This window comes from Janthinobacterium sp. GW823-FHT06H09 (assembly GCF_058794735.1).
In genome coordinates, this window is the sequence record NZ_JBXAHC010000011.1 from 169951 (window position 1) to 227621 (window position 57671).

43 protein-coding genes (2 of these 43 only partly in view) are annotated in these 57671 nt (G+C 64.2%); 29 read left to right on the top strand and 14 right to left on the bottom strand.

The window, feature by feature from the left end:
• The 5 genes from flhF to AC1Q6X_RS20155 all read right to left on the bottom strand — a co-directional run.
• Positions 1-439: the beginning of a flagellar biosynthesis GTPase FlhF gene (gene flhF / locus AC1Q6X_RS20135; protein ID WP_070220172.1), read on the bottom strand. The gene continues 890 nt to the left of window position 1, outside the view; 439 of the gene's 1329 nt are visible here — the first part of the coding sequence; its start codon is at positions 437-439; the stop codon falls past the left edge of the window.
• 312 nt (positions 440-751) lie between these two features.
• Complete coding sequence (gene flhA / locus AC1Q6X_RS20140) at positions 752-2848, bottom strand: flagellar biosynthesis protein FlhA (protein WP_070289125.1); 2097 nt, start codon at positions 2846-2848, stop codon at positions 752-754.
• Entirely contained in the window at positions 2845-4038 is a 1194-nt protein-coding gene (gene flhB / locus AC1Q6X_RS20145) for a flagellar biosynthesis protein FlhB (protein ID WP_070220176.1), read from the bottom strand. The genes flhA and flhB overlap by 4 nt, the downstream gene beginning before the upstream one ends.
• Before the next feature lie 139 nt (positions 4039-4177).
• Positions 4178-5176, bottom strand: coding sequence for a fumarylacetoacetate hydrolase family protein (locus tag AC1Q6X_RS20150; protein ID WP_409028029.1), 999 nt, complete (start codon positions 5174-5176; stop codon positions 4178-4180).
• Between the two features lie 88 nt (positions 5177-5264).
• Positions 5265-5975, bottom strand: coding sequence for a pseudouridine synthase (locus AC1Q6X_RS20155; protein ID WP_492498227.1), 711 nt, complete (start codon positions 5973-5975; stop codon positions 5265-5267).
• A gap of 245 nt (positions 5976-6220) precedes the next feature.
• On the opposite strand from AC1Q6X_RS20155, the gene AC1Q6X_RS20160 reads away from it, so the two are divergent.
• A complete protein-coding gene (locus AC1Q6X_RS20160; RefSeq protein ID WP_492498228.1) occupies positions 6221-6601 on the top strand; it encodes a hypothetical protein in 381 nt (126 codons plus the stop codon).
• 377 nt (positions 6602-6978) lie between these two features.
• Here AC1Q6X_RS20160 and AC1Q6X_RS20165 read toward each other — a convergent pair whose 3' ends face one another.
• The 4 genes from AC1Q6X_RS20165 to AC1Q6X_RS20180 form a co-directional block, all read right to left on the bottom strand.
• Positions 6979-7980, bottom strand: coding sequence for a S49 family peptidase (locus tag AC1Q6X_RS20165; RefSeq protein WP_070220183.1), 1002 nt, complete (start codon positions 7978-7980; stop codon positions 6979-6981).
• Between the two features lie 41 nt (positions 7981-8021).
• Positions 8022-8399: a Rieske (2Fe-2S) protein gene (locus AC1Q6X_RS20170; RefSeq protein WP_492498229.1), complete on the bottom strand. Its 378-nt coding sequence runs from the start codon at positions 8397-8399 to the stop codon at positions 8022-8024.
• Positions 8396-9055 (bottom strand): HAD-IA family hydrolase, encoded by a 660-nt coding sequence (locus AC1Q6X_RS20175; protein ID WP_070220184.1) that lies wholly within the window; start codon positions 9053-9055, stop codon positions 8396-8398. The genes AC1Q6X_RS20170 and AC1Q6X_RS20175 overlap by 4 nt, the downstream gene beginning before the upstream one ends.
• 105 nt (positions 9056-9160) lie before the next feature.
• Complete coding sequence (locus AC1Q6X_RS20180) at positions 9161-10156, bottom strand: RluA family pseudouridine synthase (protein ID WP_070220186.1); 996 nt, start codon at positions 10154-10156, stop codon at positions 9161-9163.
• A gap of 691 nt (positions 10157-10847) precedes the next feature.
• Here AC1Q6X_RS20180 and AC1Q6X_RS20185 point away from each other — a divergent pair.
• From AC1Q6X_RS20185 to AC1Q6X_RS20245, 13 genes are all read left to right on the top strand, one after another.
• The gene (locus AC1Q6X_RS20185) at positions 10848-14018 is read left to right on the top strand and encodes an Rne/Rng family ribonuclease (RefSeq protein WP_492498230.1); all 3171 of its coding nucleotides are present in this window, start codon (positions 10848-10850) and stop codon (positions 14016-14018) included.
• A gap of 88 nt (positions 14019-14106) precedes the next feature.
• Positions 14107-15447 carry a chromate efflux transporter gene (chrA, locus tag AC1Q6X_RS20190; RefSeq protein ID WP_492498231.1) on the top strand — a complete coding sequence of 447 codons (1341 nt, stop codon included), beginning with the start codon at positions 14107-14109 and terminating at the stop codon, positions 15445-15447.
• Between the two features lie 499 nt (positions 15448-15946).
• Complete coding sequence (locus AC1Q6X_RS20195) at positions 15947-17446, top strand: TolC family protein (protein WP_070289119.1); 1500 nt, start codon at positions 15947-15949, stop codon at positions 17444-17446.
• On the top strand, positions 17443-18225 hold the full coding sequence (locus AC1Q6X_RS20200) for an efflux RND transporter periplasmic adaptor subunit (RefSeq protein WP_227742020.1): 783 nt from the start codon (positions 17443-17445) through the stop codon (positions 18223-18225). Before AC1Q6X_RS20195 ends, AC1Q6X_RS20200 begins: the two co-directional genes overlap by 4 nt.
• Before the next feature lie 34 nt (positions 18226-18259).
• Positions 18260-19108, top strand: coding sequence for a phage tail protein (locus tag AC1Q6X_RS20205; protein WP_230502595.1), 849 nt, complete (start codon positions 18260-18262; stop codon positions 19106-19108).
• A gap of 65 nt (positions 19109-19173) precedes the next feature.
• Positions 19174-20187, top strand: a complete 1014-nt coding sequence (locus AC1Q6X_RS20210; protein WP_230502593.1) for a tetratricopeptide repeat protein — start codon at positions 19174-19176, stop codon at positions 20185-20187.
• Position 20188: 1 nt separating this feature from the next.
• Positions 20189-26173 carry an Ig-like domain-containing protein gene (locus AC1Q6X_RS20215; protein WP_492498232.1) on the top strand — a complete coding sequence of 1995 codons (5985 nt, stop codon included), beginning with the start codon at positions 20189-20191 and terminating at the stop codon, positions 26171-26173.
• Positions 26170-27537, top strand: coding sequence for an efflux RND transporter periplasmic adaptor subunit (locus AC1Q6X_RS20220; RefSeq protein ID WP_492498233.1), 1368 nt, complete (start codon positions 26170-26172; stop codon positions 27535-27537). Before AC1Q6X_RS20215 ends, AC1Q6X_RS20220 begins: the two co-directional genes overlap by 4 nt.
• An 11-nt stretch (positions 27538-27548) precedes the next feature.
• Positions 27549-29648, top strand: coding sequence for a site-2 protease family protein (locus AC1Q6X_RS20225; RefSeq protein WP_492498234.1), 2100 nt, complete (start codon positions 27549-27551; stop codon positions 29646-29648).
• A gap of 99 nt (positions 29649-29747) precedes the next feature.
• Complete coding sequence (gene moaA, locus AC1Q6X_RS20230) at positions 29748-30869, top strand: GTP 3',8-cyclase MoaA (RefSeq protein ID WP_070289114.1); 1122 nt, start codon at positions 29748-29750, stop codon at positions 30867-30869.
• A gap of 62 nt (positions 30870-30931) precedes the next feature.
• Complete coding sequence (gene moeA / locus AC1Q6X_RS20235; RefSeq protein ID WP_492498235.1) at positions 30932-32779, top strand: molybdopterin molybdotransferase MoeA; 1848 nt, start codon at positions 30932-30934, stop codon at positions 32777-32779.
• A 322-nt stretch (positions 32780-33101) separates the two neighbouring features.
• Positions 33102-33968, top strand: a complete 867-nt coding sequence (locus tag AC1Q6X_RS20240; protein ID WP_492498236.1) for an MHFG family PEP-CTERM protein — start codon at positions 33102-33104, stop codon at positions 33966-33968.
• A 57-nt stretch (positions 33969-34025) separates the two neighbouring features.
• A complete protein-coding gene (locus AC1Q6X_RS20245) occupies positions 34026-34811 on the top strand; it encodes a hypothetical protein (protein ID WP_492498237.1) in 786 nt (261 codons plus the stop codon).
• A 27-nt stretch (positions 34812-34838) separates the two neighbouring features.
• Here AC1Q6X_RS20245 and AC1Q6X_RS20250 read toward each other — a convergent pair whose 3' ends face one another.
• The gene (locus tag AC1Q6X_RS20250; RefSeq protein WP_070224552.1) at positions 34839-36200 is read right to left on the bottom strand and encodes a DNA recombination protein RmuC; all 1362 of its coding nucleotides are present in this window, start codon (positions 36198-36200) and stop codon (positions 34839-34841) included.
• Between the two features lie 4 nt (positions 36201-36204).
• Positions 36205-36600 carry a group II truncated hemoglobin gene (locus AC1Q6X_RS20255; protein WP_230502580.1) on the bottom strand — a complete coding sequence of 132 codons (396 nt, stop codon included), beginning with the start codon at positions 36598-36600 and terminating at the stop codon, positions 36205-36207.
• Between the two features lie 126 nt (positions 36601-36726).
• On the opposite strand from AC1Q6X_RS20255, the gene AC1Q6X_RS20260 reads away from it, so the two are divergent.
• The 3 genes from AC1Q6X_RS20260 to AC1Q6X_RS20270 are packed head-to-tail and all read left to right on the top strand — an operon-like array spanning position 36727 to position 38886.
• Complete coding sequence (locus tag AC1Q6X_RS20260) at positions 36727-38001, top strand: MFS transporter (protein WP_492498238.1); 1275 nt, start codon at positions 36727-36729, stop codon at positions 37999-38001.
• Positions 38002-38013: 12 nt separating this feature from the next.
• Positions 38014-38361, top strand: a complete 348-nt coding sequence (locus AC1Q6X_RS20265) for a GIY-YIG nuclease family protein (protein WP_492498239.1) — start codon at positions 38014-38016, stop codon at positions 38359-38361.
• Positions 38362-38418: 57 nt separating this feature from the next.
• Positions 38419-38886, top strand: coding sequence for a MarR family winged helix-turn-helix transcriptional regulator (locus AC1Q6X_RS20270; protein ID WP_492498240.1), 468 nt, complete (start codon positions 38419-38421; stop codon positions 38884-38886).
• A 6-nt stretch (positions 38887-38892) separates the two neighbouring features.
• Here AC1Q6X_RS20270 and cqsA read toward each other — a convergent pair whose 3' ends face one another.
• Positions 38893-40137 carry an alpha-hydroxyketone-type quorum-sensing autoinducer synthase gene (gene cqsA / locus AC1Q6X_RS20275; protein ID WP_492498241.1) on the bottom strand — a complete coding sequence of 415 codons (1245 nt, stop codon included), beginning with the start codon at positions 40135-40137 and terminating at the stop codon, positions 38893-38895.
• A gap of 132 nt (positions 40138-40269) precedes the next feature.
• On the opposite strand from cqsA, the gene AC1Q6X_RS20280 reads away from it, so the two are divergent.
• Entirely contained in the window at positions 40270-41622 is a 1353-nt protein-coding gene (locus AC1Q6X_RS20280) for a sensor histidine kinase (protein ID WP_492498242.1), read from the top strand.
• A gap of 3 nt (positions 41623-41625) precedes the next feature.
• Positions 41626-42633, top strand: a complete 1008-nt coding sequence (locus tag AC1Q6X_RS20285; protein ID WP_070312156.1) for a response regulator — start codon at positions 41626-41628, stop codon at positions 42631-42633.
• On the opposite strand, the gene AC1Q6X_RS20290 is transcribed toward AC1Q6X_RS20285, so the two are convergent.
• Together AC1Q6X_RS20290 and AC1Q6X_RS20295 are read right to left on the bottom strand one after the other, a co-directional pair.
• Positions 42630-45161: an ABC transporter permease gene (locus tag AC1Q6X_RS20290; RefSeq protein WP_492498243.1), complete on the bottom strand. Its 2532-nt coding sequence runs from the start codon at positions 45159-45161 to the stop codon at positions 42630-42632. The two genes, AC1Q6X_RS20285 and AC1Q6X_RS20290, sit on opposite strands and share 4 nt — an antisense overlap.
• 36 nt (positions 45162-45197) lie before the next feature.
• Positions 45198-46229, bottom strand: coding sequence for an adenosine deaminase (locus AC1Q6X_RS20295; RefSeq protein WP_070224544.1), 1032 nt, complete (start codon positions 46227-46229; stop codon positions 45198-45200).
• A 570-nt stretch (positions 46230-46799) separates the two neighbouring features.
• Here AC1Q6X_RS20295 and AC1Q6X_RS20300 point away from each other — a divergent pair.
• The 10 genes from AC1Q6X_RS20300 to ileS all read left to right on the top strand — a co-directional run.
• Positions 46800-48722 carry a PrkA family serine protein kinase gene (locus tag AC1Q6X_RS20300; RefSeq protein WP_034754154.1) on the top strand — a complete coding sequence of 641 codons (1923 nt, stop codon included), beginning with the start codon at positions 46800-46802 and terminating at the stop codon, positions 48720-48722.
• A 72-nt stretch (positions 48723-48794) separates the two neighbouring features.
• Complete coding sequence (locus tag AC1Q6X_RS20305) at positions 48795-50063, top strand: YeaH/YhbH family protein (protein ID WP_070289103.1); 1269 nt, start codon at positions 48795-48797, stop codon at positions 50061-50063.
• Complete coding sequence (locus AC1Q6X_RS20310) at positions 50063-51664, top strand: SpoVR family protein (protein WP_121671175.1); 1602 nt, start codon at positions 50063-50065, stop codon at positions 51662-51664. The genes AC1Q6X_RS20305 and AC1Q6X_RS20310 overlap by 1 nt, the downstream gene beginning before the upstream one ends.
• Positions 51665-52203: 539 nt before the next feature.
• Positions 52204-52860: an energy transducer TonB gene (locus AC1Q6X_RS20315; RefSeq protein WP_034754161.1), complete on the top strand. Its 657-nt coding sequence runs from the start codon at positions 52204-52206 to the stop codon at positions 52858-52860.
• An 86-nt stretch (positions 52861-52946) separates the two neighbouring features.
• Entirely contained in the window at positions 52947-53879 is a 933-nt protein-coding gene (locus AC1Q6X_RS20320) for a MotA/TolQ/ExbB proton channel family protein (protein WP_166448878.1), read from the top strand.
• 5 nt (positions 53880-53884) lie between these two features.
• Complete coding sequence (locus AC1Q6X_RS20325; RefSeq protein WP_034754165.1) at positions 53885-54313, top strand: ExbD/TolR family protein; 429 nt, start codon at positions 53885-53887, stop codon at positions 54311-54313.
• A gap of 105 nt (positions 54314-54418) precedes the next feature.
• Positions 54419-54850, top strand: coding sequence for an ExbD/TolR family protein (locus AC1Q6X_RS20330; protein WP_176741207.1), 432 nt, complete (start codon positions 54419-54421; stop codon positions 54848-54850).
• Positions 54851-54928: 78 nt separating this feature from the next.
• On the top strand, positions 54929-56140 hold the full coding sequence (locus tag AC1Q6X_RS20335) for a tetratricopeptide repeat protein (protein WP_070224541.1): 1212 nt from the start codon (positions 54929-54931) through the stop codon (positions 56138-56140).
• A 190-nt stretch (positions 56141-56330) separates the two neighbouring features.
• Positions 56331-57302, top strand: coding sequence for a bifunctional riboflavin kinase/FAD synthetase (locus tag AC1Q6X_RS20340; RefSeq protein ID WP_492498244.1), 972 nt, complete (start codon positions 56331-56333; stop codon positions 57300-57302).
• A gap of 67 nt (positions 57303-57369) precedes the next feature.
• Positions 57370-57671 carry the beginning of an isoleucine--tRNA ligase gene (gene ileS, locus AC1Q6X_RS20345; protein WP_492498245.1) on the top strand. It continues 2599 nt past the right edge of the window, so only the first 302 of its 2901 coding nucleotides appear in the window; its start codon is at positions 57370-57372; the stop codon falls past the right edge of the window.

A 57671-nucleotide genomic window follows, 5' to 3' on the forward strand; every position in this document is an offset into this window, starting at 1 on the left:
ACGAAATTTCCGCCAGCTGGGTTTCCATCATGCCGCGCATGGCGCGGATTTCATTCATCATGCCGCTCATCTCGGCGGCGGCGTTTTCCTTGACGTGCGCCAGCGCGCTGGCCATCATCTGCTGCATGCGGGCCATGTCCACTGGCTCGCCGGCTGCCTGGCGCGGCGCGGCAGGACGTGGCGCGGCCGGGCGCTGGGCCGGGGCGGCCGGACGTTGCGGCGTGGCGAACTGGGTCTGCAACTGGGGACGGGGCTGGGCCATTTCGGACGCGGCCGGCGGCGACGCCAGCGAAGCGGCATCGTCATTGGCCAGCGCGAGGATTTCCACCACGCCATCGGTCTGGCGGTTCGACAGGATCACGGCGTCGGGACCCAATGCTTCGCGCACCTTGCGCAGCGCATCGCGCGACGAGGCGCCCGTAAATTTCTTCACATTCATGACCGGCCTCCCAAGGCGGGGGTGGCGCAATATTGGCTGAACTGTGTGACCATCATCGACTCCTGTTGCTTGGGTGCTGTCTTCCACATGGACACAGATCACCCGGACAGTTTCTATTATTAGCGATGCTTGCAGGAAATGATCGAAGGAACAGGACGGGAAAGTACCCGTTATTCAGTTTGCCGGCAGGAAATTGATGTTTATTTGACCAAAAGCAAGGGTCGAGAAGCTGGGGTCAGACCCCCACTAACGCTAACGCAAAGCTCCGCGCTAACGCTGGAGGGGGTCTGACCCCGGTACTAATGCTGTCGACTATTGCGCCCCCACCAGCGCCGTGACGCGGATCGTCTTGGTTTCCGGCACTTCCGCATGCGACAGCACTTTGAGCTGCGGCAAGGCGCGGCGCAGGAAGCGCGACAGCAGAGCACGCAGCGGCGCCGGCACCAGCAGCACGGGCGTCAGGCCCAGCGCTTCCTGCTGCTGCGCGGCCAGGCCCGCCTGGTGCGCGATGGTGTCGGCCAGGCCCGGCTCGATGCCGGCGCCGTCGCCGCCATTGCCCATCGCTTGCATCAGCAGGCGTTCCAGGCGGCTGTCGAGGGTCATCACGGACAACTCGGCCGCGCCAGGGAACAGCTGCTGCACGATGGCGCGGCCCAGCGAGACGCGCACCAGCGCCGTCAGGTCGTTCGGGTCTTGCGTATGGACCGTATGCTCGGCCAGGGTTTCGATGATGGTGCGCATGTCGCGGATGTGCACGCCCTCGGCCAGCAGATTCTGCAGCACTTTCTGCAGGGTAGACAGCGACAGCATCTTCGGCACCAGGTCTTCGACCAGGCGCGGCGCATCCTTGCCCAGGTGGTCGAGCAGCGACTGTACTTCCGCGCGGCCCAGCAGCTCGGACGCATGCGAGGTGATCAGGTGATTCAAGTGCGTGGCCACCACGGTGCCCGCATCGACGACCGTGTAGCCCATCGATTGGGCCTGGTCGCGCAGGCTGGCGTCGATCCAGGTGGCAGGCAAGCCGAACGCGGGGTCGCTCGTGGCCAGGCCCGGCAAGGTGCCGCTGGCCATGCCGGGATTGATCGCCAGGAACTGGCCGTTGAACGCTTCGCCCACGCCCACTTCCACGCCCTTGAGGGTGATGCGGTAGGCGGACGGCTTCAATTCCAGATTGTCGCGGATATGCACGGGCGGCGCCAGAAAGCCCACTTCCTGGGCAAATTTCTTGCGGATGCCTTTGATGCGCTTGAGCAATTCGCCGCCCTGCGTCTTGTCGACCAGGGGGATCAAACGGTAGCCCACTTCCAGGCCCAGGGTGTCGACGGGCATGATGTCTTGCCAGCTGGCTTCCTCCTGCTCGGGCGCCACCGTGGCTGGCGGCGCTTCGGCCGGCTTTTCGGCCGCCGCTTTTTCCTGCGTGCGTTTCTTGCTGATCAAATAGGCGGAGCCGGCCAGCAATGACGCCAGCAGGATGAAGACCATGTTCGGCATGCCGGGAATCAGGCCCATGCCGCCGATGATGCCGGCGGTAATGTACAGCACTTGCGGTTTCGCAAACAATTGCCCCACCAGCTGGGTGCCGATGTCCTGTTCGCTGGCCACGCGCGAGACGACGATACCGGCCGCCGTGGAAATGATCAGCGAAGGAATCTGCGCCACCAGACCGTCACCGATGGCCAGCAGCGTGTAGTTCTTCAGCGCATCGGCAAAGCCCATGTCATGCTGCAGCAAGCCCACCAGCAGGCCGCCGACGATATTGATGACGGTCACCATGATGCCGGCGATGGCGTCGCCGCGCACGTATTTGCTGGCGCCGTCCATGGCGCCGTAGAATTCCGCTTCCTGCGCCACTTCCGTGCGGCGGCGGCGCGCTTCGTCTTCGCCGATCAGGCCGGCGTTCAGGTCGGCATCGATGGCCATCTGCTTACCAGGCATGGCGTCCAGCGCGAAGCGGGCGCCCACCTCGGCGATACGGCCCGCACCCTTGGTCACGACGGTAAAGTTGATGATCGTCAAAATGATAAACACCACGATACCGACCGTGTAGTTGCCGCCAATCAAGAAGTGACCGAACGCTTCGATCACTTTACCGGCCGCGTCGGCGCCCGTATGGCCTTCCGTCAGCACGACGCGCGTGGACGCCACGTTCAGCGACAGGCGCAGCATGGTCGACACGAGCAGGATGGTCGGGAAGGCCATGAAGTCGAGCGGCTTGACCGTGTACAGCGCCGTCAGCAGCACGATGATGGACAGCGCGATATTAAAGCTGAAGAAAATGTCGAGGATGAAGGCCGGCAGCGGCAACACCATCATCGCCAGCAGCATGATGATGATGATCGGCGCGGCGACACCCTTGCTGGCATTGTTGCCCATTCCGCTGAGCCAGGCTGGCAATCTCAGGCCGTTCATGGTGTACTTCCTTTATTCTTGTCTGCCGCGTCTGCCGCGGGTTTGGTCTGCGATGCGGGGTCGAGCGGATCGAGCTCGGGCGGCACGTCGAGTTTTTTCGGCTTGTCGGGGCGCTCGCCATGGCCGTTGCCGTAGCTGCGCAGCTGGAACACGTAGGCCAGTACTTCGGCCACGGCGCCATACAGCGCCTCGGGAATCTCGTCGCCGATGTCCGTGTGCTTGTACAGCGCGCGCGCCAGGGCTGGCGCTTCCAGGATGGCGACCTTGTGTTCGCCCGCCAGTTCGCGGATCTTCGCCGCCACTTCGTCGATACCCTTGGCCACCACCTGCGGCGCGCCGCGCGAATTCTCGCCATACTTCAAGGCCACCGCGTAGTGGGTAGGATTGGTCACCACCACGTCGGCCGTCGGCACGTCGGCCATCATGCGGCGGCGCGACATTTCATGCTGCATCTGGCGTATCTTCGCCTTGATCTGCGGATTGCCGTCCGACTCCTTCGCCTCTTGCTTGACTTCCTGCAAGGACATTTTCATCTTGTTGGCGTAATGCCACATCTGGTACGGACCATCGATGGCGGCGATCAGGCCCAGCGCGCCCACGATCAGCAGGAAGGCCGTGATCAGCAGGCTGATCAGATGGGCCGAACCGGCGCGCAGGGATTCCACCGACAGGCCCAGCACGGCATCCTTTTGATGCTGCATCACCATCCAGGCGACGACGCCGACGACGAGGGTCTTGGCGATGGCCTTGAGCAGCTCCACCAGCGCATTCTTCGAAAACATATTGCCCAGGCCGCGAATCGGGTTGAGCTTGCCAAAATTGGGGGTGAACGCCTTGGAACTGAACAGCCAGCCGCCCACCAGCACGGGCGACGCCAGGGCGACGAGCATGATGGCCGCGGCGTACGGCAGGCAGGTCAGCAGAACGGAACCCACGTCGTAGCCGATGCGCAACATCATCGCGTCGGGATTGAGGATCTGTTCCCGGTCCAGGGTCAGCCCGGAAACCATGACAGCCGTCAGCCGCCGCACGATGGCGTCGCCGGCAAACCACAGACAGCAGCCGGACGCCATCAACACCGTAAACGTGGCCACTTCACGCGATCGCGGAACGTCGCCTTCCTCACGCGCCTGCTCGAGGCGCTTCGGTGACGCGGCTTCGGTCTTTTCTGCGTCGCTGTCTTCCGACATCAATCAACTCCGGTGAAGTCCTGCAGCCTGGCTAGGCGCAATACGGACTGGGCATGACGCATTATCGGTTCAAGCGGGCGCGCGCCATCGGCGGAACAGGGGGGCAAATCCCCTGTATTTCCTTTACTCTCCGGTAACCTTAGCGGGACTTGCGCGCCTCGGCCTGTTTCACGGTCTGCTCGATGGCGCCAAACAGAGACTTGCCGTCATCGCCCAGCATTTCCAAACGAACAACATCACCAAACAGCAAGTACGGCGTGCTGGCGACGCCATCGGCGATCATCTCCTGGTTACGTCGCTCAACGATGCTGGAAAATCCCTTCTTGATCTCCTTGTTGGCGACGCCGCCCGCGCTGACCACACTGCCGGCGCGCGCGTTGCGCGTCTGGCACAGATGGGCGAGCATTTGCGGGTAATTGAACGCCATGTCGGCGCCCGCGTGGGGCTGGCCCGTCAACTTGCCGTTCAGGCTGCAACGCAAGGCGTAGTGCACTTTGCCGCCGCGCCAGGCGTCGCCCAGTTCGTCTGGCGTGACGGCGACGGGCGAACACGCCATGGCCGGCTTCGCCTGCAGGAAGCCGTAGCCGCTCGCCTGTTCGTCGGGCGCCAGGTTGCGCAAGGTGATGTCGTTGACCAGCATCAACAGCTTGATGTTCAGGTGCGCCTGGTCCGGCGTCGAGCCCATGGCCACGTCGTCCGTGATGGCGGCGATGCCCGCTTCATAATCGATGCCCCACTGCTCGTGCGCCAGGATGATGTCGTCGTGGGCGCCGAGAAAATCGTCGCTGGCGCCCTGGTACAGTCGCGGCGATTCGCGCAGATTCCCGGGCACTTCAGTTCCCGCCGCCTTGCAGGCCCGTTCGATCTGCTGCAGATAAGAAGCGCCGGCCACGCGCAAACTGCTGCGCGGCAAAGGCGCCATGCAGTTGGCGGGATCGAACTCGAAGGCGCGATGGCCGCGGCCGCTATTGATGGTCTGGTACAACAAGTCCAGCTGGGGCGCGATGAAGCTCCAGTCGTCGAGCGCCTTTTGCAGGGTCGAGGCGATGCCGTCGGCCAGATGGGCCGTTTTCAGGTCGCGCGAGACGACAGCCAGCTGGCCATCGCGCGTGCCATCGTTCAGGGTTGCTAATTTCATGTAGGGAAAACTTCGTCAAATGCAGGCAATTGAAGGCTAAAGACGCCAAAAAGCCGGGATATTCCCGGCTTTGACGGTCAGAAGAGTTTTACGCGAGGAGAGCGATCTGCTCAGGCGTCAGGTAGCACCACTCGCCTTCCGCAATGCCCAGCGATTCCAGGGTCAGGCTGCCGATGGCGGAACGGTGCAGCGCGCTGCAATGGTTGCCGGCGGCGGCCAGCATGCGCTTGACCTGGTGGTATTTGCCTTGCTCGAGCACGATTTCCAGCTGGTGCTCGCCGCGCTTGAGACAGACGAGGGCCGCCAGCGGGGCCGGTTCGTCGTGCAATTGCACGCCAGCCAGCAGCAGAGCCACCAGCTCATCGGTCACGGGCTCTTGCGTCGTGGCCTGGTAAATTTTCGGAACGTGACGCTTCGGCGACGATTGTGCATGGATAAAGGGTCCATCGTCGGACATCAGCAGCATGCCCGTCGTATCGTGGTCGAGCCGGCCGACGGGCTGGACTTCGCGCCAGGTGAACTGTTCCGGCAGCAGGGTCAGCACGCCGGGATGATGGCTGGGTTTGCGCGAGCATTCGAAGTTGGCGGGCTTGTTCAGCGCCAGATACAGGTGGGCGCGGTACACCCACTCTTCTTCGAACACGTGCAGCACCAGGCCGTCGGTCTCGACGGTGGTGCGGTAATTGGTCTGGGTGACGCCATCGATGACGACATCGCCATCTTCGATAAGGGAACGGCAATATTTACGGGTGCCAAAACCCTGCGATTGCAGGATGCGGTCTAGGGATAATTTACTCATGGGCGTGACTTTACCAGAAGCGGCTGGCAGCGTGAAGCGGCCCTGTACCAGGCCGCCGAGGTCGCACCAGCCTTGCGCAGGCACAGATGAGCTGAAGTGCAAGGTGAGATTTCGATATAAATGGTCAATTCCTTTGAGAAATATCAAGCGCTTGGAATATCGCATTGATAGACTGAAACTTCGTTAGGAATCCGCCTAACGAGCTTTAGGAATAATAACCAGGCAACGACTCACAAGGACATAGTATGAAGCATACCGATACCATCGCCTTAGAAGGCAGCATCGCCGACATGCGCCAGCGCATCGCTACGGAACAGGCGGCCATGCACAAGGTCAGACTCGGCGTGGCGCGCTGGAGCAACACCCCTGCGCAGCAGGACGGGAACGCAACGCCGTCACCAGCAAGCCAGACGCACTGGCATGCCGAGGCCCAATGCCATTTCATGTGCTGGCTGGAGCTGGGCGGTTTTGCACAAACGGATGCGGAAACCGAGAACGTGCCGACGCCCGCCATGGCGGCGGACACGCCGCCTGACATCAGTTCCAGCGCCAACGCCAGCACCGTCGCAACGCCGGCCCGGCAGGCAAGTAGCGTGCCCGCGCACTGCAACGGCTGCGCCGTCTGAAACCGGCCCATTCAACCAGCCATGCCCTGCCCTCGCATGCCTGCCTTGCCAGCACGCCCAGACACCACATCCGGCAACACCGGTCCATCCGGCACGAAAGAGGAACAAAAGGAAACGGCGGCATTGCGCCGCCGTTCCCAAGCCCCATCGGGACTTTAGTGAGGAATGTAAATTCACTCAAAACCACATCTGCGATGCGGCGAGTAGTTCCAAGACTTGCCAATCAAGTTAGTACTGACAACATAGTTGATATATCGCCCCTCCTTGAAAAGAACTACGCTTTCACTATAGCCCAAGCAGCCCCATTTTCAAGCCAATTTACCACCTTATTGAAAATCATTCTCGACTGGCTTGCCTGCCAGCCAAGAGTGATGTCCTCAGCGCAACGCCGGTTGTGACTGCTGCACGGCCGCCTTCATGGCGCCCGCGCCCATGGCGGCGCCAAACTTTTTGAGCACGCGCTCCGGCAAGCCTTCATGTTGCGTGTAGTCGACGATGTCTTCCGCCTTGACGACGTCGCGCGCCACGCTGTCGACCGTGCCGAAATCGTCGGCCAGGCCCATTTCCACGGCTTTCGCCCCCGTCCAGTACAGGCCCGAGAAGGTATCGGCCGTTTCCTTCAGGCGCTTGCCCCGTCCCGCCCGCACCACCTCGATGAATTGCTGGTGGATTTCATTGAGCATACCTTGCGCATACGCCTTGTGCTTTTCCGTCAGGGGGCTGAACGGGTCCATGAAGCCCTTGTTCTCGCCCGCCGTCAGCAGACGCCGCTCGACGCCCACCTTTTCCATCACGCCCGTAAAGCCGAAGCCATCCATCAGCACGCCGATCGAGCCGACCACGCTGGCCTTGTTGACGTAGATGCGGTCGGCGGCGGCCGCGATGTAATAGCCGCCCGAGGCGCACATTTCATCGACCACCACATACAAGGGCTTGTCCGGATAGCCCTTGCGCAAGCGCTGCATCTCGTCGACGATCATGCCCGCCTGCACAGGACTGCCGCCCGGACTATTAATATGCAGCACCACGGCCACCGAGCCGCTATCGGAAAACGCCTTGTCCAGCGCGGGGATGACGACGGCGGCCGAGCCGCTGCCTTCGGACTCGATGGCGCCGCTGATGTCGATCAGGGCCGTATGGCGGCCCAGGGTCTCGCTGTCGTCGGCCGTGTTGTAGTCATAAAACACCCACAGCGCAAACAGCACGATCAGCAGGCCGAAGACCTTGAAGAAGATGCTCCAGCGGCGGTGCGCGCGCTGCTCTTGCAAAGTGGCAAATACCAGCTTTTCCAGCACGTCGCGCTCCCAGTTGCCCGCAGGGGCGCCGTGGCCGGCGGCTGGCGCGCTGCTGTCCAGCTTGTCATTCGTGTTTTCGCTCATGGTTCACTTTGTTTAAATTGCAATAATGCCTGCACCGGGCTTCAGGCCGGCAGCGGCTGGACATACTCGTCGGGCTGCCAATACAGCTGGCCGTCGCGCTCGGTCACGGGTATCGGACGCAAGCGGCCGCCCTTGCAGGGGCCGCCAGCACACAAGCCGCTCTCCGGCACATAGATGGCGCCATGCGTCGAACACATCAGGTACAAGCCGCTGGACTCGAAAAACTCGCCCTCGGCCCAGTCCAGCTCGATGGGCACATGGGCGCAGCGGTTCAGGTAGCCATACGCCTTGCCGCCGTGGCGCACGACAAAGCCCGTGGTCGCCTCGCCGCCGGCCGAGACGGGAAAGCGCACGCCCGTGCCGCCATCGGCCACGGCGTCGGCCGCACAAATGAACACATCGACAACGTCGCTCATCATGCGTGCTCGCTCAGCCATTGGTGCAGATCGGCCACCGTGGCGGCCGAATACAGCGGATTGCAAGCCTGCAACTGCGCCACCGGATGCGCTCCATACTCTACGGCAATACCCGCCGCACCTGCATTGCTTGCCATCAACAAATCATGGCTGGTGTCGCCGATCATCACGGTGCGGCGCATGTCCTGGCCCAGTTCGCGCGTCAGCTCCTGCAGCATGGCCGGATGGGGCTTGGAAAACGTTTCATCGGCGCAGCGCGTCGCATCGAACAGCGACAGCAGCTTGACGGCATTCAAGGAGCGGTTCAGGCCGACACGGCTCTTGCCCGTGGCGACGGCGAGAAAGTACGCTTGCTGCGAGAGTTCCAGCAGCATCTCGTGTACGCCGGGAAACAGGGTCAGCTCATGGTCGCGAGACAGATAGTGATAGCGGTAGCGCTCGGCCATGCGCGCATGGTATTTCGGCTCCACGTCGGGCATCACCAGCTGCATCGCTTCCTGCAAACCCAGGCCGATCACATGCGAGGCCAGCAACTCGGTGGGAATGGGCAAGCCCAGGTCTTTGGCCGATGCCTGGATGCACTTGACGATGGTCGAGGTACTGTCTATCAGGGTACCGTCCCAATCGAAGACGATCAGATCAAATTGCTTTCTTGCCATGTTTCCCGACGGCATAGCCGCCGGCTCCTTGAGAATGAATGATGGCGACTGACTACCTTGTGAGTAGTGTCGCGCGCACGCGGTGGATCGTTAAGTAACTCCCAATTATCGTGCGGCAACGGCCAATGGTTTGCCCAAGCTTACCAAGAAACGCTCGCATTCGGCAGCCAGCGGCGCGTTCAGGGTCATCGTCTTGCCCGTCTCCGGATGCGTAAACGTGATCTGGTGCGCGTGCAGGAACATGCGTTTCAGGGCGCCGCGCGTGCTGTCGGCCTTCAACAGGGCACGGTTGAGGGCAAAGTCGCCATATTTATCGTCGCCGGCGATGGGGAAACCGGACGACGACAGGTGCACGCGGATCTGGTGCGTGCGTCCCGTCTTCAATTCCGCTTCCAGCAAGGCGAAGTTGTGATATTTATGCAACAGTGAAAACACCGTGTGCGACGCCAGGCCATCGGCCTGCACGGCCACCCGGCGCTCGCCTTCGGCCGTCGTATATTTATGCAGCGGCAACTTGATATGCTGGCGCGCATTCTTCCAGTCGCCGGCCACCAGCACCAGGTAGCGCTTGTCGGTAAGGCCGTCGCGCATCTGCTCGTGCAGGTTGGTCAGCGCCGTGCGTTTCTTTGCCAGCAACAGCAAGCCGGACGTGTCGCGGTCCAGGCGGTGCACCAGTTCCAGGAACTTGGCGTCGGGGCGCGAGGCGCGCAATTGCTCGATCACGCCGAACGATACGCCCGAGCCGCCATGCACGGCCACGCCGGCCGGCTTGTCGATGACGAGCAGCTGCGCATCTTCGAAGATGATCTTGAATTCGGCGGCCGGCGCGCCCGTGGGCGCCTTTTCGGCCACGCGCACGGGTGGAATGCGCACCACGTCGCCGGCGGCGAGGCGGTACAGCTGATCGATACGGCCTTTATTCACGCGCACCTCTCCCGATCGCAAGATCCGGTAGATGTGGCTTTTAGGCACTCCCTTGCACACTCTTAATAAGTAGTTGTCGATGCGCTGGCCTGCTTCTTCCTCGGCGATCGTTACGAATTGGGCTTGCGGCTGAACCGGGGGTGTTGAAGGGGGAACAACATCATTTTGACTCTTCATTTACTATGTCTTCCCAGAAATCTCTCTAAGTCCTTCATTTTGAATATATAATTGTTTTTGCTGCGGCCCTGGCTGCTGCGAGTGTAAGAATAAAAGCACATTTTACACAGGGGCGTCTCCACCGGCCTCGCCAAATTGCAAATTCGGTGGAAAAAAATGTATATGCACCATCCCTGCGCGAATCAAGGTTGCACCGTAGTTGTAATCGGATAACGCGTGGAGATGCTGAAGTGAGTGTGGGATTATAAGGATAAGTACCCGTTAGCGCGACTTATCGAGTCGGGCTCGCGGGTTGATGAAGTTGATAACGCTTGCCGTTTTCGCCAAACCCGTATGCGGTCACCTGAGGTTGTCGATGAATAGGCTGAGGCCAAGCCTCGCCATCGCGATCCCTGTAATGAGCCGGCTTACGATTTGGCTCTGAATTTGCTGACCACTTGCATTCTCTGCCCCCGATGCAGTTCATTCTCATCCGGGCTGTTACAGATGAGTTGCAAGTGTCCCGTGCACTCGGCATGACGATTGACCTCACCGCGCCTGTTGCGGCCGTAACGTATACCTCGTACGCGTTGTTGCTCCGCACGCCTGGGCATTTCCCCCGCCAGCACTCCCGTTCTCGCATATATCCCTGTACTTCGCCGCTTCCCCGGAAGCGGCTTTGAGATGGCCTACGGGTCGCGGAGTTATAAAAATGAAACGCATGTTGTTTAATGCCACGCAGCAAGAAGAACTGCGCGTAGCGATTGTCGACGGACAAAAACTGATCGACATCGATATCGAGACAGCCGGGCGCGAACAGCGCAAATCCAACATCTACAAGGGCGTGATCACGCGCATCGAGCCATCGCTCGAAGCGTGCTTCGTCAGCTATGGCGAAGACCGCCACGGCTTCCTGCCTTTCAAGGAAGTTGCCCGCACGTATTTCCGCGAAGGCGTCGACGTCCGTAACGCCTCCGTCAAGGAAGCGCTGCGCGAAGGCCAGGAAATCATGGTGCAAGTGGAAAAGGAAGAGCGCGGCAACAAGGGCGCCGCCCTGACCTCGTTCGTCTCGCTGGCCGGCCGTTACCTGGTATTGATGCCGAACAACCCGCGTGGCGGTGGCGTATCGCGCCGCGTGGAAGGGGAAGAGCGCCAGGAATTGCGCGAAACCATGGATAAACTGGACTTGCCTGCTGGCATGTCCGTGATCGCCCGCACCGCCGGCATCGGCCGCAACGTCGATGAACTGCAGTGGGACTTGAATTACCTGATGCAACTGTGGCGCGCCATCGAAGGCGCCGGCAAGTCGGCCAACGGCGCATTCCTGATCTACCAGGAATCGTCGCTCGTCATCCGCGCCATCCGCGACTACTTCCAGCCCGACATCGGCGAGATCCTGATCGACACCGACGAGATCTACGACCAGGCGCACCAGTTCATGAGCCACGTGATGCCCGACATGGTGCACCGCGTAAAACGCTACAGCGACGACGTGCCGCTGTTCTCGCGCTTCCAGATCGAACATCAGATCGAAACGGCCTACAGCCGCACCGTGCCGCTGCCATCGGGCGGCGCCATCGTCATCGACCACACCGAAGCACTGGTCTCCGTCGACGTCAACTCGGCCCGCGCCACGCGCGGCTCGGACATCGAGACGACCGCCTTCAACACCAACTGCGAAGCGGCCGAAGAAGTGGCCCGCCAGCTGCGTTTGCGCGACTTGGGCGGCTTGATCGTCATCGACTTCATCGACATGGAAGTGGCGAAAAATCAACGCGAAGTGGAACAGCGCCTCAAGGATGCGCTGCACCATGACCGTGCCCGTGTACAAATGGGCAAGATTTCCCGCTTCGGCCTGATGGAACTGTCGCGCCAGCGCCTGCGCCCTTCGCTGTCCGAAGGCTCGCACGTGACGTGCCCGCGCTGCTCCGGCACCGGCCACATCCGCGACACGGAATCGTCCGCCCTGCAGGTGCTGCGCATCATCCAGGAAGAGGCGATGAAGGAAAACTCGGCCACCATCCACGTGCAGGTGCCTGTGGACGTGGGCGCCTTCCTGCTGAACGAAAAGCGCGGCGAAGTACTCAAAATCGAGAACCGTCACCGCATCGCCGTGATCCTGATCCCGAACAAGCATCTGGAAACGCCGCACTACAAGCTGGAACGCATCAAGCACGACGATCCGCGTCTGGAAGACAGCCAGGCCAGCTACAACCTGGCCGAAAGCGCTGAAACCGACATGGCGTACAGCAAGCGCCAGAAGGAAGAAGCAAAGCCGCGCCAGGAAGCCGTCGTCAAGACGATCACCCCTGACCAGCCGGCACCGCTGGTCGAGCGCAAGCCCGTCGAAGCAAAACCAGCTCCGGTGGCCGCGCCTGCCGCGCCGCAAGGCCTGATCGCCAAGATCATCAGCTTCTTCACCGGCGCCCCGGCACCGGTGGCGCCAGCGCCTGCCCCTGTCGCACCGGCCAAGCCGGCCGGCACGGACCGCGGCGACCGCAACAGCCGTGGCCCGCGTGGCCGTGGCCGTAACGGCAAGCCTGGCCGCGAAGAGCGCGAACCTGGCCAGGGCCGCCCAGCCCAGGACGATGCGGCGAAAGAAGCGGAAGCACTGGAAAAGGCGGCCCGTCCGCCACGCCCACCGCGTCCGCCACGCGAACCGCGTGAAGCGCGCGAGAACGGCGATACGGCAGCGGCACCACGCGAACGGGGCGAGCGTCCTGAACGCGCGGAACGTCCCGAGCGCGCCGAGCGCCCGGAACGCGCCGAGCGTCCGCCACGCCAGCCACGCGAAGGCCGCGAACCACGCGCCGACAAGGCTGTTGTTGCTGAAGTGAAAGCTGAAGAACTGGCCCTGGTTGGCGCCAGCGCCAGCGCGGTGAATGTCGTCGTGGCGTCAAACGGCCCCGAATCCGACGCCGCGCCAACGAGCTTGCTGAAAGCACCGGCAAATGCCGGCCCTGAAGGCGAAGAGACGGAAACCGACGTGGAAGGCGAAGAACCGCGCCGCCGCCGTCGTCGTGGTGGCCGCAACCGCAACCGCCGCGACCGCGAAACGGGCGAGCTGATCGAATCGGCAAACGGCGAAAACGAAGGCCAGGACACGCCCGTGATCAGCTTTACGGTCGCTCCGGCGCCGGAAGCCGCAACGGATGCTGCGCCGGTCGCCGTCGTGGCTGCCGCCGCAGTCGTCGCCGTCGCTGCGCCGGTGGAAGCTGCCGTCGTGGAAGTGGTGGAAGTGGTGGAAGTGGCCAAGGTGGTCGACATCGCCAAGGTCGAGGAAGCCGCTCCTGCCGCTGAAGCCGCGCCAGTTGCTGCACCGTTCGTAGCGCAAGCCCCTGTCGAAGTGGCTGCAGCGCAAGCTGAACCAGCCGCTGCCGAACCGGTACCGGCTGCCGAGTACAGCTTTGCCGTGAAAGCGGAAGCCGCACCGGCGCCAGCGCCTGCTCCAGCGGAAGTCATCGTCGAAGCGGCACCCGTCGTGGAAACGGCTGTCGCGGAAACCGTCATCGTGACTGAGGAAGTTCCAGCAGCAGCGCCAGTCGCCGAAGCGGCGCCGGCCGTGGCGCAAGCCGCACCGGTAGTTGCCGAAGCTGCTCCTGCTCCTGCTCCTGCTCCTGCTCCTGCTCCTGCACCTGCACCTGAACCTGTCGCTGCTCCAGCTTCCGCACCGGCTCCATCGCCGGTGCCTGCGCCGCTGGACCTGGACGCAGTGCTCGGTTCGGCCGGCCTGACCCTGGCTGCCACCGATCCGGAAAAACTGCGCCTGGCGCAGGAAGCGGCCGCCAAGGCAGTCGCTCCCGTGCGCAAGCCGCGCGAACGCAAGCCATTGCCGCCGCAATCGGATGAGCCGTTGATCCAGGTCAACACGCAACGTCCATAAGCGCGCCGGGTTCGCCCAGCCGCCAATGATGAAAGGGGGAGCTCAGGCTTCCCCTTTTTTACGTCCCCACCTTTGCCAGCCAGCCTCCATGCACGAGAACGCCAACCTTTCCCCTCCCGCCCCCGTCAGCCTGCGCAGCGCCTTCTGGTACTGGCTCAAGCTGGGCTGCGTCAGCTTTGGCGGCCCGGCCGGCCAGATCGCCATGATGCATGCGGAACTGGTGGAAAAGCGGCGCTGGATTTCGGAGCAGCGTTTCCTGCACGCCCTCAATTACTGCATGCTGCTGCCGGGGCCGGAAGCGACCCAGCTGGCCATCTACATCGGCTGGCTAATGCACCGCACGCGCGGCGCCCTGGTGGCGGGCCTGCTGTTTTTGCTGCCCTCGCTGCTGGTGCTGATCGCCCTGTCATGGCTCTACATGGCGTACGGCAACGTGGGCGCCATCGCCGGCATCCTGTACGGCATCAAGCCGGCCGTCGTCGCCATCGTGCTGGCGGCCGCCTGGCGCCTGGGCCGGCGCACCTTGCGCAGTCCCACCCTGATCGCCATCGCGGCGGCGGCATTTGTCGCCATCGCCGCACTACGTCTGCCATTTCCGCTGATCGTGCTCGCCGCCGCCCTGCTGGGCATGGCGGGCGGCCGCTGGCTGCCGGGCCATTTTCATGCCAGCGGTACCTCGCATGGCGGTGCGGCCCGCTACGGCGCCGCCCTGATCGATGACGACACGCCCACGCCGGACCACGCGCGCTTCCGCTGGCCGCGCCTGCTTGGCACGGCCGCCGTGGGCCTGGCGCTGGCCTTCTTCGCCTGGCTGGGCCTGGCGCTGGCGGGCGGGGCGGACCAGCCGCTGGCGCAGATGGGCGTGTTTTTCAGCAAGGCCGCCCTGCTCACGTTCGGCGGCGCGTACGCCGTGCTGCCCTATCTGGTGCAGGGCGCCGCCGACCACTACCACTGGATCACGAGCGCGCAGATGATGGATGGCCTGGCGCTGGGCGAGACGACGCCCGGCCCCCTGATCATGATCGTCGCCTTCATCGGCTTTGTCGGCGGCTGGAGCCATGCCGTGATGGGAGAACAGCTGTGGCTGGCGGGCATATGCGGCGCGTTCGTCGCCAGCTGGTTTACTTTCCTGCCCTCGTTTATCTTCATTTTGGCCGGTGCGCCCCTGGTGGAAGCGTCGCGCGGCAATTTGCGCCTGAGCGCGCCGTTGACGGCCATCTCGGCGGCCGTGGTGGGCGTCATCGCCAGCCTGGCCCTGTTCTTTGGCCGCCATGTGTTCTGGCAAGCAAATCCGCTGCCCCACTGGGATTGGCTGGCGATGATCATCGCGCTGGCGGCCGGCGTGGCGCTGATCAGGTTTCAAGTGGGAACCATCAAATTGCTGCTGGTCTGCGCCGCCATCGGCCTGGCGCGTGCCTGGCTGGCTTGAACACGGAAGCGTCGCGCCAGACAATCATCGCATCCCGCCGGCATCAACAGAATCTCCACCAACAAGCGCGGAGGATATTATTTCCTTATTATTAATAATCAGGATTTGATGCAGGTTAATTTAATTGGCGGCATATATATACCATTAATAAATAGAATATTTATTTCAGCAATTTAGTATCTCTCCATTCTCACGCCAGCAACCAGACCTGGACCCGGCAGGCATGGCGCCACGCTCTGCGCGGCTGCGCCCGACCTGCGAGCACAGCCGCACCGTGATCGATTTGTCATCCCCCCGACATATCATTCTCAAATAAATAAATGTGGCATATATGCAACAAATGAAAAATTGATTATTTGAATGAGTGCGACGTCATATACTTACTCGAAAGCAAATTACTGTTTCACCGTCATTAACCCGGCAGTTTCCTCGAGAATATCCATTAATGCGCGCTCAACAATTACATCATCCCATGCCCACTTCCGCGATCAGGACACTCATGCTCGGCTGCGCCAGCTTATGGCTGCTGAGCGCTTGCTCGACACTCGACGTCGGCACGGCCAAGCTTTCCACGGCAGAGGTCCGCGCCACGCTGCAGGACGACAAGGCGGCCCTGGCGCGCGACGTGGAAGCGCTGAACGGCCCCCTGACCCTCGATGGCGCCATCGCCCGCGCCATCAAATACAACGCCGAACGCCGCTACAAGGCCATGGAGGAAGCCGTTGCCATGGGCACCTTCGAGGCAGGGCAGTTCGACATGCTGCCCAAGCTGATCGCCTCGGCCGGCTACCGCGACCGCAACAATGACCTGATCACGCGCAGCGTCGATTCCGTCACGGGCGCGCCGTCGCTGGCCAATCCCTACATCTCGTCCAGCCGCCAGGTGCTGAGCACGGAACTGGGCATTTCCTGGAGCCTGCTCGATTTCGGCCAGAGCTACTACGCGGCGCGGCAGAATGCGGACCGCGTGATGATCGCCGGCGAGCGCCGCCGCAAGGCCCTGCACAACCTGATACTCGACGTGCGCACCGCCTACTGGCGCGTGGTGGCGGCGCAGAAGCTGGTGCCCCTGCTGCGCAGCACCATCGCCGAATCGGAAGCGGCCCTGAAGGATGCGCGCACGGCGGAGAGCGACCGCATCCGTTCGCCACTGGAACCGTTGCGCTACCAGCGCCAGCTGCTGGAAAACCTGCGCCTGCTGGAAACCATCGAGCAGGAACTGTCGACGGCGCGCGTGGAACTGGCGGCCCTGACCGCCCTGCCGCTGAGCAGCGGCTATAGCGTGGTCGAAGCGGGCGGCGACGTCAACACGGCCTGGCTGAACCAGCCGATCGAAAAAATGGAAGAAGTGGCGCTGCTGCGCAATCCCGACCTGCGCGAAGGCATCTACAACGCCCGCATCGCCCAGCAGGAAACCCGGCGCGCCATGCTCAAGCTGTTCCCCGGCCTGTCCTTCAACTATGGCGTCAAGCACAGCAACGACGATTACCTGATCCATCAGAACTGGAACGAGGCCGGCGCGCAGATCTCGTTCAACCTGCTGGGCCTGTTATCGGCGCCGGCGCAGATGCGCCTGGCCGACGCGGGCGTGAGTCTGGCCAACCAGCGCCGCATGGCCATGCAGATGGCTGTGCTGAGCCAGCTTCATATTGCTCGCCAGCAATACGCCAACACGGCCCGCCAGTATGAGCGCGCCGACGCCATCGCCGAAGTGGACGGGCGTATCGCCCAGCACATCGCCAACCAGGCAGAGGCGCAGAAACAGTCGGCGCTGGACCGCATTTCGCAGCAAAGCACGGCCGTCCTGTCGCAGCTGCGCCGCTACCAGGCACTGTCGAACGCGCAGGCCGCCGCATCGCGCCTGCAAGCGACCCTGGGCATGGAACCGGTGGTCAACGGCTCGTCCGACATGCCGCTGGCCGAACTGACGGCGGCCGTCGCGCAATCGCTGCAGACCTGGAACCAGGCCCAGCTGCCATCGCCTGAGGACCGTCCATGAAGTTGGTCGCACCCGCAATACGCATGACCCTGGCCGGCGCGCTGGCCCTGACCCTGCAGCACACCGCGCTGGCCGCCGCGCCGCAGCCGGCCAGCGCCGGCGCCACGCTGGAAACGCGGGAAATCCGCGCCCAACTGGCGCCGCGCCGCTACACCACCCTGGCCGCCGAGATCGGCGCCAAGATCAACCGCCTGCCGCTGCCGGAAGGCGCGGCCTTCAAGCAGGGACAGTTGCTGGTGCAGTTCGACTGCGTGCTGCAGCAGGCGCAGCTGGCCAAGGCGGAAGCGGCGCGGATGGCGGCCGAGACCAACTGGCAGGGCAACCAGAAACTCGCCGACCTCAATTCCGTGGGCAAGGTCGAACTCGACATTTCCAGGGCCGAAGCGCTCAAGGCGCAGGCCGAAGTGGCCGCCAACCGGGCATTGCTGGGCAAATGCCAGATCGTCGCGCCGTTCGCCGGCCGCATCGCCGAGCAGAAGGCGCGCGAACAGCAGTACGTGCAGCCGGGCCAGGCCCTGCTGGAAATTCTGGACGACAGCACCCTGGTGCTGGAATTCATCATTCCATCTCGCTGGATGAGCTGGGTGCGCAACGGCACGCCCTTCCAGGTCAGCATCGACGAAACGGGCAAGAGCTATCCGGCCAAGGTGCAGCGCATCGGCGCCCGCGTCGACCCCGTCAGCCAGTCCGTCAAGCTGAGCGCCGTCATCGACGGGCGCTTCGGCGAACTGGTGGCCGGCATGAGCGGCAAGGTGCTGATGCAGCCGCCGGCAAAATGATTTTTTCACCCTGCTTAGACCAAAAGGAGAGCCCATGAAATCTCGTCCGCACCGCGTCGCCCGCTGCCTGACGCTCGCTGCCGTTGCCGCAGCCGCAGCCAGCTGGAGCACGGCCAGCTATGCCTGCCCCGCCGAACCCTATGTTTCCAGCATCTGCGTGATGGCCTGGACCCGCAATGACCTGTACGGCTACTTGCCGGCCAACGGCCAGTCCCTCAACGTCAACCAGAATGCCGCGCTGTACTCGCTGCTGGGCACGACCTATGGCGGCAGCGGCAACACCACCTTCAACCTGCCGGACCTGCGCGGCCGCACCGTGATCGGTGCCGGCACCGTCGACGCCAACACCAGCTACACGGTGGGCCAGAAGGTAGGCACTGTCAGCGCCACCCTGACCATGGCCAATCTGCCGGCCCATGCGCATACCTTGCCGGCGGTCGACTTGAGCAAGGTCAGCGGCTCGGTCAACCTGGCTCAGACGACCGGCACGCCCACCACCATTTCGATGGCGCCCGTCACCTACACCGCCAATACCAGTGCGCTGACACTGACGCTGAAAGCCAGCAGCGCCGCGGGTGCGTCGGCCACGCCGCTGGCCGGCGGCGTGCCGGGAGCGGTAAATACCCCGGTGGCGAAGCTGTATAACACCAGCGCACCCGACGTGGTCATGGGCGGCGGCTCCCTGGGCGGCAGCATTACCGTCACCTCCGCCGGCTCGCCTGCCATTACGCTAGCCGGTACCGCCCCGGTGACGCTGAACGGCTCCCTGCCGGCTGCCGTCAGCGGCCCTACAGGCACGGGCGCCGCGTTCAGCATCATGCAGCCGTCCATGGCCATGTATTACTACATCGCCTCCGTCGGCATCTACCCGCAGTCGAACTGACGGACCGCGCCACCTAACCTTGTGTTGCGCGGCCGCCTCCGAGCGGAGCGGCCGCCGAAATCATCATGCAGCCATACCGCCTCTTTCAAGTCTTGCTGTCCCTGACGCTGCTGGCGGCGCCGGGCGCGCGCGCCGGGCGGCCGGCCGACCATGCCCTGCCGCTGCAAGCCGCATATGCCTTGCTGGCCAAGGGCGACTATGCCAACGCCTACCCGGCCTTCCTGCGCCACGCGGAGAACAATCCCCTCGCCCAGTTCACCCTGGCCCAGTTCCACCAGAATGGCTGGGGCCGGCCAGCCGACCCCGACGCCGCCTGCGCGTGGTTCGGCAAGGCCGCTCAGGGCAAGATACCGACGGCCCTGCATTTCGCCGGCGACTGCCTGATGCGCACTCCGGACGCGCCAGGCAATGCCGCCGCCGCGCTGTCCAGCTACCTGGCCGCCGCCGCGAACGGCCACCTCATTTCACTGTGCTCGGCCAGCGAATTTTATGTCCGCGGCCGCTACGTCGCCCGGGACGTGCCGCACGGCCTGGCGCTGTGCGCCCAGGCGGCGCAGGCCGGTTCGCCGCCGGCCATGCTGAAACTGGCCAATTACCTGCGCAACGACCGCGACGTGCCGCACGACGCGGCCATGGCGCGCCACTGGTACCGCATGGCGGCGGAACGCCAGGTCGACGAGGCGCGCTACCAGCTGGCCATCATGCAAGCGCAGGGAGAAGGCGGCGAAGCCGAGGGCGAGGCGGCGCTGCTTGCCCTGGAAGAACTGGCGAGCAAGGGCTACGTCCCCGCCTACCTGCCCACGGCGACGCTGTACGCCCACCTGCCGCCCGACGCCGATACGGGCGCGCCCGGCGCCGCCAACCTGGCCAAGATTTATCTGTGGGCCAGCGCCGCCCGCAGCCGCCTGAGCGAGCCCGCCCTGCAAGACCAGGCGCGGCAGCTGCAAGACCAGGTGCTGGCCATCATGCCGCCCGAATGGCGGCCGGCGCTCGACCGCAAGATCGACGCCCACCTCGCCCAATTCGCCGCCCCAGGCACGCCGTTCAAGCGCGCCAGTCACGTATCACCAGGAGCCTGACATGAACCATCCCCTCTTCCCTGCCGCGGCAACGACTTCCGTGCGCCGTCCGCTGCGCCGCGCCTCGCAACTGCTGCCGCTGGAGCAGCGCTTCATGTTCGACGGCGCCGTGGCCGACGCCGCCCACGCGGCGCAGGCGCACGAAAGCGCGCCGCCGCTGCCGCCAGCCGTCACGGTGCGCGCGGCCGAGCCGGCCAAGGACCAGGGCAAGAAGGAAGTGGTGCTGGTCGACACCTCGGTGGACAACTACAAGAGCCTGGAGGCGGGCGTGCGCGCCGGCGTCGGCATCGTCGAATTCGACGGCAGCCGTGACGGCCTGGCGCAGATCGCGCAATGGGCGGCCAGCCAGAGCGGAATCGACGCGATCCACATCCTGTCGCATGGATCCGAAGGCACCATCAATCTCGGCACCGCGCGCCTGACCGATGCCTCCCTGTCGTCGGCTGCCGTCCAATCGGAAATGGCGCAGCTGGGCCAGGCCCTGAGCGCCGACGGCGACTTGCTGCTGTATGGCTGCGATGTCGCCGCCGGCGGCCATAACCCGCTGATCGCCGACCTGGCGCGCATCACGGGCGCCGATGTCGCGGCGTCGCGCGACGCCACCGGCGCGGCAGCCATCGGCGGCAACTGGACGCTCGAAGCGCATGCCGGCAAGATCGACGCCAAAGCGCTGGACATCGCCGACTACCAGGGCCTGCTCACACAGGTCAGCTTCTCCGGCAGCGACGCCGACTACAGCTCGACCACCGTGGTCAAACAGGTTAACGGCCAAAACGTCACGTTTTACGGCGGCGCCAGCGCCGGCGGCCTGGGCATTGACGGCACCTATGGCACCGACGGGCTGTATGCCTACCAGGGGCCCACCAATGAAGTCAGGCTGACGGTCACCATCGCTTCCGGCTACACCTTCGACATCAGCTCGTTCGATGTCGGCGTCCTGACCGGCTCGCTGACGATCAACTTAACGTATGGCAACAACACCACAGACACGCTCACCGTGAACTCGCTGGCTAACGGCTGGCAGACCCTGCTCAATTCCGGCCTGAGCAAACCGATCAACGACGTCAAGCAGGTGGTGTTCAGTTCCGGCGATTTCGGTCTGTTCCAGAATTTCGACATCACCGACGTCAAGGCTATTTCGCACCCGCCCACGGTCACGGTCAGCAGCGCCAGCCTGTCGGACGACACCGGCACCAGCGGCAGCGACTTCATCACCAAGACCGCCGCGCAAATCATCAGCGGCACGCTGTCGACCACGCTGAGCACGGGCGAAAAGGTCCAGGTGTCATATGACAACGGCAGCAGCTGGAGCGACGCCACCACCTACACGGTCGGCTCCAGCAGCTGGAGCACCGTCACCACGCTGGCCGGCAGCAGCACCTTCCAGGCCCGCGTCACCAACGCCGACGGCTCCAGCACCGCCTACACGCACAGCTACACGCTCGACACCACGGCGCCGACCACGTCCTTCACCGGCATCTCCTTGTCGGACGACACCGGCGTCAACAGCACCGACTTCATCACCAAGACGCCAGGCCAGAACATCACCGCCACGCTCAGCGGCGCGCCGGCCGGCACCGACGTGGTCTGGGGGTCGCTGGACGGCGGCAGCAGCTGGACCAACATCACGAGCAAGGTGTCCGGCACCACGCTGACCTGGAACGGGGCCACCCTGGGCGCAGGCAGCAACGCCATCATGTTCAAGGTGACCGACGCGGCGGGCAACGACAGTTCGCTGAGCTTCCAGAACTACACGCTCGACACCACCGCGCCCACCACCAGCGTGGCCACGGTCAGCTTTTCGGCCGATACCGGCACGTCGCCGACCGACTTCATCACCAAAACGGCGGCGCAGACCATCGGCGGCACCCTGTCGGCCAACCTGGCCAGCGGCGAGAGCGTGCTCGTCTCGCTCGACAACGGCACCACCTGGGCCGCCGCCAGCGCCACCGTGGGCCAGAACACCTGGTCGCTGGCCCGCACGCTCAGCGCCAGCAGCACGCTGAAGGTCAAGGTCAGCGACACGGCCGGCAACGACGGCGCCGTGCTGTCGCAAGCCTATACCTTCGACACCAGTTCGCCGACGATCACCTTCAGCGGCCTGGCGCTGTCGGCCGACACGGGCGCCAGCGCCAGCGACTTCATCACCAAGATCGCGGCGCAGACCATCGGCGCCACCCTGAGCACCACCTTGGCCGCCGGCGACATCGTCTACGGCTCGCTGGACAACGGCGGCAGCTGGACCGACATCACCAGCAAGGTCAGCGGCACGAGCCTGAGCTGGAACGGCGTCACCTTGGCCGGCAGCGACACGCTGCAGCTGAAGGTCGTCGACGCCGCCGGCAACACCGGCAGCGTCAAGACCCAGGCCTACATGTTCGATACCAGCACGCCGGCCACGCCCGGCACACCGGTGCTGGCCACGGCCAGCGACACCGGCGTGCAGAACAACGACAGCATCACCAGCGACACCACGCCGACGCTGAGCGGCACGGCCGAGAACGGCAGCACCGTCACCGTGTTCGACGGCGCCACGCTGCTGGGCACCGTCACCGCCAGCGCCGGCGGCTGGACGCTGACCACCGGCGCGCTGGCCCAAGGCTCCCACACCATCACGGTCGTGTCCACCGACACCGCCGGCAACGCCTCTGCCGCCTCGGCCGCGCTGACGATCGAGGTCGACACCACCGCCCCGGCCGTCGCCACGGTGGCGGTGCCGGCCAACGGCACCTACTACAGCGGCGGCGCGCTGGACTTCACGGTCAACTTCGACGAGGCCGTCCTTGTCGACACCACCGGCGGCACGCCGCGCATCGCCCTCGTGGTCGGCGCCACTACCCGCTACGCCGACTACGTGTCCGGCTCCGGCACCAGCGCGCTGCTGTTCCGCTACACCGTGCCCAGCGGCGACATCGACGCCAACGGCATCACGGTCGGCGCACTGTCGACCCACGGCGGCACGCTGCGCGATACGGCCGGCAACGACGCCGTGGTCACGCTCAACAGCGTCGGCAGCACGGCCGGCGTCAATGTCGACGGCAGCAACCCCAGCGTCACCGGCGTCGGCGCCAGCACCGCCGACGGCGCCTACGGCGCCGGCCAGACCATCACCATCACGGTCGATTTCTCCACCGCGGTCAACGTCGACACCACGGGCGGCACGCCGACCCTGGCGCTCGACGGCGGCGGCCAGGCCACCTATGCCGGCGGCTCGGGCACCAGCACGCTGACGTTCAGCTACACGGTCGGCGCCGGCCAGAACAGCGCCGATCTCGACTACAGCTCGAGCGCCGCGCTGGTGCTCAACGGCGCCACCATCCTCGATGCCGGCGGCGCCAACCAGCCAGCCGACGTCACGCTGGCCACGCCGGGCACGGCCGGCTCGCTGGGCGCCAACAAGGACCTCGTCATCGACTCCGCCGCGCCGACCAACACCGTGGCCAACGCCACCTTCTCGGCCGACACCGGCACTTCCGGCACCGACTTCATCACCAGGACCGCGGCCCAGACCATCAGCGGCACGCTGGCGGCCAACCTGGCGGCCGGCGAGTACGTCTACGTCTCGCTCGACAACGGCGGCAGCTGGAACCTGGCCACGGCCAGCACCGGCACCAACACCTGGTCGCTGGCCGGCCAGACGCTGTCGGGCAGCGGTACCCTGAAAGTGCGCGTCACCGACGCCGCCGGCAACAACGGCACCGCCTACGCGCAAGCCTATGTGCTCGACACCATGGCGCCGACCACCAGCTTCAGCGGCATCGCGCTGTCGGCCGACACCGGCGCCAGCAGCACCGACCTGATCACCAACACCGCGGCGCAGACCATCAGCGCCACCCTCAGCGGCGCGCCGGCCGCCGGCGACATCGTCTACGGCTCGCTCGACAACGGCGCCACCTGGACCGACATCACCAGCAAGGTGTCCGGCACGACGCTGACCTGGACCGGCGTCACCCTGGCCGCCAGCGACACCTTGAAGCTGCGCGTCACCGACGCGGCCGGCAACAATGGCGCCGCCACCGGCACGGCCTACGTGCTCGACACGAGCGCCCCCGCCACCAGCGTGGCTGGCATCGCTTTTTCCGCCGACAGCGGCGCCTCGTCCACCGATTTCATCACCAACGTGGCGGCGCAAACCGTCAGCGGCACCCTGTCGGCCAACCTGGCCAGCGGCGAGCGCGTGCTCGTCTCGCTCGACAACGGCGCCACCTGGGCCACCGCCGCCGCCACCGTCGGCCAGAACACCTGGTCGCTGGCCGGCCAGACCCTGACCTCCAGCAACACCCTGCTGGTCAAGGTGGCCGATACGGCCGGCAATGACGGCGTCGCGGCGAGCCAGGCGTATATCTATGACACGGCAGCCGGCGTGCCCACCGTGGCCCCCTTGGCGACGATGAGCACCACGCCCGTGCTGAGCGGCTCGGCGACGCTGTCGGCGGGCGAAACCATGACCGTCTCCGTCGGCGGCGCCACCTATGCCGTCGTTCCCGCGGCGGGCGCCTGGAGCCTGGACCTGGCCACCGCCGTACCGCTCAGCGGCACACTCACGCTGGCCCTGAACCAGCGCTACGAGGTGGTGGCGAGCGTCACCGACCTGGCCGGCAACGTCGCCAGCGACAGCAGCAATGGCGAACTCACCATCGGCACGCTCCTGACCCCGCCCACGACCGGCATCACCGGCACCACGCTGTCGGCCGACACGGGCGCCAGCGACAGCGACTTCATCACCAACGTGGCCGCGCAAACGATCAGCGGTACGCTGTCCGCGCCGCTGGCCGCCGGCCAGCGCGTCGAAGTCTCGCTCGACGGCGGCGCCAGCTGGCGCAGCGCGGCGGCTACCGGCGGCGCGACGGCGTGGGCGATCAATGTCACGCTGGGCGGCAGCGGCACCCTCATGGCGCGCGTCAGCAACGACGCCGGCAACGGTCCCGCCTTCGCGCAAGCGTATGTGCTCGACACCGTCGCCCCCGTCGCCACGGCCACCTCGGCCACGCTATCGGGCGAGAATGTGCTTGGCGGCAACCTCTCGGCGCCGCTGGCGGCGGGCGAATCGGTACTCGTCTCGCGCGATGGCGGCGCCAGCTGGCAGGCGGCTGGCGTGGCCGGCAACAGCTGGTCGCTGGCCGGCGTCGCCGCCGGCCAGGTGCAAGTAGTGGTGCGCGATACGGCCGGCAACAACGGCGCCATCCTGGCGGCGCAAGTGAGCATACCTGTGAAGCCGCCCGTGGTGGTGGTGCCGCCCGTGGTGCCTCCCGTGGTGGCGCCGCCCGTGCGCGTGCTGCCGGAAGCCCCCGCGCCGGCGGACAAGGTTGCCGAAAAGGCCCCCGCCAGCGCTGCCGCCGGAGCCCTTCCCGGCGTGCTGGCACCGGACACGCTGGCGCTGTTCAGCCCGAGCAGCGGCGCCAACGGCGGCCGAGCGGCCGACGTTGCCAGGAACCCGCTGGCCCCCGTCAGCATCGCCGCCCTGACCAACCCCGCCATGCTGCTGACGGCCTTCACGCCGACCGGCTTGCCGGAACTGCCGTCGCGCAGCGATGCGCTGCTCTCGCAGGTGCCGATCGGTGACAAGGCGTTCAACAGCGGCGAACGGATCGCGGTGCAACTGGCGCCCGACACCTTCGTGCAGTCCGGCGGCGGCACGCCGTTCCAGCTCAGCGCGCAGCAGACCGACGGCAGGCCCCTGCCTGCCTGGCTCAGGTTCGACAGCCGCGCGGCGCGCTTCGAGGGAACGGCGCCGCCGGGCTTCGAAGGCACGCTGCACTTCACGGTCACGGCGCGCGACGCCCAGGGACGCGTCGCCGTGCAAACCTTCAAGATCGTCATCACCAGGGATGGCCAGGTCATCAAGACCTCGGCGCGCGACGCCGGCCCGGCCGACCCCGTGGGACGTCCCGGCCTGAGTGCGCAACTGGGCGCCGTGCACGGCGCGGGCGCCGAGCGCCTGGCGGCGTTGTCGCGTAGCGCGGCGGCGGCGAAAGCGCATGCATGAACGACGCGGTGGCATTTGATCCCCTGCTGACCTTGCTCGAACTGGCCCAGCGCGCACGCGCCGCGGCCAGCGCCAATGAACTGGCCTTCCTGCTGGTGAACGACAGCCGCGCGCTGGCGCCGTACCGCCAGGCGGCGCTGTGGTTCGACGCCGGCGGCGTGCACACCCTGTCCGGCGTGGTGGAAGTGGAAGCCAACGCCCCGTATGCCCAGTGGCTCGTGCAGCTGTGCCGGGCGCTGGCAGAGCGCCATGCGGACGCCGCGCCGCTGGCCGTCGAGGCCGCGCAACTGCCGCCCGCCATCGCCGCCGCCTGGGACGAATGGCTGCCGGTGGCCGTCACCTGGGTGCCGCTGCGCGCCACGGGCCGCGCCGGCGGGCAGGCGGGCCTGCTGCTGGCCGGCGACGCGCCGCTGCAGCCCGGGCAGCTGGCCCTGCTCACCGAATGGGCCGATATCTGGCAGCATGCGTGGCGCGCCAGGCAAGGTCCGGCGCGCTGGTCGCCGGCGGCGCTGCCGGCGCGGCTGCGCCTGTGGTGGCAGGGCGATGGACAAGGCCAGCGCTGGCGCCGCCGGCTGGGCGCCGCGCTGGCAGTGCTGGCGGTGCTGCTGTTTCCCGTGCGCCTGACGGTACTGGCGCCGGGCGAGCTGGTGGCGGCCAATCCGGCCACCATCCGCGCGCCCCTCGATGGCGTGATCGCCGAATTTTCCGTGCGCCCGAATCAGGTCGTGCGCGCCGGCCAGCCCCTGTTCTCGTTCGACCAGGCGCCCATCGGCAGCCGCCTCGACGTCGCGCGCGAAGGGCTGGCCACGGCGCAGGCCGAGTACCGGCAGACGGCGCAGATGATACTCAACGACCCGCGCGCCAAGACGCAGCTGGCCGCGCTGCTGGGCAAGATCGCCGAGAAGCAGGCGCAGGCAGCGTTCCTGGAGGGCCAGGCGCAGCGCTCGCGCGTGCTGGCGCCGCATGCCGGCATCGCCCTGTTCGACGACCCGTCGGAATGGATAGGCCGGCCCGTGCAGACGGGCGAACGCATCATGCAGGTGGCGGCCGCCGACGACGTGGAGATCGAAGCGTGGGTGCCGATCGGCGACGCCATTCCGCTGGCCGAGCGGGCCCCGCTCAAGCTGTACCTGGCCGCCGCGCCGCTGACGCCGCTCGAAGCAAATGTGCGCTACATGAGCCACCGCGCCACCGCGCGCCCCGACGGCAGCTATGCCTACCGCGTGCGCGCCAGGCTGGACGGCGCCACCGGCCAGCGCATCGGCCTGAAGGGCACGGCCAAGCTGGGCGGCGAACGCGTGCCGCTGCTCTACTGGATACTGCGACGGCCGCTGGCCAGCATCCGCCAGTTCATCGCCGTGTAGAACGGAACCGCATGCACGCCTTACCCTTGCTGCGCCAGGAGCTGTCCATCCATGCCGGCCCACGCCTGCCCGACGGCCAGCCCAGCTGGACCTTGCACGACCCCGTGCGCAACCTGTTCTTCCAGCTCGACTGGCCCAGCTTCGAGATGCTGCGCCGCTGGGAGAACAACGACGCCCAGGCCCTCATCGACGACATCAACCAGAGCACCACCCTGCAACTCGACGGCGGCGCCATCGAGCGCCTTCTCGACTTCCTGCGCGAGCAGCAGCTGCTGCAGCCGCGCCAGGGCGCCGCGGCGGCGATGGCGGCCACGCGCCAGCGCCAGCGCGGCAGCTGGCAGCAATGGCTGCTGCATAACTACCTGTTTTTCCGCATCCCGCTGGTGCGTCCGGACCGCTGGCTGGACTGGCTCGCGCCGCGCCTCGGGTGGCTGTTTTCGCCCGCCTTCCGCTGGCTGACGCTGGCCGCCGGCCTGCTGGGAGTGGCCGGCGCCTACCGCGACTGGGAACGCTTTTCCGCCACCCTGCTCGACACGCTGAGCTGGCATGGTGCCCTGCTGTACGGCGCCGCCATCACCTTCGCCAAAGTCTGCCATGAGATGGGCCACGCGCTGACGGCCAAGCGCTACGGCTGCCGCGTGCCGACCATGGGCCTGGCCTTCCTGGTGATGTGGCCCGTGGCGTACACGGACACCAACGAAGTGTGGAAGCTGGCGCGCCGCGAGCAGCGCCTGGCCGTGGCGGGCGCTGGCATCATGACGGAACTGATGATCGCCGCCTGGGCCACGCTGGCCTGGACCTGGCTGCCCGATGGTGGCCCCAAGCAGGTCGCCTTCCTGCTTTCGACCACCACCTGGATCACCACCGTGGCCATCAATGCCAGTCCCTTCATGCGCTTTGACGGCTACTTCCTGCTGTCCGATTACCTGGGCCTGCCCAACCTGCACAGCCGCGCATTCGCGTTGGCCCGCTGGGACTTGCGCGAACGCCTGTTCGCGCTGAACGAGCCGGCGCCGGAATCGTTTCCGCCGCGCCGGCGCGCCGGCCTGATCCTGTTCGCCTGGACCGTATGGATCTACCGGCTGGTGCTGTTTCTGGGCATCGCCGCACTCGTGTACCACTTCTTCATCAAGGCCGTCGGCATCCTGCTGTTCCTCGTCGAGATCTGCTGGTTTGTCGCGCTGCCGCTGTGGCGCGAACTGCAGGTGTGGCGCTCGCGTCGCGAAGCCCTGCGGCACAGCCGCCGCGCCTGGCGCAGCGCCGGCCTGGCCGCGCTGCTGCCGCTGCTGCTGATGCTGCCGTGGCCGGACCGGGTGCTGACCTCCGGCGTGCTGCAGCCGCAGGCGCGCCTGGCGCTGTACGCGCCCGCGCACGCGGCGCTTGAAGCGCTGCCGGTGGCCAATGGCCAGCGCGTCGCCGCCGGCCAGCCCCTGCTGCGCCTGTCATCGCCCGAACTGGCGCTGCGCGAAGGCGAGACGGGCGCGCGCCAGGACTTGCTGGCATGGCAATCGGCGGCGGCGGGCCTGGACGCCGCCAGCCGCAAGGACTGGCAAGTGCTGAACGACCAGCTGGCCTACGCCAGCGCCGAGCATGCGACGGTGGGCGCGGACTTGCAGCGCTACCGGCCGCTGGCGCCGTTCGCGGGTGTGCTGGTCGACGTCGATCCCGACCTGCGGCCCGGCGAATGGCTCAAAGGGCAGGAATATCTGGGTTCGCTGGTGGGCGCCGGGCGCTGGCAGGTGGTGGCCTACGTCGACCAGGATGCCGTACGGCGCATCGCGCGCGGCGACCGTGCCCTGTTCCTCGCCGACGGCCTGGCCGGCCCCGCGCTGCGCCTGACCGTGGCCAGCATCGACCGCGATGCCAGCCGCACCCTGAACGAGCCGGAACTGGCGGCGCTGTTCGGCGGCGACGTGCTGGTGCGCGAAAAGAACGGCGTGCTGTATCCCGAACAGGCCGTATACCGGGTGCTGCTCGATGCGGACGCCGAACTGCCGGCCAGCAGCCCTGCGTGGCGCGGCAGGGTCGCCATCGCCGGGGAATGGGAAGCGCCGGCATGGCGTTTCCTGCGCGCGGCCGCGGGCGTGGCGCGCCGCGAAGCGGGTTTCTAGCCGGCTGCTGACGACCGCGCCCCGATCGTGGTATGGTTAGCGAATCCGGCGGCCCTTATGCGGCGCCGGAATTAGAAAAACAGCAAGATTATTAGGCTCATGTCAGAAAAAATCATCATGATGACGGAGCGGCGACGGGCCGCTCCGGCCATCCCGGCCGCCCTGGAAGCGCCAACAGGCCTGCTGAACGATCAACTGGGCCGGCCCCTGCACGACTTGCGCATCTCGATCACCGACCGCTGCAATTTCCGTTGCGTGTACTGCATGCCCAAGGACGTGTTCGACAAGAACCACGTGTATCTGCCGCACACGGATTTGCTGTCGTTCGAGGAAATCACGCGCATCGCGCGCCTGTTCGTCGCGCACGGCGTGGAAAAGATCCGCCTGACGGGCGGCGAGCCGCTGCTGCGCAAGAATATCGAAAAGCTCATCGCCATGCTGGCCGCACTGCGCACGCCGTCGGGCCAGCCGCTGGACCTGACCTTGACGACCAACGGTTCCTTGCTGGCCAGAAAGGCGCAAGCCTTGAAGGATGCGGGCCTGAACCGCGTCACCGTGTCGCTCGATTCGCTCGACGACGCCACCTTCAAGCGCATGAACGACGTCGATTTCGCCGTGGCCGACGTGCTGCAAGGCATAGCTGCCGCGCATGCGGCGGGCCTGGGACCGATCAAGATCAACATGGTCGTCAAGGCCGGCATGAACGAGCAGGAAATCGTGCCCATGGCGCGCCACTTCAAGGGCACGCCCTACATCTTGCGCTTCATCGAATACATGGACGTGGGCGCCTCGAACGGCTGGAACTTGCAGGAAGTCATCCCGTCGGCCGAGGTGGTGCGCCGTATCGGCGAACACATGCCCTTGCTGCCCATCGACCCGAACTACACGGGCGAGACGGCGGCGCGCTGGCGCTACGCCGATGGCGGCGGCGAAATCGGCCTCATTTCCAGCGTCACGCAAGCGTTCTGCGCCGACTGCAGCCGCGCCCGCCTTTCGACCGAAGGCAAGCTGTACACGTGTCTGTTCGCCAGCAGCGGCCACGACTTGCGCAGCCTGCTGCGCGGCGGCCACAGTGACGCGGAAATTTCCTCGGCCGTGGCGCAGCTGTGGCGCGGCCGCGCCGACCGCTATTCGCAATTGCGCACCAGCCAGACGGATCTGACGGGCGGCGCGCTTGAGCACGGTAAAAAGAAAGTGGAAATGTCGTACATCGGCGGCTGAATCGGGCGCGGCGCGCGCCCGCCGCTGCTACCATGGCGCATGCACCCATTTTCCTACCTGACATGATCAACAAACACGACATTACCGGCCTGATCCTGGCCGGCGGCCTGGGCACGCGCATGGGCCAGCGCGACAAGGGCATGCTGCCCCTGCATGGCCAGCCCCTGGCGCGCCACGTGCTGCAGCGCCTGGCGCCGCAAGTGGGCCAGCTGGCCGTCAGCGTCCATGCCGATGCCGGCGATTACGCGCGCTTCGGCCTGCCCGTGTGGCCGGACGCGCTGCCGGGCCAGCTGGGTCCGCTGGCAGGTTTACACAGCGGCATGCGGCACGCCGGCACGCCCTACCTGCTCACCGTGCCGTGCGATTCACCCCTGCTGCCGCCCGACCTGGCCGCGCGCCTGGCCGCCGGCCTGGTCGAAAACGATGCCGACCTGGCCATCGCCGTCACCGAGGAAACCGATCCGGCGACGGGATCGGCCGTGCGCCGGCCGCACCCCGTCTTCTGTCTTGTCAAGACTGCCGCCCTGCCCCAGCTCGATGCCTACCTGCGCGGCGGCGAACGCCGCATGCGCACCTGGCACGGCCCCTTGAAGCTGGCCGAAGTGCTGTTCGAGGATGGCGCCGCGTTCGGCAACATCAATACCCCGGACGAGCTGGCCGCCTTGCAGGCGCGGGGCTTGAGCGTGCCGATGGCGCAAGCCATCCTGGCCGACACCGTCGCGCCCGTGGCCGGGATCGAGGAATTGCCGCTGCCGCAGGCGTTCGAGCGCATGCTGGCGGCCGACATCATCTCGCCCATCAGCGTGCCCGCGCACGACAATTCCGCCATGGATGGCTATGCGCTGCATGGTGCCGACCTGGGCGGCGACACGCCAGTGACTTTGGCCGTGGTCGACACCATCCTGGCGGGCCGTCCCGGCACGGTCAAAGTGGGGCGCGGCCAATGCGCGCGCATCATGACGGGCGCCGTCATGCCCGACGGCTGCGACAGCGTGGTGCCGCAGGAACTGGTGCTGCAAGCCAATGAAACCAGCATCACGCTGGCGCCGGACTGCATCCGCCCCGGCGACAACCGCCGCTTCAGGGGCGAAGACTTGATGCAGGGCCAGCCGGCCTTGCTGCAAGGCAAGATACTCGGACCGGCCGAACTGGGCCTGCTGGCCTCGCTGGGCATCGCCACCGTCCCCGTGCGCCGCCGCCTGCGCGTGGCCTTCTTTTCCACGGGCGACGAATTGCGCTCGATCGGCGAGCCGCTCGATGCGGGCTGCATCTACGACAGCAACCGCTACACCCTGCTGGGCATGCTGACCCGCCTCGGCTGCGAGGTGCTCGACATGGGCATCGTCAAGGACAATCCGCAGGCGCTGGAAGCGGCCCTGCGCGGCGCCTGCGCCAAGGCCGACGTCATCATCACCTCGGGCGGCGTGTCCAGCGGCGCGGCCGATTTTACGCGCGAGATCCTGGCCCGCCTCGGCGACGTGGCTTTCTGGCAAATCAACATGCGCCCGGGCCGCCCCATGGCCTTTGGCCGGATTGCCAGCGAGGGCGACACGGCCTTGCTGCTGGGCCTGCCCGGCAACCCGGTGGCCGTGATGGCGGCGTTTTATTTCCTCGCCCGCCCCACCCTGCTGCGCCTGATGGGCGCCGACGCGGACACGGCCAGCCTGCCCCTGCTGCAGGTGGCGGCGCAGGCACCGATCCGCAAGAAACGGGGCCGCACGGAATACCAGCGCGGCATCGTCGAGCGCGGCGCGGACGGGCGCCAGCACGTGCGTGTGACGGGCGCGCAAGGCTCGGGCATCCTGCGCTCGATGACGCAAGCCAATTGCATGATCGTGCTGCATGAGGCGCAAGGCCACGTGGCGGCAGGCGACCTCGTCGATATTGTGCTGTTCCATGGCCTGATGTAAGCAACTGCCCCTCCCCCTCTCCTTGACGGCCCGCCCTGCGCGGGCCGTTTGCATTTCCCCTTCGCAATCAATTTGCTCCTGCGCGGCACACCTGCGCCCGCCGAGATAAAAATATTAATCATTTCTCGTCAAAATAAATCAATAAACACAACACTAATTGTAATAATTTTATTTATTAGTTGATATTGAAGTTTCTTCGGTGATAACATTCGAACTCACGCAAAAGTTCAATTTTGATATTGTTTTCACGAGGAAACTAACAATGAAACACGGCCCATGGTTGGCGAGTACCTGCATGCTGGGTGCGGCAGTCCTATTCGGCATGTTGTCTCTGGCTCCCCTGCCCGCGTATGCGAAAGGCGTGGCCCGCACCGACGTGCTGGACAACTGCAACTGGAACCGTCCCGGCGTCGACCCGTTCATGGGTGACGTGGTGGCGGCCGTGGACCGCTATACGGATATCGCGCAGCCCGTGCGCGAACAATTGAAGGCGCGCATGCGCGCGCGCCAGTACGATGAGATCGTGGTGATCAGCCGCGACGCCATCCGCGGCAAGGGCAATTACAACGCGCGCATCAGCGACATGCATTTCGGCCCCGGCCGCGTCTGCCGCAACGTCACGCGTGCGGGCTGGAACGAGCAGATGCAGGAACGGGGACTCGTGTATTGCGTGCAGGGCCAGTGCATCCTGGTGCCGACGATTTGCCGCAACGTCAGCCGCATCACGCAGGCGCCCGCGTCGGCGCCGCCAGCCGCCGGCGCAGCTCCCGGTGGTGCCGCTCCCGGCGGTGCAGCACCCGTTGCCGCCGCGCCCGCCGCCCCGGAAACGGCAGGCGTGCCCCTGATCGACAATCCCGACGCCTTGCGCGGCGGCTCGTTCACGGGCGGCGCCATGCCGCCCGAGGTGGCCAGCATTCCTTTCCTGCCCTTCGATTATGTGCGTACCGCCGGCGGCATCACGCCGCCTGCCGGCATGGGCGGCGGCGGCGGGGGTGGAGGCGGCCTGCCGCCGGACCGGGGCAGCAGCATCATCGTGCCGCCCACCGTGATCATCCCTAGCTTGCCACCGACGGTGCCGACCGTCTTGCCGGCCGTGCCGGAACCGCAAACCTGGGGCATGCTGCTGGCGGGACTGGCGCTGACGGCCTTCGCCGCCAGAAAACGCCGGGCCGGCAAGCATGCCGCCTGATGCGTAGCCAGCCGGGTGCGGACTTGTTACTATGATGCATTCCAGACAAGGACCGCCATGCCCGATATCGATAGCCGCTTAGCACGTCTCATTGCGCTGCGCGCGGAAGGCCGGCATGCGCAAGCGCTGCCGCTGCTGCAACAGCTGTTCGCCGACGCCGGACGAGTCGTGAATCCGGCAAGGTCGAGCTATTTCATCCCCATGCTGGAGTGGAAGTTTTTGGCCGAGGCCTACGCGCCGGCGTACACCGCGCTGCAGGTGGAGCGTGACGCGCAAATACGGCTGCTGCTGTCAGGCGAGCACGTTTTCGGACGCCACGACAGTAGCGTGCCGCCGGCAAGCAACGCGTTCGGGCGCGCATCGCGTTTTTCTCTTATCGTCGAAATGAACGAGACGCTGGGCGATGTCCGCTCCACCGCCGACCTGTTCGCCCGGCTGGACGTCAGCGCCCCGGAACTGGCGCGCCGGCACGCCTGGCAAGCGCTGCCGGCCGTCGTCGAAGTGGGCAATTTTGCGCTGGCGGAGCGCTACCGCTGCCCCGCACCGCTGGCACACCTCGAGACTGTCAATACTCTGGCCGCCAGCCAGCCCCTGCTTCCTGCGCCGGGCACGGCACCGCGCCTGGCGGCGGAGTTGATGAATCTGGTGAAAGACGTGCGGATCGCCACTGCCGTACTGCGCGGCCAGGGACAGGCCGCCGAGGCCGACGCGCTGTGCGCCGCCTTGCTGGCCGGCCTGGCGAATGACGCCATGCGCACGCTGGCGCAGCGCGAGCTCGATGCGCCCGGCAGCATCACCGCTGCCATCGTCAAGCGCCAGATGGATGAGGAACAACAGGCCTAGCCGGCCGCCGCGGCGAACAGGGCGGCGCTATTCGCCGTCCGCCTTACCCAGCAGCAAGGCAGCCGCCTCGCCCGGCAAGGCTTCCACGGATTTCAATTTGCGCGCCATCTGGCGGCTGCGCACTTCCGCGCTTTCGATATTCTTCGCCGCCTTTTCCAGGGTCAGCCGGGTTTGCGACAGCACGTCGCCGAACTTGCCGAATTCCGTCTTGACGGCGCCCAGCACTTGCCACACCTCGGACGAGCGCTTTTCCAGCGCCAGGGTGCGGAAACCCATCTGCAGACTGTTGAGCAAGGCCGTCAGGGTCGATGGCCCGGCAATGCTGACCCGGTGCACACGCTGCAATTCGTCGGCCAGGCCCGGGCGGCGCAGCACTTCCGCATACAGCCCCTCGGTAGGCAGGAAGAGGATGGCGAAATCCGTCGTCAGCGGCGGCGCCAGGTATTTCTCGGCGATGGTTTTCGCTTCGCCCCGCACGGCCCGCTCCAGTTCGCGGCCGGCCAGGGCCACGGCGTCCGCATCGGCCCGCTCGGCCGCCTCGACCAGGCGCTCGTACTGTTCCTTGGGAAATTTCGCATCGATGGGCATCCACACGGGCGGACCGCCATCGACCATGCCCGGCAACTTCAGGGCGAATTCCACGCGCGCGCCGCTGCCCGGCAACGTTTCCACGTTCTTCGCGTACTGGTCGACAGTAAGTACCTGCTCCAGCAGCATTTCCAGCTGCACTTCGCCCCAGGTGCCGCGCGTCTTGACGTTGGTGAGCACCCGCTTCAAATCGCCCACGCCCAGCGCCAGCTGCTGCATTTCGCCGAGTCCCTGGTGGACTTTTTCCAGCCGCTCCGACACTTGCTGGAACGAGGCGGAAAGGCGCGTTTCCAGCGTCGCGTGCAGTTTCTCGTCGACCGTCTTGCGCATTTCTTCCAGCCGCGCGCCATTGTCGGCCTGCAAGTCGCGGATCTTGTTCTCCAGCGTGGCGCGCACTTCCAGCATGCGCTGCGCATTCGATTCCGTCAGCTGGGCCAGGGTTTGATTGGTACTTTCGGCAAAGCGCGCCAGGCTTTGCGCCTGCTCTTCGCGCCCGACTTTCCCCTGCGCCTGCATCTGCGTGCGCAGGCTGTCGAGCTGCTGCAGGGTTGCCGCCTGGAATTGCGCCAGGCCAGCCGCTAGGTCTTGCCGCGTCGCTTGCGCCGACGCCTGCAATTGCAGCCGCACTTCGCGCTCGACCCGGTCGATGCGTTCCAGACTTTGCTGCTGGTGCTGCTGCACCAGCGCCAGGGTGGTGGCGCCATCGCCGGCCGCGCCACGGGGGCGCAGCAGCAGCAAGAGCAACAGGACGATGGCGGCGATGGCGGCGCCCAGCAGGCTGTAGAACTCGATTGGGCTCATGGGATCAGTCAGCTTTATTGCGCATCCAGTCGGCCGTCTGATAGAACGATTCCATCAGGCGCACGCGCAAGGATTCTTCGATGCCCGTGTCTTCCATGGCCCAGGCCATGGCGCGCAGCCACTGGTCGCGCTCGCTGGTGCCAATGGCGTAGGGCAAGTGACGGGCGCGCAGGCGCGGGTGGCCGAATTTCTCGATATACAAATCCGGTCCGCCCATCCAGCCCGTGAGGAAGAAATACAGCTTGTCGCGCGAGCCGTCCGTCGAGGGCGGATGCATGACGCGGATGCCGGCGAACTCGGCTTCGAGTTCCATCAAGTCATAAAAACGGTCGACCATTTCACGCAGCACGGGGGCGCCGCCGATGGTCTCGTACAGGGTGGGGGCAATGGTATCAGTCATGGCCGCCATGATAGCGCAAGCATCGGCGCTCCATGCAGCGCCAGCGCTCCCTGCCGCAATAAATGGCAATATACTTGACTGATCAAGCTTTCATCAACTACCATGCAATTTTAAAACAGGGACAAGATGAATATGCCAACCGCCACCGACACTGATTTGCTGCGCAATACCAACTTCCGCTGGCTGCTGGGCGGCGGACTCGTCTCCATGCTGGGCGACCAGTTCAGCATGCTGGCCCTGCCCTGGCTGGTGCTGAGCCTGACGGGCGATAGCCTCAGCCTCGGTATCGCCGTGGCCCTGATGGGGGCGCCGCGCGCCGTGCTCATCTTGCTGGGCGGCACCATCGCCGACCGTTATTCGCCCCGGCGCGTGCTGCTGCTGAGCAAATATGCGAACGCCGCCATCCTGCTGGCACTGGCGGGACTGCTGGTGCTGGACCTGGCCAGCCTGGCGCTCGCGTATGCGGCCGCGCTGGCGCTGGGCATCGCGTCCGCCTTCGGCATTCCGGCCGGCACGGCCATCCTGCCGCAAGCCGTGCCTGCACCTACGTTGCAGAAAGCCAATGGCTTGCAGATGGGTGCGCGCCAGTTGTCCTTGCTGGCCGGTCCCCTGCTGGCGGCGCTCGTGCTGGGTGCCCACGGTAACGGGCAGCACACCTCCATGGCGGCGCTGGCCGCCGCCTTCGCCATCGATGCGCTGACGTTTGTGTTTTCCGCGTGGACCTTGCGCCAAGTCAAGCTGCGGCCCCTGGCTGCGGCTGCGGCGCCGCAAGGCATGTGGCGCGACATGGCGGCGGGCCTGGCCATGGTGTGGCGCGACTTGCCCCTGCGCAGCTGTTATGCCTACTGGGCCGTGGTGGCATTCTTCGTCATGGGTCCGCTGCAAGTCGCCTTGCCCGTGCTGGCCAGCGAGCGCCTGCACGGCGCCGCGGCGCTGGGCATGCTGATGGGCGCGCACGGCGCCGGCACCCTGGCCGGCATGCTGGCGTCCAGCCTGGGCGGCGCCTGGCTGCGCCGCCATTTCGGCGCCACCCTGCTAGCCGCCGACGCCATCGTGGCTTGCCTGTTGATGGCGCTGGGACAAATCGGCGCGGCCTGGCACGGCGCGGTCCTGCTGGCCGTCACGGGAGTGCTGGGCGGCTATGTGCAGGTGGCCATCTTTACGTGGATACAGCGGCGCGTGGCGCCCGCCATGCTGGGCCGGGCGATGGCTGTGTTCATGGGCATCTTCCTGGGACTGGCGCCCCTGTCGGCGGCGGCCACGGGTGCGCTGCTGCGCCACGTGAGCGTTGGCGAGCTGTTCTGCGCCGGCGGCGCTCTGCTGCTGGCCGCCGCCATCGCCGCCGCCCTGTTCACGGATATTGCCCACATCGCAAGCACCGATTACGTCACCCAATCCTAAGGAAATCACAACATGGATAAAACACAGCAAGCAGCCTTGAAAGCAGCTTACCGGCAACAAGCGCCCGCGCTGGGCATCATCGCGCTGCGCCACCTGCCCAGCGGGTGCACCCTGCTCGAACGCAGCCGCAACGCGCCCGGCGCGCTGAACCGCCACCGCTTCGAACTCACGCTGGGTACGCACCGCAACGCCCGCCTGCAGGCGGACTGGCGGCGCGACGGTGCGGCGGCTTTCCGCTTCGACATCATCGACACCGTCGATCAATCCGCCGATCCCGCCTTCGATGCGGACGCCGAACTGGACACCCTGCTGGCGCTGCACCAGGCGCAGCTGCTGGAACAGGGACAGGCACGCTATTGAGCGGCCATGCTTTACACTTGCGCACTCACGCACTGCGCAGCAAATGAAAAGGATGTCATGACCGATCACACTCTCCCGACGCCGGACGGCGGCGGCGCGCTGGACTTTTGCCTGCGCCTGGCGCGCGCCCAGGCGCTCATCGTGCGCCGCTTCGACAGCATCCTGGGCAATCTGCACGGCCTGAGCTTCAGCGATTACCAATTGCTGTACCACTTGCAGCGGGCGCCCGGCGGACGCCTGCGCCGCATCGACCTGGCCGAGCGCCTGGCGCTGACGGCATCCGGCATCACGCGCTCGCTGATGCCGCTGGAAAAAATTGGCCTGGTGGCGCGCCAGGCCGATGCACGCGATGCGCGCGTCGGCTACGCCGCCATCACCGAAGCGGGACTGGCATTGCTGGCGCACGCGAATACGACGGCACAGGCGCTGGGCCAGGAATTGCTGGGCAATGCCAGCGCGGACCAGCTGGCGCCCCTGTCCATGCTGCTGGGCACGATCGCCGGCAACCAGCCCGCGAACGGCTGACGCGCGCTACACCAGCGCCAGCTTGCGCAGGCGCCGCGTCGAGGGCCAGCGCGCCATGCCCGTCTCGTCGCGGATGGCGGCGCAGGCGGCCAGCACTCTTGCGCACTCGTCCTCGCGCAAGCCCGCATTCAGGGTCAGGCGCACCAGCGAACGGTTCTTCGGTGTGGCCGGCGCGCAAAAGACGGCGCCGTAGATGCCGTGCCGTTCCAGCGCCTTGCGCAGGATCAAGGTATCGGGTTCGCTGCCCGCTTCCAGCGCGATGATCTGCTCCGTGCCGTCGCTGACGTTGTAGCCGAGATCCATCAGCCCCTGGCGCAGCTGCACGCTGTGGCGGTGCAGCGCGGCGCGGCGGCCATCGGCGGCGCGGATGAAGTCGAGCGCCGCATCGAACCACGCCAGCTCGTGTTCGAGCAGGCAGGAACTGAAGATGGCGGGCCGCGAAGCGGACAAAAAATAGCCCTTGAAACGGGCCGAACAGGTAATCAGCCCGGCCCGGCCCGCGAACGCCTTGGCCAATGACGCCGTGCGGAAATGCACGCGCTCGGCCAGGCCCAGCTCCGCCACCAATCCTGCGCCCTGCGGGCCGTGCGTGCCCAGCGAGTGCGACTCGTCGACGATCAGCATGCTGCCGCTGCGTTCGGCAATTTCCACCATGTCCAGCAGCGGCGCCACGCTGCCGTTGGTGCTGTACAGCGCATCGACGATGATGATGCCGGGGCCATGCTTGTCGAGCTGGCGCTGCAGGTGGGCGCCATCGTTGTGCAGGAAGGCGACGGGCACGGCTTGCGCCGATTGCACGCCTTCCCACAACGACGCATGCGCCTGCATGTCGAGGTACACGGGGATGCCGGGTCCGGCCAGGCTTTGCAGCAAGCCCACGTTGGCGGCCCAGCCCGACTGCGCCAGCACGCACGCTTCGCTGCCGAGAAAATCCGCCAGCTTGTGTTCCAGCCGGTGCTGGCGGCTGCCTTCCTGCAGGAACACGGACGACATCAGCATGGCGCCGCCGCCCTGCAAGACGCGCGCCTGGGCCGCCAGCAACGCCGCCTCGCCGGCGATGTTCAGGTAATCATTGCCTGCCAGCATGATTGCACTGGCCGGCACGGCTTGCCATTCATGCAAGTGCTCGCCGCCGAGCAGCTTCTCGATGCGCTCGACATAGTGCTCATCCATGCGCGCGCGCACGAAGGCGGGCATCCGTTGCTCGGCATGGATGGCGCGGGACGGCAGAGGGGAAATAGCGTTTATCATAGGAACTCCTGATTGGTTGCGGTGGGAACTACCGCATCCAACATGCGCGAGTCATCCGGCAAGCGTTTGATACAGCTCAACAGTTGTGCCGATATTGTGCTGATACAGAGGGAACCCGCCGATCATGTTGCATTGACACGCCTCAACGAACACGCCCCTCTGATCATGATGCATGCGCAGTCCCCTTCCGGAAAACGGTGGCAAGGCAAGCTGCTCCAGCCTTTCCTGCATTTCCACGACGCCATCGAACACACGCCGGTGCGGCGCGCTCAGGTGCGCACCCTGGCGCTCATCGGTGCGCTGGGCATGCCCATGTACTACGCGCTGTGGCATTATTTCTTTCCGCAAGAATACGAATCGCCGCTGCTGCGCACCATCTCCGCCCTGCTGTTCCTGCCCGCGCTATGGCCTGACCGCTTCAGCAATACCTGGTTCAGCGTCTACCTGTTCCTGGGGCTGACCTTCGAACTGCCGTTTTTCTTTACATATATGTTCCTGATGAACCACGCCTCGAGCATGTGGGCGCATTCGCTGCTGGTGGCGCTGGTCGTGCTGTTTCACTTCGATACGCGCATCGCCGTGCTGGCCTACCTGAGCGGCACCCTGCTGGCTTGCCTGGCGTTTGCCGTGGCCGGCGATCCCGCCTTCCTGCTCAGCCGCGACGTCTTGCAGCAATTGCCCGTGCACTGGTTCACGATTGCCGTGCTGTCCGTCGTCAAGGTGGGCCGCAACGTGGGCGCGCAGGAGAAACTGGCCGGGCTGGCGGCCGGCCTGGGCAGCGTGGCGCACGAATTGCGCACGCCTCTCGTCAGCGTCGAGGCAAACGTGCGCGGGCTGCAGCGCGGGCTGCGGCAAAACCTGCAAGGGCAGCCGCCGGACGAGGCCAGCGGGGAAGCGCTGGCGCGCATCCAGTTCGAAGTGCGCCATATGCACCACATGATCGATCTGTTCCTGCTCAGCGCCAGCGCCGTCAACCGCAAGCTCGAAGCCAACGAGGCGGTGGCCATGCACGACAGCGTGACGGCCGTGCTGCGCCGCTACCCGTTTACCAGCACGGCCCAGCGCGACATCGTCAAGGTCGACGTGCGCGCCGATTTCACGTTTCCCGGCCAGTCCGAGCTGTGCGTGGTCATCCTGCTGAATCTGCTGCGCAATGCCTTGAAAAGCATCCACCGCGCCGGCAAGGGAAGAGTGCGCATCATCATCGATGGCGCCCATCCCGTGCCGCGCCTGCTGTTCATCGATACGGGCTGCGGCATCGCGGCCAGCCGCCTGCCGCTGATCTTCGACCGCTTCTATTCGTATCCCTCGCATAACGGCAGCGGCATCGGCCTGGCCCTGTGCCGGCAAATCATGCAAGCCTGGCAGGCGCGCATCCGCTGCGTCGCGCGCGAAGGCGCCTACGCCATCTTCGTGCTGGAATTTCCCCAGCCCCTGCCCGTGCCCACGCACAACCGTTTTCCATCCATCCACCGCGCGAGGTGACGCATGCAACTGCCCGTCTACACCCATCCGACCCTGACCGTATTGATCGACGACAGCGATTCCTTCCTGAAAAGCCTGGCGTTCCAGCTCGATCCCGGCCTGGCGCGCAAGACTTTCCACGACACGAGCAGCGCGCTGCACTGGCTGCGCCAGAGTACGCAGCCGGGCGAGACGCCGCTGCACGTCAATTTCGACACGCAAAACCTGCCGCCCGACCAGTGCAACGTGGCGCTCGACATCGAACGCATCTGGCGCATCAGCGGCCAGGCGCAGCGCTTTGCCGTGCCTTCCGTGCTGGTGGTCGATTATTCGATGCCGCAGATGAATGGCCTGGAATTCTGCCAGGCCGTGCGCGACTTGCCGTGCAAGAAGATTCTATTTACGGGCGCGGCCGATGAAAAAGTGGCCGTGACGGCCTTCAACCGGGGCTTGATCGACCGCTACATCAAGAAGAGCGACGACGATGCGCTCGACATTCTGGAACAGGAAATCGTTGCCCTGCAGCGCGAATTCTTCCTGCAGCAATCGGAAACCGTGCGCGATCTGCTGATGCTGCACGACTACAGTTTCCTGCAAGACGAGGCGCTGGCCGCCGTCGTGCACGAGCTGTGCCAGCGCCACGGCTTCGTCGAGTTTTATATTTTCCCCAATCCCAGCGGCATCCTGTTCTTCACGCGCGACGGCCACGCCAAGCTGATGATCATCGAGACGGAACGCAGCCTGCACACGCAGTATGAAATGGCGCGCGACAGCGACGCGCCCGATTCATTGCTGCAGGCCCTGCTGGAAATGCGCGTGATTCCCTACTTTTCCGACGCCAACAGCGACGGCATGTACGCGGCGCAGATAGGCGAGAACTGGTTTCGCTACTGCGCCGCGCCCACCATCTGCCTGGGCGGCGTGACGTATTTCTGGGCCCTGTTCGACGTGCCGGCGCACCAGCTGGGGCAGCCGGTGATGTCCTACGCGCAATTTCTGCGCGCAGGCGCGGGCGACGGCGTCATTGTTTAGCCTTCCCTTAAGGTCTGCAGCGGCGGATGTTTCAGGACATTGCGCAAGCCCAGCCAGCCGCCGGCGATCGCGCACAGGGCGCCGGCCAGCAGGCCGAAGGCCCACACGCCCGGCGCGAAGCTCCAGGCGAACTTGAACTGGTACGTCGCCAGGGCCCAGCCCATGGCCGCCGCGCCCGATGCGGCCAGCAAGCCGGCCAGCGCGCCGACGAGGGAAAACTCGATCAGCTGCGCCTGCGCCAGCTGGCGCCGCGTGGCGCCCAGGGCGCGCAGCAGGCCCGCTTCGCGCGTGCGCTCATCCTGCGAGCCCATCAAGGCCGCATACAGCACCAGCAAGCCCGAGGCCAAGGTAAAGGCAAACAGGAATTCGACGGCCGTCACCACCTGGTCCAGCACGCCCTGAATTTGTTTGAGCACGCCGCCCACGTCGACCACCGTCAAATTCGGATAGTCGCGCAGCAGGGCGTTGCCCAGGTCCGCCTGCGCAGGCGGCAGGTGGAAGGCCGTGATCCACGTCTGCGGCGTGTCCGCCATGGCGGCCGGATTGATGATGACAAAGAAATTGACGCGCATCGAGCCCCATTCCAGCTTGCGCAAGCTGGTAATGGCCGCTTCGACGCTCTGACCGGCGATGTCGAAGCGCAGCTTGTCGCCCAGCTTCAGCTTCAGGGTCTTGGCGATGCCCTCTTCCACCGACGCTTCCGCCGGCGCGCCGGGCTTGTCGCTGAACCACTTGCCGGCCACGAGCTTGTTTTCTTCCTGCATGGTCGCCATCGTCGACAGATTGAATTCGCGGTCGGCCAGGCCCTTGGCGCGGTCGTCCTCGTACGTGGCTTCCGTGATGGCGTTGCCGTTCACGGCCACCAGGCGCCCCCGTATCATCGGATACAGCGGTGCATTGGCCACGCCGGCCTGCGCCAGGCGCGCGGCGATCGGGTCTTTCTGCTCGGGCAAGATATTGATCATGAAGCGGTTCGGCGCATCGGGCGGCGTGGCATTGCGCCAGGCCACCATCAGGTCGCCGCGCACCACCGTCAGCAGCAGCAAGGCCATCAGGCCCAAGGCCAGGGACACCACCTGGATGACGGTGGCGCCCGGGCGGCGCTGCAATGACGTGACGGCAAAGCGCCAGCCCTGGTGATTGAAGGCGCCGCGCAGGCTTTTCAGCGACTTGATGCCCAGCCAGCCGGCCAGGGCGAACAGGGCGAAGCCGCCGAGGAAGCCGGCCGCCGTCAGCAAGGCCAGTTTCACGTCGCCCGCCTGCCACAACAGCAGCACGACGAAGGCGGCGATGCCGAGGCCGTAGGTGGCCAGGGCCAGCGCCTGCGGCGGCTCCTGCTCGCGGCGGATCACCCGGTTATGGGGCACATTGCGCAACTGCAAAATCGGCGGCAAAGCAAAACCGAGTAACAGCAGCATGCCGGTGGCCACGCCCTGCAGCGCGGGCAGCAGGGACACGGGCGGCAAGTCGCTCTGCACGAGCTTGCCCAACAGCTCCAGCAGCACCAGGTGGCCGCCGAAGCCGACCAGCACGCCGATCAGGCTGCCCACCAGGCCCACCAGTAAAAATTCGATCACGTACATGGCCGTGACCTGGTTTTGCGTCAAGCCCAGGCAGCGCAGCATGGCGCAGGCGTCGAGGTGGCGCAGCATGAAGCGGCGCGCCGCCATGGCCACGGCGACGGCCGCCAGCATGGCCGACAGCAGGCCGACGAGCGACAGAAAACGGTCGGCGCGGTCCAGGGTCGATTGCATCTGCGGGCTGCCCGATTCCAGCGATTCGATGCGCACGCCTTTGATGGACTGCGCCTTGATCTGGCTTTCCAGCGAGGTTTGATATTGCGCAAGCTCGGCCGCCTTGGCGGGCGGCGCCGACAGCAGCAGCCGGTACGACACGCGCGAGCCGTTCTGCACCAGCGCCGTGGCGGCCAGGTCGCTCAAGGGCAGCATCACTCTCGGGGCGAAATTGAGGAACGATGCGCCGCGGTCCGGTTCGCTGGCGATCAGTTGCGTGACGGTAAATGCCTTGTCGCCCAGGGTCAGGGTGTCGCCCAGCTTCGCGTTCAGGCTGGACAGGATAGCCGCATCGACCCACGCGGTGCCGGGCGCCGGCACCTGGCTGGTCGCCTGGCCCACGGCATCCTGCGCTTCGCTGGCGTTGGTCGTGATTTTCAGCTTGCCCCGCTGCGGGTAGCCGGGCGAGACGGCCTTGATGGACGCCAGTTGCGACAGCGATCGCTCGCCCTCGCCCGCCTGCGCCATGCTGGGAAACGTCACCGTGTCGGCCAGGATAAACCCGCGCTTCTGCGCTTCGGCGCGCCAGGCCGCATTGACGGGCTGGTCGGCGCTGATGACGAGGTCGGCCCCCAGCAGCTGGTGCGCGTCGCGGTTCAGGCCCGCGCGCAGGCGGTCGACGAAGAAGCCGACGGCCGACAGGGCCGCCACGGCGACGATCAGCGCGACGAGCAGGAAACGCAGTTGCCCGGCGCGCCAGTCGCGGCCGGTCATTTTCAGGGAGAGGCGGAACATGGGCGGCGGGTCTTTATGCGAGTTGGTTGTGATGCGTTATTGCGCGATGCCGTGAGCGGCGGCGTGCTGCGCGAAATACGCATCGACGGTGGCAAGAAACGCGTCTTTTTGCGCCTGCGGCAGGAAGGCGGCGATGAAACCGTTGCGCGCCAAGCGTTGCGCGTGGGACAGGCCCAGCGGCAAGGCATCGAAGATGGCGTCGAAATTGTCATTCATGTAGCCGCCGAAATACGCGGGATCGTCCGAGTTCACCGTCACCAGCAGACCGGCGTCGAGCAGTTGCACCAGGTTATGGTCATGCATCTGGTCGAACACGCGCAGCTTGGTGTTCGACAGGGGGCAGACGGTGAGCGCGATCTGTTCGCGCGCCAGGCGGGCCGTCAGTTCCGCGTCTTCCAGGCAGCGTACGCCATGGTCGATGCGTTCGACTTTCAAGTCGTCGAGCGCCGTGCGGATGTAGGCCGGCGGGCCTTCCTCGCCCGCGTGGGCCACCAGGTGCAGGCCCAGTTCGCGGCAACGGGCAAACACGCGCGAGAATTTCTCGGGCGGATTGCCCACTTCCGACGAGTCGAGGCCGATGCCGATGAACTTGTCGCGGTGCGGCAGCGCGTCTTCCAGGGTCTCGAACGCCTCTGCCTCGCTCAGGTGGCGCAGGAAGCACAGGATCAGGGCCGCGCTGACGGGGCTGTCCTGGCAGGCGCGGTGGATGCCGTTGATCACGTCGGCCATCGGCACGCCGCGCGCCGTGTGCGTCTGCGGGTCGAAGAAGATTTCCGTGTGCAAGACGTTATCGGCTTCGGCGCGGCGCAGGTAGGCTTGCGTCATGTCATAGAAATCCTGCTCTTTCAAGAGCACGCTTGCGCCAGCGTAATAAATGTCGAGAAAAGACTGTAAATCCGTAAAAGCATAGGCGCTGCGCAAGTGTTCCACAGATTCATAGCCCAGCGGCACGCCATTGCGCTCGGCCAGTGCGAAAATCAGTTCTGGCTCCAGCGAGCCTTCGATATGGATATGCAATTCGGCTTTCGGCATGCCGCGGACGATCGCGCGCAATTGGGGGTTCATCATGGGTGTTCCTTATAGGGTGGCGATAAAAATGCTGGCACGCGCGCGCGGCGCGCAGGGCCATCAGACATGCAGGCATCTTAGCGCAAGATGGCCGGCCTCACCGGCGCCCGGCCGCCGTGGCGCCGGCAACGGCAGCGCCACGGCATGCACCGGCACGCGCTGGCGAATTGTCGTATGATGATTTAAAAGGGACAAAAAGGTTCATTGAAATCGATGGAAAATTTGATGATTTATCCAATTAAATCAACAATTTACAAACAAGTATTAAGGATATGCTGACATATCTTTTGACTTCCTGATCCTTTAGAGCAATAATAAATTTCATGGGGTAATGGTAGGTGCAACAAGCGCTATCAACAGTGAAAAAAAAGCCGGCTGGCCACGTCAGCGCACGGCATCAAGCGCCAGTTTTTTGGTCCGGGCAATCCGGACTCGCAAAGACAGCCGGGCTTGAAACAACAATAAAAATCGGTACGAGGTACAGGAAAAGTTCAGACGGCAAGCCCAGGCGAGTGCCAGGCGGGCGGCCATGGTGACTGGCAGTTCAGGTTTACATTAAAGGACATTGACATGACCATTTTTGATAACTATGCAGCACGCTACGAGCGCACCCGCGAAGAGGAAATGTCGCTCACCGAGTACCTGGCCCTGTGCAAGAAGGACAAGCTGACGTATGCCAGCGCGCCCGAACGCATGCTGGCCGCCATCGGCGAGCCGCAGCTGGTCGACACGCGCAACGACACGCGCCTGTCGCGCATCTTCGCCAACAAGGTGATCAAGATCTATCCCGCCTTCCGCGAGTTCTACGGCACCGAGGAAGTCATCGAGCAAGTCGTCTCGTATTTCCGCCACGCGGCGCAAGGCCTGGAAGAACGCAAGCAGATCCTGTACTTGCTGGGGCCCGTCGGCGGCGGCAAGTCGTCGATCGCGGAAAAACTCAAGTCGCTGATGGAACACGTGCCCTTCTATTGCCTGAAAGGCTCGCCCGTCAACGAATCGCCGCTGGGCCTGTTCAACGAGGAAGAGGACGGCACCATCCTCGAAGAGGATTACGGCATCCCGCGCCGCTACCTGCGCAACATCCCCAGCCCGTGGGCCGTGAAACGCCTGCATGAATACAATGGCGATATCAACCAGTTCCGCGTCGTCAAGCGCTACCCGTCCGTGCTCAAGCAAATTGCCATCTCGAAAACGGAGCCGGGCGACGAAAACAACCAGGATATTTCCTCGCTGGTGGGCAAGGTCGACATCCGCAAGCTGGAAGACTATGCGCAGGACGACCCCGATGCCTACAGCTATTCGGGCGGCCTGTGCCTGGCCAACCAGGGCTTGATGGAATTCGTGGAAATGTTCAAGGCGCCCATCAAGGTGCTGCATCCGCTGCTGACGGCCACGCAGGAAGGCAACTACAAGGGCACGGAAGGCTTTGGCGCGATACCGTTCGACGGCATCATCCTCGCGCACTCGAACGAGTCGGAATGGAAGACCTTTAAAAACAACCGCAACAACGAGGCGTTTCTTGACCGTATCTATATCGTCAAGGTGCCGTACTGCCTGCGCGTCTCCGACGAAATCAAGATCTACGACAAGCTGGTGGCCAATTCCTCGCTGGTCAAAGCCCCGTGCGCGCCCGGCACCCTGCGCATGATGGCGCAGTTCGCCATCCTGTCGCGCCTGAAAGACCCGGAAAACTCGAGCATTTTCTCGAAGATGCTCGTCTACGATGGCGAAAACCTCAAGGATACGGACCCGAAAGCCAAGTCCATGCACGAATATGTCGATTACGCGGGCGTGGACGAGGGCATGAACGGGCTGTCGACGCGCTTTGCCTTCAAGATCCTGTCGAAAGTGTTCAACTTTGACAATTCCGAAGTGGCCGCCAATCCCGTGCACTTATTATATGTACTGGAACAGCAGGTCGAGCGCGAGCAGTTCGCGCCGGAACTCGAGCAGCGCTACTTCTCCTATATTAAAGAGCACCTGGCGCAGCGCTACGTGGAATTCATCGGCAAGGAGATCCAGACGGCTTACCTGGAAAGCTATTCGGAATACGGGCAGAATATCTTCGACCGCTATGTGACGTTCGCCGATTTCTGGATACAGGACCAGGAATACCGCGATCCGGACACGGGCGAAAGTTTTGATCGCGAATCGCTGAACAATGAGCTGGAAAAGATCGAGAAGCCGGCGGGTATTTCCAATCCGAAGGATTTCCGCAACGAAATCGTCAACTTCGGGCTGCGTGCGCGGGCCTCGAACGGCGGCAAGAATCCCGCCTGGACCAGTTATGAAAAGTTCCGCACGGTGATCGAAAAGAAAATGTTTTCGAATACGGAGGAATTGCTGCCCGTAATTTCCTTCAATGCCAAGGCCAGTGCCGACGATGCCAACAAGCACGCCGACTTCGTGGCCCGCATGGTGGAAAAAGGCTATACGGCCAAGCAGGTACGCCTGTTATGCGAATGGTACTTGCGAGTACGCAAGTCATCCTAGCGCGGACAGCGGAGGCGCGCTCCGGCCTGACGACCGGCGGGGCGCGCAAGACGAGAAGCAAGGAGGCACCCTTTGACATACCTTATCGACAGGCGCTTGCAAAGCAAGAATAAATCCGCCGTCAACCGCGAGCGTTTCCTGCGGCGTTACAAGGGCCAGATCAAGGATGCCGTGGGGCGCGCCATCAAGGGGCGCTCGATCACGGACGTCGAGAATGGCGAGAAGGTCAGCATCCCCGTCAAGGACGTGGGCGAACCGTCGTTTGGCCACGCGCATGGCGGCGTATGGGAAGTGGTCAATCCCGGCAACAAGGAATACCTGAAAGGCGACCAGATTGCCCGGCCGAAAGGCGGCGGTGGCGGCGGGCGGGGCAAGGCGGGCAATAGCGACGAGACGACGGAAGACGATTTCATCTTCGAATTGTCGCGCGAAGAATTCATGAATTATTTCTTCGAAGACTTGGAATTGCCGCACATGGTGAAAACCCAGCTGACGGCCACCACGGAATTCAAGAACCAGCGCGCCGGCTACAATATGTCGGGCACCCCATCGAACATCCACGTGCTGCGCTCGCTGCGCGGCGCGCTGGGCCGGCGCATCGCCGTCGGCGGCGGCGCCCGCAAGCAGCTGGCGCAGGCCGAGGAAGACCTGGCGGCCCTGCTGCACGAAGGCGCGCCCGACAGCGACCCGCTCGTCACGGAACTGCGCCGCCTGATCCACCACCTGCACACGCGCCTGCTGGCGATTCCCTTCATCGACCCGTTCGACTTGCGCTACAGCAACCGCATCAAGGTGCCCAAGCCGATGACGCAGGCCGTCATGTTCTGCATCATGGACGTCTCCGGCTCCATGGACGAATCGCGCAAGGACACGGCCAAGCGCTTCTTCATCCTGTTATATCTGTTCCTCAAGCGCGTCTACGACAAGATCGAGGTGGTCTTCATCCGCCACCATACGGCGGCGGCGGAGGTCGACGAGCATGAATTCTTCAATTCGCGCGAGTCCGGCGGCACCGTCGTGTCGTCCGCGCTGCACTTGCTCAACACCATCATCGACGAACGCTATGGCGCCGGGCAATGGAACAGCTATGTCGCGCAGGCGTCCGACGGCGACAACTGGGACAACGATTCCATGCTGTGCCGCCAGTTGCTGATCAATACCATCATGCCCAAGGTGCAGTACTACACCTATGTCGAGATCACCGACGGCCCGCAGCAAAACCTGTGGGAGCAATATGCGGGCGTGCTCGACCATCACGCCCATTTCGCCATGCAAAAGATCGTCACGCCGGCCGATATCTACCCGGTCTTCCGCGAACTGTTCAAGAAACAGGTGAAATGATGAGTGCAGCCTTTGACCGCGCCAGCAATACTCCGGGCGAACCGTTCGTGCGCCTGCGCCACCCGAACGCCCTGCCCGAGCAGTCGGAATGGACGTTCGAGCTGATCGAGCAAATCCACGAGGAAATCCGCCGCGTAGCGAAACAGTTTGGCCTCGACACCTATCCGAACCAGCTGGAAATCATTACGGCCGAACAGATGATGGATGCCTACACCTCGGTCGGCATGCCCGTCTCCTACAACCATTGGTCGTTCGGCAAGCATTTTCTTTCCACCGAGAAAAGCTACAAGCGGGGCCAGATGGGCCTGGCCTACGAGATCGTCATCAACTCCAATCCGTGCATCGCCTATTTAATGGAGGAAAACAGCCTGACCATGCAGTCGCTGGTGATCGCGCATGCGGCCTACGGCCATAACTCCTTCTTCAAGGGCAATTACCTGTTCCGTGCCTGGACGGATGCGGACGCCATCATCGACTATATGGTGTTTGCCAAGAATTACATCGCCGAATGCGAACAGCGCCATGGCGTCGATGCCGTGGAATTGCTGCTCGACTCGTGCCACGCCATCCAGAACTATGGCGTGGACCGCTACAAGCGCCCGGCGAAACTGTCGATGGCGAAGGAATATGCGCGCCAGAAAGAGCGCGAAGCCTATGTGCAGTCGCAGATCAACCAGCTGTGGCGCACCCTGCCCCGGCGCGACGAGGACGACGACGAGGACGACCAGCGCAAGGCCGCTCCCCGCTTTCCGCCCGAACCCGAGGAAAACCTGCTGTACTTTATCGAGAAGTACGCGCCGCTGCTGGAACCGTGGCAGCGCGAGATGGTGCGCATCGTGCGCAAGATTTCCCAGTATTTCTATCCGCAGCGGCAAACCCAGGTCATGAACGAAGGCTGGGCCACCTTCTGGCATTACACGATATTGAACCAGCTCTACGACGAAGGCGTGGTGGGCGACGGCTTCATGATGGAATTTCTGAAAAGCCATACCAACGTGGTCTACCAGCCGCCCATCGACAGCCCGTATTACAGCGGCATCAACCCGTATGCGCTGGGTTTTGCCATGATGAGCGACATCCGCCGCATCTGCGAGCATCCGACGGACGAAGACCGCGCATGGTTCCCCGACATGGCCGGCAGCGACTGGCGCAAGAGCCTGGACTTTGCCATGCGCAATTTCAAGGATGAAAGCTTCATCGCCCAGTATTTGTCGCCGCGGCTGATCCGCGAATTCCATTTCTTTGCCGTCCTCGACGACGACAAGAATGAAAAGCTGGCCATTTCCGCCATCCACGACGATGCCGGCTACCGCTACGTGCGCCAGCAGCTGGCCGAACAGTACAACCTGGGCAACCGCGAGCCGAACATCCAGGTCTGGTCCGTCAATACGCGCGACGACCGCGCATTGACCTTGCGCCACACGCAGTTCCAGCGCCGCCCGCTGAACCAGCAGGCGGCCGAGGTGCTCAAGCACGTGGCGCGGCTGTGGGGCTTTGATGTCCACCTCGATACGGTCGACCCGCAGGGCGTCGTCCTGGGCACCTTGAATTGCCGGCGGGAAAAACGCAACCGGCGCGACGACCCTGCCGTCCGGCCATGAAATGATTTATTGATAATAATCAATGGCAAGAATATAAGCGTTTCCTATGCCTACATAGGAATTCCGTATGGCCTGGCGGCGTCAAAAGGGCCGCCGGGACCGCCTTTTTTGACCTTGATAAAGTCCCTTCCGCACCCGTTTGGTGCGCGCGCGCCGCTAAGTGGTCTGGTTCCGAGCTAAAACATTTCCAAAAGGAAAGATTTTCCTCCAAATTTAGCGGTTTCCATATTGAATATCACGAAATATAATTCCGCCAGATGGGCACATCGGAGAACTTAGCAGTGGTAGCCCAAAACGGCTGTAAAAAACCGATAAGACCGCCTTTTTTTATGTCCGAAAGCGTGCAAAGATGACATAAGCAAGTACGTTTTCAGGGCGCAAAAGCGCCAAAAATTTAACCGGTTTTAGGCGTTAAAAATCTGTGTAAAATAAAGAATTCGTATGTATAATTCGGCGACGTCCCGGATACGGCTGGAGCTTTGTGTCGTCATTTTGGGGTTCAGTTGCAAGACAAGAGATGGTATTTGGAGAAAGCAGGCATGAATTTTTCGAACGAGAAAAGTCCCAAGAACTACACAGGCATCACTATCGTTGTCCTGCTGCACGTTCTCGCGGCTTACGGGATCGTGACGGGCTTGGGCAAGCGGTTGGTCACCAAAATGATGGAACCGGTTGAAACCAAGATTATCGAGGAAGTCAAACCGCCTCCACCGAAGGATCTTCCACCGCCACCACCGCCGCCAGAAATGAAAGCGCCACCGCCGCCATTCATTCCGCCAGTCGAGGTGAACGTGCAGCAGCCGCCACCACAGCAGAACGTGATTGCAAATACGACTGCCGTGAAGCCAGCCACGAATGTATTGGCACCGCCAGCACCGCCTGCACAGCCTGCGCCAACTCCTGGACCAGCCAAATCGGTGCGTACGCCGGCCGTGGTTGACTTCAGTGTCTGCGAAAAGCCGGCTTATCCAAAGTCGTCGCAGCGCAATGAGGAAACCGGTGTGGTGACACTGTCGTTCCTGATCGGTGTAGACGGCAAGGTCGCTGATTCGAAGATCGTGAAGTCCAGCGGCTTCAGAGACCTGGACAAAGCCGCAGTGCAAGGTATTAGCCGCTGTACATTTAAGCCGGCAACAGTTGACGGCAAGCCGGAACAAGGCTGGCAGCAAATGCAATACGTTTGGTCGCTGGATTAAAACCCGAGGCAGTTATCCCCTGTCTCACACTATGATTTCGTTGTCATTACGTTCAGCGATCTGTTATTTTTAATTTTGGAGGAAGCATGTTTAAGAATACCCGTTTGTCCGCATTTTTTGCCGCGGTTCTGTTGTCCGTTACCGCTACTACCGCTCTGGTAGCAGCTCCGGCATTCGCTGACGCGCCAGCATCGGCTGCCGCTTCGGCTCCAGCGGCAGACGCTGCAGCAGCACCAGCACCAGCTGCTGACGCAGCCGCTCCAGCAGCAGACGCAGCAGCTCCAGCCGCTGACGCAGCAGCTCCAGCCAAAACCGAAGAAGTCCACAACCCGTTCGGCCTGCAAGCAGTGTGGGACGGCGGCTTCGTGCCACGCGCCACCCTGATCATCCTGGCCATCATGTCGATCGGCAGCTGGTACATCATCATCACCAAGCTGATGGATCAAATGAAGATCTTCAAGCAAGCGAAAGAAACCGCTGCCAAATTCTGGAAAGCTCCTTCGATCGCTGCTGGTTCGGCAACCCTGACCGAAGGCTCGCCATTCCGCTTCATCGCTGAATCGGGCACCAAGGCAACGGCTCACCATGACGGCGCCCTGCTGGAACAAATCGACCTGTCGACCTGGGTGACGATGTCGATCCAGCGCGCTTCGGACAAAGTCCAGTCGCGTCTGCAAGATGGCCTGTCGTTCCTGGCAACCGTTGGTTCGACCGCACCGTTTATCGGTCTGTTCGGTACCGTTTGGGGTATTTATGGCGCGCTGACCAACATCGGTATGACCGGTAACGCGTCGATCGATAAAGTTGCAGGTCCAGTTGGTGAAGCACTGATCATGACCGCTTTCGGTCTGCTGGTCGCCGTTCCTGCCGTTCTGGGTTACAACTGGCTGGTGCGTCGTAACAAAACCGCAATGGAAGACGTACGCTCGTTCAGCGCCGACGTTCACTCGGTACTGATCTCCGGCGCAATGTCGACCAGCGAAGCTGGCCGTGCTGCCGGCGCTAAAAAGATCGGATAAGAATCATGTCGATGTCCGTCGGCTCCGACAGCGGAGATGAAGATCAAGTAATGTCAGAAATCAACACGACGCCGCTCGTCGACATCATGTTGGTTTTGCTGATCATTTTCTTGATCACCAGTCCGGTTGTCCTCAAATTGCAGAAAATCGATCTGCCGATCGAGGCCAACCAAGCCCTTCAAAGCAAGCCAGAAAACGTCAACATCGTTGTCAACAAGGATGGCGAGATTTATCTGGGCCAGAAGAAACTGAAAGATACGAGCGAACTGTTCGATTATCTGAAAGTTGAAGCAGTGAAAGTACCGCAGCCGGAAGTACACGTTCGTGGCGACCAAGAAACACGCTACGAATCGATCGGCCGGGTTATTTACACGACCCAACGTGCCGGGATCCAGAAGGTCGGCTTCATCACCGAACCACCTGACAAGGGCTGATAGCAACTGGCAGCGGCGCCCCGGCAACAAGGGCGCGCCACTGCCGGAAGCTGACCGGGCGGCAGTTTCGCCCGGTGCTTCGTTGGACTTCTTAAAGGAAACACTATGAGTATGAATGTCGGTTCGGGAAGCGCTCCAGGCGCGGATCCGGAACCAATGATGGAACTGAACATGACGCCCCTCATCGACGTGATGCTGGTGCTGATTATCATGTTGATCATCACGATTCCTAAGCAAAACCACTCGGTGAACTTGAACATGCCGGTCGGCACCCCGCCGCCACCGACAACCGAACCAGTGGTCGTCACGATCGATGTCGATTTTGACGGTACGATCTTGTGGGACAATCAGGTCGTTCCTGACCGCGCTTCGCTGGAAGCCAAGCTGAGCAACGTTGCTGCGCAAGCAGACCAGCCGGAAGTGCATCTGCGTCCGAACAAGCTGGTGGAATACAAAGTCGTCGCCGGTGTGATGGCGTCGGCGCAGCGTCTGGGCGTGACCAAAATCGGTCTGGTCGGCAACGAGCAATTCCAGTAAGCTGCAGCAATCAGGTTCTCTTTACATCCGAATAGGCAGGACTTCCTGCCTATTCGCTTTTTACTGAAAGACTTTCTTATGTCCAAGTTTCGTCTCGCTCATCTCGGCCTCGTCATGGCCGCTATCGGTTTTACCGCAGCAACTCCCGTAATCGGCCTGGGCTCGCTGGCATACGCCGCGGACACCGTGCGTGCCGAAGTGGGCAAGCCACTGCAAGAAGCGCAAAAACTCGCTAGCAGCGGCAAAAACAAGGAAGCGCTGGCCAAGCTGCGCGAAGCTGACAGCGTCGGCGGCAAGACCGCCTTTGAAAGCTACCAGATCGAGCGCGTGCGCGCCTCTGCCGCTGCCGCCGCCGGCGACAACGGCACCGCCATCAAGGCTTTCGAAGCCGTCATCAATTCCGGCCGCCTGAGCGCCGCCGAAGCTCCCAAATTCACGCAAGCGCTGGCAGGCATGTACTACCGCGCCAAGGATTGGCCGAACACCATCACCTGGATCAAACGTTCGCTGAAAGACCGCGAAGATCCACAGATGCGCGAACTGCTGATCCAGACCTACTACGTCAGCGGCAACTACGCCGAAGCGGCGAAAGAACTGCAAGCGCGCGGCGGCAACTCGGAAGCGAGCCTGCAAATGCTGGCCAACATCCAGTTGAAGCAGAACGACAAGGCCGGCTATGTGTCGACCCTGGAAAAACTGGCGTCGAGCTATCCGAAAACCAGCTACTGGGCCGACCTGCTGAACCGCGTCTCGGGCAAACCCGGCTTCTCGCAACGCCTTGGCCTGGACGTCCAGCGCCTGCGCCTGGCCAACGGCCTGTTCACCAAGCCTTCCGAATACATGGAAATCAGCCAGCTGGCCTTGCAAGCAGGCAATCCTGGCGAAGCGCTGAGCATCATCGAACAGGGCTACAAAAAAGGCGTGCTGGGCACCGGCGCCGATGCCGCCCGTCACCAGCGCCTGAAAGACCTGGCCCTGAAGACCCAGGCTGACCTGAAGGCCAACGCCGCCAAGTCGGAAGCGGAATACGTCAAGAACAAGGACGCCGACAGCTTGAGCAAGCTGGGCTTCGCCCTGGTCTACGATGGCCAGGCAGAAAAAGGCCTGGGCTTGATGAATGACGCCGTGAAACTGGGCACCGCCAAGTATCCGGAAGAAGCCAAGCTGCACCTGGGCATCGCCTACATCCACGCCGGCAAGAAAGCCAATGCATCGACCGCGCTGAAAGCCGTCAAGGGCACGGATGGCGCGGCTGACCTGGCCCGCTACTGGGCCTTGATGAATAAATAAGATAATATCCCCAGGATATTGTCGGGCAGCTAGTCGAGTGCCCACCACTAAAAGCGTTGCCAGCACCCTTGCCGGCAACGCTTTTTATCATTTCAGCAGGGAAATTACCCGTGCGGCTGCCCTGCCGGGTGTGCATCCCTGAAACAGTCCGTATAATCCCCCTTTTGGCACAGTTTTTCATCAGATTCCTATGAAGGTATTCCGCGGACTTCCCAATGCCCAGGCACGAGCGCCTTGCGCTCTGACCATCGGCAATTTTGACGGTGTCCACATCGGCCATCAGGCCTTGCTGGCGCGCGTGCGTGAAGCTGCCACTGAACTCGGCATCGAAGCGGCCGTGATGACGTTCGAACCGCACCCGCGCGAGTTCTTCGCGCAGCGCGCGGGCGACCTGTCGAAGGCGCCGCAGCGCATCGCCAACCTGCGCGACAAGCTGCAGTCGCTCGATGACGCCGGCATCGACCGGGTGGTCGTCGAGCATTTCAGCGCCCAGTTCGCCGCCCTGACGCCGCAGGAATTCACGGAAAAAGTCCTCGTCGACGGCCTGCACGTGAAATGGCTGATGGTCGGCGACGATTTCTGCTATGGCGCCCGGCGCGCCGGCGACGTCGCCATGCTGCAGGAAGCGGGCCGCGAATACGGTTTCCACGTAGAAACGTTGCCGACGGTGATGAATGGCAGCACGCGCATCTCCTCGTCGGCCGTGCGCCTGGCCCTGGCCGCCGGCGATTTCCCGCTGGCCACGCAGCTGCTGGGCCATCCGTACGCCATATCCGGCCACGTCATCCACGGCCAGAAGCTGGGCCGCACCCTCGGTTTCCCCACCCTGAACCTGCGCGTGGCGCACCGCCCCGCCCTGTCCGGCATCTTCATCGTGCAAGTACACGGCCTGGGACCACTACCGCTGCCAGCCGTGGCCAGCCTCGGTGTGCGCCCCACCGTCGACGACAGCGGCCGCGTCTTGCTGGAGGTGCATCTGTTCGATTTCGCCCAGTCCTGCTACGGCAAGCTGGTACGCGTGGAGTTCCTGGAAAAGCTGCGCGACGAAGAAAAGTACGACGACTTGCCCACTCTGACGGCCGCCATCGAGCGCGACTCGAACCAGGCGCGCGCCTATTTTGAGCAGCGCAGCGGCGCCATTACCGCCACCGACCGAATTTGACGCCGGCCAACTCCGTCGCCTGGCGGCGCCTGCCGCCGCAAACCATTCAATATCATTAAAGAAGACTATGTCCGATCAAAACAAGCCAGCCACGCCCAAGCAGAACAAGAAGCCTGAAAGCAAATACCCGGTCAACATGACGGAAACCCCATTCCCGATGCGCGGCGACATGGCCAAGCGCGAGCCGCAATGGGTACAGCAATGGCAAGACAAGAAGATTTACGAGCGCGTGCGCAAGGCTGCCGCCGGGCGTCCGAAATTCATCCTGCATGACGGCCCGCCGTACGCGAATGGCGACATCCACCTGGGCCACGCCGTCAACAAGATCCTGAAGGACATGGTCGTCAAGTCGCGCTCGCTGGCCGGCTT

Excerpts from the sequence above, each read along its gene's own strand:
- flhA (WP_070289125.1), bottom strand. The coding sequence starts at position 2,848 with ATGAACGGCCTGAGATTGCCAGCCTGGCTCAGCGGAATGGGCAACAAT.
- flhB (WP_070220176.1), bottom strand. The coding sequence starts at position 4,038 with ATGTCGGAAGACAGCGACGCAGAAAAGACCGAAGCCGCGTCACCGAAG.
- AC1Q6X_RS20150 (WP_409028029.1), bottom strand. The coding sequence starts at position 5,176 with ATGAAATTAGCAACCCTGAACGATGGCACGCGCGATGGCCAGCTGGCT.
- AC1Q6X_RS20155 (WP_492498227.1), bottom strand. The coding sequence starts at position 5,975 with ATGAGTAAATTATCCCTAGACCGCATCCTGCAATCGCAGGGTTTTGGC.
- AC1Q6X_RS20160 (WP_492498228.1), top strand. The coding sequence starts at position 6,221 with ATGAAGCATACCGATACCATCGCCTTAGAAGGCAGCATCGCCGACATG.
- AC1Q6X_RS20165 (WP_070220183.1), bottom strand. The coding sequence starts at position 7,980 with ATGAGCGAAAACACGAATGACAAGCTGGACAGCAGCGCGCCAGCCGCC.
- AC1Q6X_RS20170 (WP_492498229.1), bottom strand. The coding sequence starts at position 8,399 with ATGATGAGCGACGTTGTCGATGTGTTCATTTGTGCGGCCGACGCCGTG.
- AC1Q6X_RS20175 (WP_070220184.1), bottom strand. The coding sequence starts at position 9,055 with ATGGCAAGAAAGCAATTTGATCTGATCGTCTTCGATTGGGACGGTACC.
- AC1Q6X_RS20180 (WP_070220186.1), bottom strand. The coding sequence starts at position 10,156 with ATGAAGAGTCAAAATGATGTTGTTCCCCCTTCAACACCCCCGGTTCAG.
- AC1Q6X_RS20185 (WP_492498230.1), top strand. The coding sequence starts at position 10,848 with ATGAAACGCATGTTGTTTAATGCCACGCAGCAAGAAGAACTGCGCGTA.
- chrA (WP_492498231.1), top strand. The coding sequence starts at position 14,107 with ATGCACGAGAACGCCAACCTTTCCCCTCCCGCCCCCGTCAGCCTGCGC.
- AC1Q6X_RS20195 (WP_070289119.1), top strand. The coding sequence starts at position 15,947 with ATGCTCGGCTGCGCCAGCTTATGGCTGCTGAGCGCTTGCTCGACACTC.
- AC1Q6X_RS20200 (WP_227742020.1), top strand. The coding sequence starts at position 17,443 with ATGAAGTTGGTCGCACCCGCAATACGCATGACCCTGGCCGGCGCGCTG.
- AC1Q6X_RS20205 (WP_230502595.1), top strand. The coding sequence starts at position 18,260 with ATGAAATCTCGTCCGCACCGCGTCGCCCGCTGCCTGACGCTCGCTGCC.
- AC1Q6X_RS20210 (WP_230502593.1), top strand. The coding sequence starts at position 19,174 with ATGCAGCCATACCGCCTCTTTCAAGTCTTGCTGTCCCTGACGCTGCTG.
- AC1Q6X_RS20215 (WP_492498232.1), top strand. The coding sequence starts at position 20,189 with ATGAACCATCCCCTCTTCCCTGCCGCGGCAACGACTTCCGTGCGCCGT.
- AC1Q6X_RS20220 (WP_492498233.1), top strand. The coding sequence starts at position 26,170 with ATGAACGACGCGGTGGCATTTGATCCCCTGCTGACCTTGCTCGAACTG.
- AC1Q6X_RS20225 (WP_492498234.1), top strand. The coding sequence starts at position 27,549 with ATGCACGCCTTACCCTTGCTGCGCCAGGAGCTGTCCATCCATGCCGGC.
- moaA (WP_070289114.1), top strand. The coding sequence starts at position 29,748 with ATGTCAGAAAAAATCATCATGATGACGGAGCGGCGACGGGCCGCTCCG.
- moeA (WP_492498235.1), top strand. The coding sequence starts at position 30,932 with ATGATCAACAAACACGACATTACCGGCCTGATCCTGGCCGGCGGCCTG.
- AC1Q6X_RS20240 (WP_492498236.1), top strand. The coding sequence starts at position 33,102 with ATGTTGTCTCTGGCTCCCCTGCCCGCGTATGCGAAAGGCGTGGCCCGC.
- AC1Q6X_RS20245 (WP_492498237.1), top strand. The coding sequence starts at position 34,026 with ATGCCCGATATCGATAGCCGCTTAGCACGTCTCATTGCGCTGCGCGCG.
- AC1Q6X_RS20250 (WP_070224552.1), bottom strand. The coding sequence starts at position 36,200 with ATGAGCCCAATCGAGTTCTACAGCCTGCTGGGCGCCGCCATCGCCGCC.
- AC1Q6X_RS20255 (WP_230502580.1), bottom strand. The coding sequence starts at position 36,600 with ATGACTGATACCATTGCCCCCACCCTGTACGAGACCATCGGCGGCGCC.
- AC1Q6X_RS20260 (WP_492498238.1), top strand. The coding sequence starts at position 36,727 with ATGAATATGCCAACCGCCACCGACACTGATTTGCTGCGCAATACCAAC.
- AC1Q6X_RS20265 (WP_492498239.1), top strand. The coding sequence starts at position 38,014 with ATGGATAAAACACAGCAAGCAGCCTTGAAAGCAGCTTACCGGCAACAA.
- AC1Q6X_RS20270 (WP_492498240.1), top strand. The coding sequence starts at position 38,419 with ATGACCGATCACACTCTCCCGACGCCGGACGGCGGCGGCGCGCTGGAC.
- cqsA (WP_492498241.1), bottom strand. The coding sequence starts at position 40,137 with ATGATAAACGCTATTTCCCCTCTGCCGTCCCGCGCCATCCATGCCGAG.
- AC1Q6X_RS20285 (WP_070312156.1), top strand. The coding sequence starts at position 41,626 with ATGCAACTGCCCGTCTACACCCATCCGACCCTGACCGTATTGATCGAC.
- AC1Q6X_RS20290 (WP_492498243.1), bottom strand. The coding sequence starts at position 45,161 with ATGTTCCGCCTCTCCCTGAAAATGACCGGCCGCGACTGGCGCGCCGGG.
- AC1Q6X_RS20295 (WP_070224544.1), bottom strand. The coding sequence starts at position 46,229 with ATGATGAACCCCCAATTGCGCGCGATCGTCCGCGGCATGCCGAAAGCC.
- AC1Q6X_RS20300 (WP_034754154.1), top strand. The coding sequence starts at position 46,800 with ATGACCATTTTTGATAACTATGCAGCACGCTACGAGCGCACCCGCGAA.
- AC1Q6X_RS20310 (WP_121671175.1), top strand. The coding sequence starts at position 50,063 with ATGAGTGCAGCCTTTGACCGCGCCAGCAATACTCCGGGCGAACCGTTC.
- AC1Q6X_RS20315 (WP_034754161.1), top strand. The coding sequence starts at position 52,204 with ATGAATTTTTCGAACGAGAAAAGTCCCAAGAACTACACAGGCATCACT.
- AC1Q6X_RS20320 (WP_166448878.1), top strand. The coding sequence starts at position 52,947 with ATGTTTAAGAATACCCGTTTGTCCGCATTTTTTGCCGCGGTTCTGTTG.
- AC1Q6X_RS20325 (WP_034754165.1), top strand. The coding sequence starts at position 53,885 with ATGTCGATGTCCGTCGGCTCCGACAGCGGAGATGAAGATCAAGTAATG.
- AC1Q6X_RS20330 (WP_176741207.1), top strand. The coding sequence starts at position 54,419 with ATGAGTATGAATGTCGGTTCGGGAAGCGCTCCAGGCGCGGATCCGGAA.
- AC1Q6X_RS20335 (WP_070224541.1), top strand. The coding sequence starts at position 54,929 with ATGTCCAAGTTTCGTCTCGCTCATCTCGGCCTCGTCATGGCCGCTATC.
- AC1Q6X_RS20340 (WP_492498244.1), top strand. The coding sequence starts at position 56,331 with ATGAAGGTATTCCGCGGACTTCCCAATGCCCAGGCACGAGCGCCTTGC.